The 55,213-nt window shown below is 63.3% G+C and carries 53 protein-coding genes and 1 pseudogene; 28 read left to right on the plus strand and 26 right to left on the minus strand.

All coding sequences use genetic code 11. The features are described from left to right. Positions 1-175: 175 nt before the first annotated feature. Positions 176-406, minus strand: a complete 231-nt coding sequence (locus ACIPZ5_RS05035; protein WP_400807060.1) for a DUF1127 domain-containing protein — start codon at positions 404-406, stop codon at positions 176-178. Positions 407-585: 179 nt separating this feature from the next. Here ACIPZ5_RS05035 and ACIPZ5_RS05040 point away from each other — a divergent pair, with 179 nt between their 5' ends. Both ACIPZ5_RS05040 and ACIPZ5_RS05045 read left to right on the plus strand, forming a co-directional pair. Continuing rightward, complete coding sequence (locus tag ACIPZ5_RS05040) at positions 586-2,016, plus strand: PLP-dependent aminotransferase family protein (RefSeq protein WP_343594453.1); 1,431 nt, start codon at positions 586-588, stop codon at positions 2,014-2,016. A gap of 60 nt (positions 2,017-2,076) precedes the next feature. Beyond that, positions 2,077-3,633 (plus strand): phospholipase D family protein, encoded by a 1,557-nt coding sequence (locus ACIPZ5_RS05045; protein ID WP_400807062.1) that lies wholly within the window; start codon positions 2,077-2,079, stop codon positions 3,631-3,633. 2 nt (positions 3,634-3,635) lie between these two features. Here ACIPZ5_RS05045 and ACIPZ5_RS05050 read toward each other — a convergent pair whose 3' ends face one another. Beyond that, positions 3,636-4,775: an MFS transporter gene (locus ACIPZ5_RS05050; RefSeq protein WP_261942044.1), complete on the minus strand. Its 1,140-nt coding sequence runs from the start codon at positions 4,773-4,775 to the stop codon at positions 3,636-3,638. 202 nt (positions 4,776-4,977) lie between these two features. Then, a complete protein-coding gene (locus tag ACIPZ5_RS05055; RefSeq protein WP_085676471.1) occupies positions 4,978-6,471 on the minus strand; it encodes an aldehyde dehydrogenase in 1,494 nt (497 codons plus the stop codon). A 195-nt stretch (positions 6,472-6,666) separates the two neighbouring features. Between ACIPZ5_RS05055 and ACIPZ5_RS05060 the strand changes: the two genes are divergently transcribed. Then, positions 6,667-7,026, plus strand: coding sequence for a cupin domain-containing protein (locus ACIPZ5_RS05060; RefSeq protein ID WP_085676472.1), 360 nt, complete (start codon positions 6,667-6,669; stop codon positions 7,024-7,026). Positions 7,027-7,108: 82 nt separating this feature from the next. Then, positions 7,109-7,312, plus strand: coding sequence for a hypothetical protein (locus ACIPZ5_RS05065; RefSeq protein WP_313711142.1), 204 nt, complete (start codon positions 7,109-7,111; stop codon positions 7,310-7,312). Positions 7,313-7,379: 67 nt separating this feature from the next. Here the strand turns inward: ACIPZ5_RS05065 and rpmG are convergent, their stop codons facing one another. After that, positions 7,380-7,535: a 50S ribosomal protein L33 gene (gene rpmG / locus ACIPZ5_RS05070; protein WP_003253507.1), complete on the minus strand. Its 156-nt coding sequence runs from the start codon at positions 7,533-7,535 to the stop codon at positions 7,380-7,382. Positions 7,536-7,545: 10 nt separating this feature from the next. After that, a complete protein-coding gene (gene rpmB, locus ACIPZ5_RS05075; RefSeq protein ID WP_003258972.1) occupies positions 7,546-7,782 on the minus strand; it encodes a 50S ribosomal protein L28 in 237 nt (78 codons plus the stop codon). 361 nt (positions 7,783-8,143) lie between these two features. Between rpmB and ACIPZ5_RS05080 the strand changes: the two genes are divergently transcribed. Then, positions 8,144-9,733: an ABC transporter substrate-binding protein gene (locus tag ACIPZ5_RS05080; RefSeq protein WP_400807067.1), complete on the plus strand. Its 1,590-nt coding sequence runs from the start codon at positions 8,144-8,146 to the stop codon at positions 9,731-9,733. Between the two features lie 105 nt (positions 9,734-9,838). Here ACIPZ5_RS05080 and radC read toward each other — a convergent pair whose 3' ends face one another. Continuing rightward, positions 9,839-10,519 carry a DNA repair protein RadC gene (gene radC, locus ACIPZ5_RS05085; RefSeq protein WP_343594463.1) on the minus strand — a complete coding sequence of 227 codons (681 nt, stop codon included), beginning with the start codon at positions 10,517-10,519 and terminating at the stop codon, positions 9,839-9,841. A gap of 128 nt (positions 10,520-10,647) precedes the next feature. Here radC and coaBC point away from each other — a divergent pair, with 128 nt between their 5' ends. The 4 genes and pseudogenes from coaBC (at position 10,648) to argB (ending at position 14,770) form a co-directional block, all read left to right on the plus strand. Further along, a complete protein-coding gene (coaBC, locus tag ACIPZ5_RS05090) occupies positions 10,648-11,859 on the plus strand; it encodes a bifunctional phosphopantothenoylcysteine decarboxylase/phosphopantothenate--cysteine ligase CoaBC (RefSeq protein WP_400807070.1) in 1,212 nt (403 codons plus the stop codon). Positions 11,860-11,864: 5 nt separating this feature from the next. Next, positions 11,865-12,320 carry a dUTP diphosphatase gene (dut, locus tag ACIPZ5_RS05095; protein ID WP_103448479.1) on the plus strand — a complete coding sequence of 152 codons (456 nt, stop codon included), beginning with the start codon at positions 11,865-11,867 and terminating at the stop codon, positions 12,318-12,320. Positions 12,321-12,457: 137 nt separating this feature from the next. Further along, positions 12,458-13,831 (plus strand): annotated as a pseudogene (locus ACIPZ5_RS05100) (phosphomannomutase/phosphoglucomutase); the annotation flags it as partial. 30 nt (positions 13,832-13,861) lie between these two features. Then, positions 13,862-14,770 carry an acetylglutamate kinase gene (argB, locus tag ACIPZ5_RS05105; protein ID WP_261942049.1) on the plus strand — a complete coding sequence of 303 codons (909 nt, stop codon included), beginning with the start codon at positions 13,862-13,864 and terminating at the stop codon, positions 14,768-14,770. A 167-nt stretch (positions 14,771-14,937) separates the two neighbouring features. Here argB and pyrE read toward each other — a convergent pair whose 3' ends face one another. Next, the gene (gene pyrE, locus ACIPZ5_RS05110; protein ID WP_103448476.1) at positions 14,938-15,579 is read right to left on the minus strand and encodes an orotate phosphoribosyltransferase; all 642 of its coding nucleotides are present in this window, start codon (positions 15,577-15,579) and stop codon (positions 14,938-14,940) included. 80 nt (positions 15,580-15,659) lie between these two features. On the opposite strand from pyrE, the gene ACIPZ5_RS05115 reads away from it, so the two are divergent. Next, positions 15,660-16,439, plus strand: coding sequence for an exodeoxyribonuclease III (locus tag ACIPZ5_RS05115; protein ID WP_008091582.1), 780 nt, complete (start codon positions 15,660-15,662; stop codon positions 16,437-16,439). A gap of 28 nt (positions 16,440-16,467) precedes the next feature. Here ACIPZ5_RS05115 and ACIPZ5_RS05120 read toward each other — a convergent pair whose 3' ends face one another. Next, positions 16,468-16,836: a DUF4870 domain-containing protein gene (locus ACIPZ5_RS05120; RefSeq protein WP_343594472.1), complete on the minus strand. Its 369-nt coding sequence runs from the start codon at positions 16,834-16,836 to the stop codon at positions 16,468-16,470. Between the two features lie 23 nt (positions 16,837-16,859). Further along, the gene (gene rph / locus ACIPZ5_RS05125) at positions 16,860-17,582 is read right to left on the minus strand and encodes a ribonuclease PH (protein ID WP_085621521.1); all 723 of its coding nucleotides are present in this window, start codon (positions 17,580-17,582) and stop codon (positions 16,860-16,862) included. Between the two features lie 205 nt (positions 17,583-17,787). Between rph and ACIPZ5_RS05130 the strand changes: the two genes are divergently transcribed. After that, complete coding sequence (locus ACIPZ5_RS05130) at positions 17,788-18,651, plus strand: YicC/YloC family endoribonuclease (RefSeq protein WP_085676482.1); 864 nt, start codon at positions 17,788-17,790, stop codon at positions 18,649-18,651. Positions 18,652-18,664: 13 nt separating this feature from the next. Next, a complete protein-coding gene (gene gmk / locus ACIPZ5_RS05135) occupies positions 18,665-19,321 on the plus strand; it encodes a guanylate kinase (protein WP_261942051.1) in 657 nt (218 codons plus the stop codon). 71 nt (positions 19,322-19,392) lie between these two features. Here gmk and ACIPZ5_RS05140 read toward each other — a convergent pair whose 3' ends face one another. From ACIPZ5_RS05140 to ACIPZ5_RS05150, 3 genes are all read right to left on the minus strand, one after another. Then, the gene (locus ACIPZ5_RS05140) at positions 19,393-20,931 is read right to left on the minus strand and encodes an APC family permease (protein ID WP_400807076.1); all 1,539 of its coding nucleotides are present in this window, start codon (positions 20,929-20,931) and stop codon (positions 19,393-19,395) included. 118 nt (positions 20,932-21,049) lie between these two features. Continuing rightward, a complete protein-coding gene (locus tag ACIPZ5_RS05145) occupies positions 21,050-21,805 on the minus strand; it encodes a gamma-glutamyl-gamma-aminobutyrate hydrolase family protein (RefSeq protein ID WP_261942053.1) in 756 nt (251 codons plus the stop codon). Positions 21,806-21,809: 4 nt separating this feature from the next. Beyond that, positions 21,810-23,192, minus strand: coding sequence for a glutamine synthetase family protein (locus ACIPZ5_RS05150; protein ID WP_261942054.1), 1,383 nt, complete (start codon positions 23,190-23,192; stop codon positions 21,810-21,812). A 206-nt stretch (positions 23,193-23,398) separates the two neighbouring features. Between ACIPZ5_RS05150 and ACIPZ5_RS05155 the strand changes: the two genes are divergently transcribed. The 5 genes from ACIPZ5_RS05155 (at position 23,399) to ACIPZ5_RS05175 (ending at position 28,149) form a co-directional block, all read left to right on the plus strand. Then, positions 23,399-24,271 carry a LysR family transcriptional regulator gene (locus ACIPZ5_RS05155; RefSeq protein WP_261942055.1) on the plus strand — a complete coding sequence of 291 codons (873 nt, stop codon included), beginning with the start codon at positions 23,399-23,401 and terminating at the stop codon, positions 24,269-24,271. Positions 24,272-24,532: 261 nt separating this feature from the next. Continuing rightward, a complete protein-coding gene (rpoZ, locus tag ACIPZ5_RS05160) occupies positions 24,533-24,796 on the plus strand; it encodes a DNA-directed RNA polymerase subunit omega (RefSeq protein ID WP_016394025.1) in 264 nt (87 codons plus the stop codon). A gap of 59 nt (positions 24,797-24,855) precedes the next feature. Next, a complete protein-coding gene (gene spoT / locus ACIPZ5_RS05165) occupies positions 24,856-26,964 on the plus strand; it encodes a bifunctional GTP diphosphokinase/guanosine-3',5'-bis pyrophosphate 3'-pyrophosphohydrolase (protein ID WP_343594484.1) in 2,109 nt (702 codons plus the stop codon). A 23-nt stretch (positions 26,965-26,987) separates the two neighbouring features. Next, the gene (locus ACIPZ5_RS05170) at positions 26,988-27,368 is read left to right on the plus strand and encodes a RidA family protein (protein ID WP_009684531.1); all 381 of its coding nucleotides are present in this window, start codon (positions 26,988-26,990) and stop codon (positions 27,366-27,368) included. A 55-nt stretch (positions 27,369-27,423) separates the two neighbouring features. Further along, positions 27,424-28,149, plus strand: a complete 726-nt coding sequence (locus ACIPZ5_RS05175) for a hypothetical protein (RefSeq protein WP_400807080.1) — start codon at positions 27,424-27,426, stop codon at positions 28,147-28,149. Positions 28,150-28,333: 184 nt separating this feature from the next. On the opposite strand, the gene ACIPZ5_RS05180 is transcribed toward ACIPZ5_RS05175, so the two are convergent. Continuing rightward, complete coding sequence (locus tag ACIPZ5_RS05180) at positions 28,334-29,191, minus strand: SDR family oxidoreductase (protein ID WP_343594487.1); 858 nt, start codon at positions 29,189-29,191, stop codon at positions 28,334-28,336. A 191-nt stretch (positions 29,192-29,382) separates the two neighbouring features. Between ACIPZ5_RS05180 and exbB the strand changes: the two genes are divergently transcribed. The 6 genes from exbB (at position 29,383) to ACIPZ5_RS05210 (ending at position 36,063) form a co-directional block, all read left to right on the plus strand. Next, complete coding sequence (exbB, locus tag ACIPZ5_RS05185; RefSeq protein ID WP_400807082.1) at positions 29,383-30,318, plus strand: tonB-system energizer ExbB; 936 nt, start codon at positions 29,383-29,385, stop codon at positions 30,316-30,318. A gap of 3 nt (positions 30,319-30,321) precedes the next feature. Then, positions 30,322-30,750, plus strand: a complete 429-nt coding sequence (gene exbD / locus ACIPZ5_RS05190) for a TonB system transport protein ExbD (RefSeq protein WP_012274837.1) — start codon at positions 30,322-30,324, stop codon at positions 30,748-30,750. Beyond that, entirely contained in the window at positions 30,747-31,478 is a 732-nt protein-coding gene (locus tag ACIPZ5_RS05195; RefSeq protein WP_313711153.1) for an energy transducer TonB, read from the plus strand. Before exbD ends, ACIPZ5_RS05195 begins: the two co-directional genes overlap by 4 nt. 94 nt (positions 31,479-31,572) lie before the next feature. Next, positions 31,573-32,499, plus strand: a complete 927-nt coding sequence (locus tag ACIPZ5_RS05200; RefSeq protein ID WP_261942060.1) for a hydrogen peroxide-inducible genes activator — start codon at positions 31,573-31,575, stop codon at positions 32,497-32,499. A gap of 3 nt (positions 32,500-32,502) precedes the next feature. Then, on the plus strand, positions 32,503-34,581 hold the full coding sequence (gene recG, locus ACIPZ5_RS05205; protein WP_343594495.1) for an ATP-dependent DNA helicase RecG: 2,079 nt from the start codon (positions 32,503-32,505) through the stop codon (positions 34,579-34,581). 78 nt (positions 34,582-34,659) lie between these two features. After that, a complete protein-coding gene (locus ACIPZ5_RS05210) occupies positions 34,660-36,063 on the plus strand; it encodes an HDOD domain-containing protein (RefSeq protein ID WP_343594497.1) in 1,404 nt (467 codons plus the stop codon). Positions 36,064-36,192: 129 nt separating this feature from the next. Here ACIPZ5_RS05210 and ACIPZ5_RS05215 read toward each other — a convergent pair whose 3' ends face one another. The 4 genes from ACIPZ5_RS05215 to ACIPZ5_RS05230 form a co-directional block, all read right to left on the minus strand. Further along, positions 36,193-36,567 carry a helicase gene (locus tag ACIPZ5_RS05215; protein ID WP_027917039.1) on the minus strand — a complete coding sequence of 125 codons (375 nt, stop codon included), beginning with the start codon at positions 36,565-36,567 and terminating at the stop codon, positions 36,193-36,195. Positions 36,568-36,710: 143 nt separating this feature from the next. Further along, positions 36,711-37,007: an HU family DNA-binding protein gene (locus tag ACIPZ5_RS05220; protein ID WP_050707543.1), complete on the minus strand. Its 297-nt coding sequence runs from the start codon at positions 37,005-37,007 to the stop codon at positions 36,711-36,713. Between the two features lie 187 nt (positions 37,008-37,194). Next, positions 37,195-38,343, minus strand: a complete 1,149-nt coding sequence (locus ACIPZ5_RS05225; RefSeq protein WP_400807088.1) for an NAD(P)/FAD-dependent oxidoreductase — start codon at positions 38,341-38,343, stop codon at positions 37,195-37,197. 16 nt (positions 38,344-38,359) lie between these two features. Then, complete coding sequence (locus ACIPZ5_RS05230; protein WP_054884848.1) at positions 38,360-38,527, minus strand: rubredoxin; 168 nt, start codon at positions 38,525-38,527, stop codon at positions 38,360-38,362. Between the two features lie 113 nt (positions 38,528-38,640). Here ACIPZ5_RS05230 and ACIPZ5_RS05235 point away from each other — a divergent pair, with 113 nt between their 5' ends. After that, a complete protein-coding gene (locus tag ACIPZ5_RS05235) occupies positions 38,641-39,198 on the plus strand; it encodes a chorismate lyase (RefSeq protein WP_343594510.1) in 558 nt (185 codons plus the stop codon). Further along, positions 39,198-40,088 carry a 4-hydroxybenzoate octaprenyltransferase gene (gene ubiA / locus ACIPZ5_RS05240; protein WP_261942065.1) on the plus strand — a complete coding sequence of 297 codons (891 nt, stop codon included), beginning with the start codon at positions 39,198-39,200 and terminating at the stop codon, positions 40,086-40,088. The genes ACIPZ5_RS05235 and ubiA overlap by 1 nt, the downstream gene beginning before the upstream one ends. Positions 40,089-40,191: 103 nt before the next feature. On the opposite strand, the gene ACIPZ5_RS05245 is transcribed toward ubiA, so the two are convergent. Beyond that, on the minus strand, positions 40,192-40,560 hold the full coding sequence (locus tag ACIPZ5_RS05245; RefSeq protein ID WP_027917045.1) for a hypothetical protein: 369 nt from the start codon (positions 40,558-40,560) through the stop codon (positions 40,192-40,194). Positions 40,561-40,734: 174 nt separating this feature from the next. Between ACIPZ5_RS05245 and phoB the strand changes: the two genes are divergently transcribed. The 3 genes from phoB to ACIPZ5_RS05260 all read left to right on the plus strand — a co-directional run bounded on the left by phoB (position 40,735) and on the right by ACIPZ5_RS05260 (position 44,249). Further along, positions 40,735-41,424, plus strand: a complete 690-nt coding sequence (gene phoB / locus ACIPZ5_RS05250) for a phosphate regulon transcriptional regulator PhoB (RefSeq protein WP_003253341.1) — start codon at positions 40,735-40,737, stop codon at positions 41,422-41,424. A 48-nt stretch (positions 41,425-41,472) separates the two neighbouring features. Next, the gene (gene phoR / locus ACIPZ5_RS05255) at positions 41,473-42,780 is read left to right on the plus strand and encodes a phosphate regulon sensor histidine kinase PhoR (protein ID WP_400807092.1); all 1,308 of its coding nucleotides are present in this window, start codon (positions 41,473-41,475) and stop codon (positions 42,778-42,780) included. Positions 42,781-42,908: 128 nt separating this feature from the next. Then, positions 42,909-44,249 carry a hemolysin family protein gene (locus ACIPZ5_RS05260; RefSeq protein WP_027917047.1) on the plus strand — a complete coding sequence of 447 codons (1,341 nt, stop codon included), beginning with the start codon at positions 42,909-42,911 and terminating at the stop codon, positions 44,247-44,249. A gap of 2 nt (positions 44,250-44,251) precedes the next feature. Here the strand turns inward: ACIPZ5_RS05260 and ACIPZ5_RS05265 are convergent, their stop codons facing one another. The 8 genes from ACIPZ5_RS05265 to ACIPZ5_RS05300 all read right to left on the minus strand — a co-directional run bounded on the left by ACIPZ5_RS05265 (position 44,252) and on the right by ACIPZ5_RS05300 (position 54,929). Beyond that, entirely contained in the window at positions 44,252-45,154 is a 903-nt protein-coding gene (locus ACIPZ5_RS05265; RefSeq protein ID WP_343594520.1) for a peptidoglycan DD-metalloendopeptidase family protein, read from the minus strand. A 255-nt stretch (positions 45,155-45,409) separates the two neighbouring features. Further along, entirely contained in the window at positions 45,410-46,309 is a 900-nt protein-coding gene (locus ACIPZ5_RS05270) for a response regulator (protein ID WP_343594522.1), read from the minus strand. 164 nt (positions 46,310-46,473) lie between these two features. After that, positions 46,474-47,244 carry a phosphate signaling complex protein PhoU gene (phoU, locus tag ACIPZ5_RS05275; protein ID WP_261942069.1) on the minus strand — a complete coding sequence of 257 codons (771 nt, stop codon included), beginning with the start codon at positions 47,242-47,244 and terminating at the stop codon, positions 46,474-46,476. A 139-nt stretch (positions 47,245-47,383) separates the two neighbouring features. Then, the gene (gene pstB, locus ACIPZ5_RS05280) at positions 47,384-48,217 is read right to left on the minus strand and encodes a phosphate ABC transporter ATP-binding protein PstB (protein WP_054884758.1); all 834 of its coding nucleotides are present in this window, start codon (positions 48,215-48,217) and stop codon (positions 47,384-47,386) included. 73 nt (positions 48,218-48,290) lie between these two features. Beyond that, complete coding sequence (gene pstA, locus ACIPZ5_RS05285) at positions 48,291-49,961, minus strand: phosphate ABC transporter permease PstA (protein ID WP_400807098.1); 1,671 nt, start codon at positions 49,959-49,961, stop codon at positions 48,291-48,293. Positions 49,962-49,978: 17 nt separating this feature from the next. Further along, on the minus strand, positions 49,979-52,267 hold the full coding sequence (locus ACIPZ5_RS05290) for an ABC transporter permease subunit (protein ID WP_400807100.1): 2,289 nt from the start codon (positions 52,265-52,267) through the stop codon (positions 49,979-49,981). Between the two features lie 139 nt (positions 52,268-52,406). Continuing rightward, positions 52,407-53,405, minus strand: coding sequence for a phosphate ABC transporter substrate-binding protein PstS (locus tag ACIPZ5_RS05295; protein WP_261942072.1), 999 nt, complete (start codon positions 53,403-53,405; stop codon positions 52,407-52,409). A gap of 234 nt (positions 53,406-53,639) precedes the next feature. Next, on the minus strand, positions 53,640-54,929 hold the full coding sequence (locus ACIPZ5_RS05300; RefSeq protein WP_400807101.1) for an MFS transporter: 1,290 nt from the start codon (positions 54,927-54,929) through the stop codon (positions 53,640-53,642). Between the last annotated feature and the right edge of the window lie 284 nt (positions 54,930-55,213).

A 55,213-nucleotide genomic window follows, 5' to 3' on the forward strand; every position in this document is an offset into this window, starting at 1 on the left:
CCCCCCCGCCCCCGCCCCCCCCCCCCCCCCCCCCCCCCCCCCCCCCCCCCCCCCCCCCCCCCCCCCCCCCCCCCCCCCCCCCCCCCCCCCCCCCCCCCCCCCCCCCCCCCCCACAGGGATCACGCCAGCTTTAAGATGCCCGACAGAGGGTCCGCGAAAAACCTCAAATCCTGCGTCAGTCCTTCCAGAAGGGTTTACGGCCCTCCTGACGCGCCTGTTCCCAACTCAGCCCGATATCCCGCAGCTGGTCATCATCCAGTTGCAACAGGGCCCGGCGGGTGTGCCAGCGATGCAGCATCAGCCCCCAGCGCCCGAGCCCTGCCGGTGCGTTGAAAACCTTGGTCTGCTGCCCGGCGTCCAGTTCCTTGGCCAACAGTTGCAAGCGCACATCGCTCATGCCACCCATCGCTGCTTTCTCCCATTCAGTGTGTAACCGTGGAGAAAGCATGCGCGATGACAGCGCTGGCAATACAGATCCAATACAGGCTTATTATTCCCATACAGAATTGGTCGTCTGACGCCTGAATGCTGTATTTTCAACGCAACTGTACTGGTCGCTTCCTACAGGAGGCGCAGGAGTATGCCGTGACCCTTTACCTGAACCTCGCCGAACTGCTCGGCGCGCGCATCGAACAGGGCCTCTACCGCCCCGGCCAGCGCCTGCCATCGGTGCGCGCCCTGAGCGTGGAACACGGTGTCAGCCTGAGTACCGTGCAGCAGGCCTATCGCATGCTCGAAGACAGCGGCATGGTCTCGCCACGGCCAAAGTCCGGCTACTTCGTCAGCGACCATCGCCACCTCCCCGCCCTGCCCGCTATAAGTCGCCCGGCCCAGCGCCCGGTGGAAATCTCGCAATGGGAGCAGGTGCTCGAACTGGTGCGCAGTACCCCGCGCAAGGACGTGATGCAGCTCGGCCGCGGCATGCCCGACATCGACAGCCCGACCCTCAAGCCGCTGCTGCGCAGCCTCGCCCAGTTGAGCCGGCGCCAGGACATGCCGGGCCTGTACTACGACAACATTCACGGCAACCTGGCCCTGCGCGAACAGATCGCCCGGCTGATGCTCGACTCCGGCTGCCGGCTGGGCCCTGCCGACCTGGTGGTGACCACCGGCTGCCACGAGGCGCTGTCGTGCAGCATTCGCGCAGTGTGCGAACCGGGCGATATCGTCGCGGTCGACTCGCCGAGCTTCCACGGCGCCATGCAGACCCTCAAGGGCCTGGGCATGAAGGCCCTGGAAATCCCCACCGACCCGATCACCGGCATCAGCCTCGAAGCCTTGGAACTGGCGCTCGAACAGTGGCCGATCAAGCTCATCCAGATCACCCCAAGCTGCAACAACCCGCTCGGCTACATCATGCCCGAGGCCCGCAAGAAAGCCCTGCTGAGCCTGGCCCAGCGCTACGATGTGGCGATCCTCGAAGACGACGTGTATGGCGACCTGGCCTACACCTACCCACGCCCGCGTACCCTCAAGTCGTTCGACGACGACGGCCGCGTGCTGCTGTGCAGCTCGTTCTCCAAGACCCTCGCCCCCGGCCTGCGCATCGGCTGGGTCGCTCCCGGCCGCTACCTGGAGCGGGTGCTGCACATGAAATACATCAGCACCGGCAGCACCGCCAGCCAGCCGCAACTGGCGATTGCCGACTTCATCGCTGCCGGCCACTACCAGCCCCATGTACGGCGCATGCGCAGCCAGTACCAGCGCGGCCGTGACCTGATGAACGACTGGGTAACCCGTTACTTCCCACCCGGAACCCGGGTCAGCCGGCCCCAGGGCGGCTTCATGCTGTGGGTGGAATTACCCGAACATTTCGATACGCTGCGGCTGAACCGCGCTTTACTGGAGCAGGGCGTGCAAGTTGCCGTGGGCAGCATCTTCTCGGCCTCGGGCAAGTTTCGCCATTGCCTGCGCATGAACTTCGCCGCGCGGCCAACGCCGCAGATTGAAGCAGCGGTGCGCAAGGTAGGTGAAACCGCCCTTCGTCTACTGGATGAAGACGAGGACGAGGCGTAACTTTGCGCCGCCTTTCGTAGTCCAACCCCTTAGCGCTTTGCCGTACAGGACGATCCACCCTTGAGACTCCAGCGAGCCTTGCCTCTGCTGCTGGTGCTGCTGCTCGGCCTCAACGGCTGTGCCAGTATCGGCACGCCCCGCGAAACCAGCCAGGCACTACCCGCCAGCGAGTCAGCCTTCGGCCGTTCGGTGCTGCGCCAGGCCGCGCCCTACGAAGGGCGCTCGGGCTTTCGCCTGCTCCCTAACAGCAACGAGGCCTTCCGTGCCCGTGCCGAGCTGATTCGCAACGCCCAGGCGAGCATCGACCTGCAGTACTACATCGTCCACGATGGCTTGAGCACCCGCGCCCTGGTGCACGAACTGCTGCGTGCAGCCGATCGCGGCGTACGCGTGCGCATCTTGCTCGACGACACCACCAGCGATGGCCTGGACACCATCATGGGCACCCTCGATGCGCACCCGAACATCCAGATCCGGGTGTTCAACCCCTTGCACCTGGGGCGCAGCACAGGGGTGACGCGTGCCGTCGGCCGCCTGTTCAACCTGTCGCGCCAACACCGGCGCATGCACAACAAGTTGTTCCTGGTGGACAACAGCATGGCCATCGTCGGCGGGCGCAACCTGGGTGACGAATACTTCGATGCCGAACCCAACCTCAACTTCACCGACATCGACCTGCTCGGCGTCGGCCCGGTGGCCGAGCAGCTGGGGCACAGCTTCGACCAGTACTGGAACAGCGCCTTGAGCCGGCCGATCACCGATTTCCTCTGGCGTGCCCCGGATGCCGACGACCTGCGCGCCAGCCGCCAGCGCCTGGAGGTGTCCCTGGCCCAGGCGCGGGTGCAGCGCAAGGCCCTGTATGACCGGCTCATGTCCTACCAGTCGCAGCCGCGCCTGGATGTATGGCGCAACGAGCTGATCTGGGCCCACGCCCAGGCACTGTGGGATGCACCGAGCAAGGTGCTGGCCGAGGATGAGCCGGACCCGCAACTGCTGCTGAGCCAGCAACTGGCACCAGACCTGGCCAGCGTGCAGCGCGAGCTGATCCTGATGTCGGCCTATTTCGTGCCGGGTGAGCCGGGCTTGCTGTATCTGACCGGCCGGGCCGACGCCGGGGCATCGGTCAAGTTGCTGACCAACTCGCTGGAAGCCACCGATGTGCCGGCAGTGCATGGCGGCTATGCACCCTATCGACGGGCACTGCTGGAACACGGCGTGCAGCTGTTCGAACTGCGTCGTCAGCCAGGTGATCCGACACCCGCGCGCTTGAGCTTCCATGGCAGCAGTTCGGACTCGAGCCTGCACACCAAGGCCATCGTGTTCGACAGGCGCAAGACTTTTATCGGCTCGTTCAACTTCGACCCACGCTCGGTGCTTTGGAACACCGAGGTCGGCGTGCTGATGGACAGCCCGGAGCTCGCCGAATACACCCGCGAACTGGCCCAGCAGGGTATGGCGCCGGCGTTGAGTTACCAGGTCAAGCTGGTGGGTGACAAACTGGTCTGGGCAACCGAGGACAATGGCCAACGGCACATGCTGACCTCAGAGCCGGGGGGCATCTGGCGGCGCTTCAATGCCTGGATCAGCAAGGCGGTTGGCCTGGAGAAGATGCTGTAGGCTCAGACCGAGGCGGGCTCGAACGCGCCGCGCCTGCGGGTCAGCAGCACCAGGCCGGCCGCCCCCGCCGCCATCAGCCACAGCAGCGCATGGCCGCTGATCCACTGGCTTCCCGCGCCAGCCAGCAACGGCCCAAGCAGGCAACCGATGCCCCATAGCTGCGCGACATGGGCATTGGCCCGCACCAGCGCATCATCCCGGTAGCGCTCGCCGATCAAGATCAGCGACAAGGTGAACAGGCCACCAGCGCTGGCCCCGAACAGTACCCACAGGGGCCAGATCAGCGGCGTGTCCAGCAGCAGCGGAATCGCCAGGCTGGAAACCATCAAGGTCAGCGCACAACCGGTGAACAACGCCTGCCGTGACATATGGTCGGCCAGTGCGCCAATCGGCAACTGCAGCACGGCATCGCCCACCACCACGGTGCTGACCATGAACAGGGCGATTTCGGTGCTGAAGCCCTGCTGCAGGCAATACACCGGCAGCAAGGTAAGAATCATCGCCTCGAAGGCGGCGAACAAGGCGACAGCCCAGGCAATCACCGGCAAGCGGCGGCAGAAGGCGAACAGGTCGCCGAACGTCACGCTGCAGGCTTCGGTGCTGGGTGCGCCACCACGGCCGAGCAGCAGCAAGGGCGCCAGCAGCAGCAACGCGGTCGCGGCCCAGAAGCCGAAGTCATCGTCGGAACCGAGGAAGCCCAGCACCAGCGGCCCGGCCAGCTGGCTCAGGGCGTAACTGCTGCCATACAGCGCCACCAGGCGGCCGCGCCATTGCTCGACCACCAACTGGTTGATCCAGCTTTCACCGAGGATGAACACCACGGTCAGCGACATGCCGATCAGCAGGCGCAGGGCCAGCCACAACGGGTAGCTTGGCAGCAGGGCGACCAGGCCGATCGACAGCGCCCCGCCCCACAGGCAAAGGCGCATCGCGGAGGGCACCCCGACCCAGCCGGCCAGGCGGCTGGCCAGGCTGGCGCCGAGCAGTACGCCCAGTGCTGGCATCGCCGCCATCACACCGATGGCGAACCCGCCGTAGCCCCAGGCCTCAAGGCGCAGGGACACCAGCGGCATGCTCACACCGAGCGCGAGCCCGACACTGAGCACCGACGCCAGCACGGCAAAGTAGGTTCCCCAACGCATTGCAGCCTCCCAGGCAGAATTCTTGAACAGCAGAAACGACGAAGCCGGGGCGGTATGAACCACCCCGGCTATGGTTGGGGCTGCTGCGCAGCCCATCGCGGGTAAACCCGCTCCCACAGGTATTGCGCTTCATTCGAAGGCAGTGGGGCCCTTGTGGGAGCGGGTTCACCCGCGAATGGGCCGCAAAGCGGCCCCTCTGGATTTACAGCTTGATCCAGGTCGCCTTCAGCTCGGTGTACTTCTCCAGTGCGTGCAGCGACTTGTCACGGCCGTTGCCCGACTGCTTGAAGCCACCAAACGGTGCGGTCATGTCGCCGCCGTCGTACTGGTTGACCCAGACGCTGCCAGCGCGCACGGCACGGGCGGTCTTGTGGGCCTTGGAGATGTCCGAGGTCCAGATGCCCGCAGCCAGGCCATACGGCGTGTCGTTGGCGATGGCGATGGCTTCTTCGGCGGTGTCGAAGGCGATCACCGACAGCACTGGGCCGAAGATTTCTTCCTGGGCGATGCGCATGGCATTGGTCACGCCGTCGAAGATGGTCGGCTCGACGTAGGTGCCACCGGTCTCTTCCAAGGTGCGCTTGCCACCGGCCAGCAGCTTGGCGCCGTCCTTGTGGCCGGCGTCGATGTACGACAGCACGGTATTCATCTGCTGGGTGTCGACCAGAGCACCGACAGTGGTCTGTGGGTCCAGCGGGTTGCCGGGTTTCCAGCCTTTGAGGGCCTCGACCACCATCGGCAGGAATTTGTCCTTGATCGAACGCTCGACCAGCAGGCGCGAGCCGGCGGTGCAGACTTCGCCCTGGTTGAAGGCGATGGCGCTGGCAGCCGCTTCAGCGGCGGCTTGCAGGTCCGGCGCGTCGGCGAAGACGATGTTCGGGCTCTTGCCACCGGCTTCCAGCCAGATGCGCTTCATGTTCGACTCGCCGGCATAGACCATCAGCTGCTTGGCGATCTTGGTCGAGCCAGTAAACACCAGGGTGTCGACGTCCATGTGCAGGGCCAGAGCCTTGCCCACAGTGTGGCCATAGCCTGGCAGCACGTTCAGCACGCCCGCCGGGATGCCGGCTTCGATTGCCAGCTGGGCGATGCGGATGGCAGTCAGCGGGGACTTTTCGGACGGCTTGAGTACTACCGAGTTACCGGTGGCCAGGGCCGGGCCGAGTTTCCAGCAGGCCATCAGCAGCGGGAAGTTCCACGGTACGATGGCACCGACGACACCCACCGGCTCACGGGTAACCAGGCCGAGCTGGTCGTGTGGGGTGGGGGCGACTTCGTCGTAGACTTTATCGATGGCTTCGGCGGTCCAGTGAATGGCTTGCGCTGCGCCCGGGATGTCGATGCTGGAGGAGTCGCCGATCGGCTTGCCCATGTCCAGGGTTTCCAGCAGCGCCAGCTCCTCTACGTTCTTGCGCAGCAGCTCGGCGAAGCGGATCAGCTTGGCCTTACGCTTTGCCGGGGCCAGTTGCGACCAGACGCCGGAATCGAAGGTGGCACGGGCGTTTTCCACGGCGCGGTTGGCGTCGGCCAGGTCGCAGCTGGCAACCTTGGCCAGGAAGCGTCCGTCGACCGGGCTCAGGCAGTCGAATGTTTCACCGGATGCGGCGTCGGTGTATTCGCCGTTGATGAAGGCACGGCCTTCGATCTTCAGTTGCTGGGCACGTTGTTCCCAGTCCGCACGGGTCAGGGTGGTCATACGAAACTCCTCCTCTTGTTTAGGTGCAACGCCGCACTGAGGACTCACTGGCGTTGTCAGAATTCTGGCCGGGCGACGAGCGCACACTGGCAAGCGATACCCTAAACCAGGCGGGGTAAAGTATCAATATATTTGACACCAACGGCCCAAAAGCCTACTGATGTGCATTTTATTAAACAAAAAAGGAGCCGTACCATGAGCATCGCCAGCATCATCGACTTCGCCCAGGTTCTCACCGAGGCCGAACGCTACCGCCCGGCGGCAGAAAAAATCCTCAAGGGTGAGCCGGACCAAGCTGTCTACAACCACTATTCCAGCCCGTGCGGGCAGTTTGCCGCAGGCGTCTGGGAGGGCGAGGTGGGGCAATGGACGGTGAACTACACCGAGCATGAATACTGCGAGATCGTGCAAGGAGTTTCGGTGCTGCGCGACCAGGATGGCGGCGCAAAGACCCTGCGTACCGGTGATCGGTTTGTCATCCCGGCAGGCTTCAAGGGTACCTGGGAAGTGCTGGAGCCCTGCCGCAAGATCTACGTGATGTTCGAGCAAAAATAACTATGTAGCGCAGGCCCCCTCCAGACCTGACAGAGGATGACCCAGCCCATTTCGGGTCAACCTCCTTTGAAAGGTCATCACCATGAACAACGAAGAAGTCCTGCAAGCCTTGGCTCACCTGATCGGCACGCCTTACGAGCCCTCGGTGAAAGCCACCATCAGTGAAATCACCGGCCGCGCCCGCGTGGTCGGCCCGAAGGAAATTAGCACCAAGGAATACGATGATCAGCGCATCCACATCAGCACCGATGCCAATAGCTTGATCCAAGGCTTCAGCTTCAACTGACCTGCGCTTCAGGCATAAAAAAACCCGCCTCTTTTCAGAGGCGGGTTTTTTTCAGGTCGCCGATCAATTACTTGATCTTGGCTTCCTTGTACACCACGTGCTTGCGAACAACCGGATCGTATTTCTTGATCTCGATTTTGTCCGGAGTGGTGCGCTTGTTCTTGTCGGTGGTGTAGAAGTGGCCAGTGCCAGCACTCGAAACCAGACGGATCAATTCACGCATGACGTTCTCCTTAGAACTTTTCGCCGCGAGCGCGCAGCTCGGCCAGCACTACGTCGATACCACGCTTGTCAATAACGCGCATGCCTTTGGCGGATACGCGCAGACGCACGAAACGCTTCTCGGATTCAACCCAGAAACGGTGGTGCTGCAGGTTCGGCAGGAAACGACGACGGGTTTTGTTGTTTGCGTGGGAAATGTTGTTCCCGGTTACTGGACCCTTACCAGTAACTTGACAGACTCTCGACATGACTCAGCCCTCTAAAACCACATGCCCAACCCGGCATGGGTTGGCCGCTTAATCTCTCAGTCTTTGGCGCCAGGCGCCGTGATTCTGGAGGTCTTATCGACCGGATCCGCTGATGCGACAGGCCGAGCCCCTAGAAAAGAGCGCTGCTTTATACCAGAAAGACTACGCCGCAACAACAGAAGATGAGCTTCCATGTGCTGAAAATCGCGCGTGAGCAGCATAACGACTCGTCCGGCGCACTGTCGACCGCTCGTCGCCAAGTACCTGAAAAAGAAGGTGGTCATTTCCGAAAACGCGCACTAGGGTAGGACGTTTCCAGACTGCACCGGCAGATGGGCCACTGACCAGCCAAGGAGCCACGATGCGTGCTGCCGCCCTTTCCTTATTGTTTACTTCCCTGCTCGCCGCAGGCGCTGCCCAGGCCGCACCGCTGACTGTGTGCAGCGAGGCCAGCCCCGAAGGCTTCGATGTGGTCCAGTACAACTCGCTGACCACCACCAACGCCTCGGCCGACGTGCTGATGAACCGCCTGGTGGAGTTCGATGCGGCCCAGGGCAAGGTCGTGCCCAGCCTGGCACAGAGCTGGAGCGTTTCGGCCGACGGCCTGGTCTATGACTTCAAGCTGCGCGAGGGTGTCAAGTTCCACACCACGCCCTACTTCAAGCCGACGCGAGAGCTGAATGCCGACGACGTGCTGTTCAGTTTCCAGCGCATGCTTTACCCCGCCCACGCCTGGTACAAGACCGCCCCAGGCGGCTATCCGCATGCCCAATCGCTGCAACTGGGTAGCCTGATCAAGGCAATCGAGGCCCCGGAACCCAACACCGTGCGCTTCACCCTGAGCCACGCCGACGCCACCTTCCTGGCCACTCTGAGCATGGGCTTCGCCTCGATCTACTCGGCCGAGTACGCCGACAAGCTGCTCAAGGAAGGCAGCCCGGAAAAACTCAACAGCCAGCCAATCGGCACCGGCCCGTTCGTGTTCCAGCGCTTCCAGAAGGACGCCGTGGTGCGCTATCGCGCCAACCCGGATTACTTCGCCGGCAAGCCAGCGGTCGACCCGCTGATCTTCGCCATCACCACCGACGCCAATGTGCGCCTGCAGAAGCTCAAGCGCAACGAATGCCAGGTGGCCCTGTCGCCCAAGCCGGTGGACATCGCCGAAGCCGGCAAGGACGGCAACCTCAAGGTCGCCACCACCCCGGCGTTCATGACCGCCTTCGTCGCCATCAACAGCGACCACCCGCCACTGGACAAGCCTGAGGTGCGCCAGGCAATCAACCTGGCCTTCGACAAGCAGGCCTACCTCAAGGCCGTGTTCGAAGACACCGCCACCGCCGCCAATGGCCCCTACCCGCCCAACACCTGGAGCTATGCCAAGGACCTGCCCGGCTACCCGCTGGACCTGCCCAAGGCCAAGGCGCTGCTGGCCAAGGCCGGCCTGGCTGACGGTTTCAGTACCACCATCTGGACCCGCCCGTCGGGCAGCCTGCTCAACCCCAATCCGAGCCTGGGGGCACAGATGCTCCAGGCCGACCTGGCGAAGATCGGCATCAAGGCCGAGATCCGCGTGATCGAGTGGGGCGAGCTGATCCGCCGCGCCAAGGCGGGCGAACATGACCTGCTGTTCATGGGCTGGGCCGGCGACAACGGCGACCCGGACAACTTCCTCAGCCCGCAATTTTCCTGCCCTGCGGTGCAATCGGGGACCAACTTCGCGCGCTTCTGCGACAACCGCCTGGACCAGCTGATCAGTGCCGGACGCACTACCAATGACCAGAGCGTGCGCAGCCGGCTGTACCAGCAGGCGCAGACGCTGATCCAACAGCAGGCGCTGTGGGTGCCGCTGGCGCATCCGACGGCAGCGACGCTGTTGCGTCAGGGAGTCGAGGGTTATCAGGTAAGCCCGTTCGGGCGGCTGGATTTCAGCAAGGTGTCGGTGACCCGTTGAATCTGCACTGGCCCTTTCGCGGGTAAACCCGTTCCCACAGGTACCGCGCGATACCTGTGGGAGCGGGTTTACCCGCGAAGAGGCCGGCACAGCCTGCACAAAGCCCTAAGCCACGATCCAGCCTTGCTCGACCATCGACAGCGGCTCCCCGTCGCCAATGATGATGTGGTCAAGCACCCGCACATCGATCAACCCCAACCCCCGCTTCAGTGACAGCGTCAGGTGCACATCATCCTGGCTCGGCTCGCTGTTACCCGAAGGATGGTTGTGGCACAGGATCAGCGCCGCCGCATTGTGCTGCAGCGCCCGGCGCACCACTTCGCGCGGGTAGACACTCGCCCGGTCTATCGTGCCCCTGAACAGGATCTCGAAGGCCAGCGGCCGGTGCTTGGTATCCAGAAACAGGCAGCCGAATACCTCACTCACTTCATGGCGCAGCATGGATTTAAGATAGCGTCGCACTGCCGCCGGGCTATCCATGACCGACTCGCGCTCGATAGCGGTCGCCAGGTGCCTGCGCCCGATCTCCAGCAATGCCTGCAGCTGGCTGTACCTTACCGGGCCAAGTCCCAGCTCACCGACGAAGGCTTCACGGTCGGCCTCAAGCAACTGGCGCAAGCTGCCGAACCTCACCAGCAGGCCTCGGGCCAGCTCCACGACATTGCGCCCACGCACACCAGAGCCGAGAAACACGGCCAGTAATTCCGCGTCGGTCAGGCTTGCAGCCCCGCGCTGCAACAACTTCTCCCTAGGTCGCTCTTCAGCCGGCCACTCCCTGATATTCATCGCTGCTCCCTGCCCTTGCTGCGGCCCGTTTCGGCCCTGTGTTAATCTATTTCGCCTCGTACATGCGACGTTCTGCCGCAGGCATTTTCAAACGTCGCCGCCCGCTCTCACTGGAAAAAGGCAAGCCTATGCAGCGGCTGTATCGCAAGCGCATCGTTCTCGGCGTCGGAGGTGGCATTGCCGCCTACAAAAGTGCCGAGCTGATTCGCCGACTCCTGGAGCACGGCGCGCAGGTGCGCGTCGTCATGACCCGTGGTGGTGCCGAGTTCATCACCCCGCTGACCCTGCAGGCGCTGTCCGGCCACCCGGTGCACATGGATCTGCTCGACCCTGCCGCAGAAGCGGCCATGGGCCACATCGAACTGGCCAAGTGGGCCGACCTGGTGTTGATCGCCCCCGCCACCGCCGACCTCATGGCGCGCCTTGCCCAAGGCATGGCCGACGACCTGCTGACCACCTTGGTGCTGGCCACCGATGCCACCGTGGCCGTGGCCCCGGCGATGAACCAGGCAATGTGGCGCGACCCGGCCACCCAGGCCAACCTCGAACTGCTCAAGAGCCGTGGCATCCAGGTGTTCGGCCCGGCCTCCGGCAGCCAGGCCTGTGGCGACGTGGGCCTCGGCCGCATGCTCGAAGCCACCGACCTGGCCTGGTGCGCGGCGGAAAGCTTCAAGCGCCAGGCGCTGACCGGCAAGCACGTGCTGATCACCGCCGGCCCGACCCAGGAAAACATCGACCCGGTGCGCTACATCACCAATCATAGCTCCGGGAAGATGGGCTTCGCCCTGGCCGAAGCGGCCGCCGAAGCCGGTGCTCGGGTGACCCTGGTGACTGGGCCTGTGCATCTACCGACCCCCGATCGCGTACAGCGGATCGACGTGGTCAGCGCGCGGGACATGCTCGCAGCCTGTGAAGCCGCCATGCCGTGCGACTTGTTCATCGCTTCCGCAGCGGTAGCGGACTACCGCCCAGAGGTGGTCGCCCCGCAAAAGCTCAAGAAGGATCCTACGACCGGCGACGGCATGCTGCTGCAGATGGTGCGCAATCCCGATATCCTTGCCACCCTCGCTGGCCGCGCCGACCGCCCGTTCAGCGTCGGCTTCGCCGCCGAGACCGAACACTTGCTCGATTACGCCACGCGCAAGCTCAAGGACAAGAACCTCGACCTGATCGTCGCCAATGATGTGGCCAATCCCAGCATCGGCTTCAATAGCGAGGAAAACGCCTTGACCGTGATCGACCGCCAGCAGCACCAGACCCTCTTCGCGCAGACCAGCAAGGGCAAGATCGCCCGGCAACTGGTCGCCTTCATCGCCGAACGGCTCACTCAGGTTCAATAAGTTACATGCACGCTCTTCAAGCCAAGATCCTCGACCCACGCCTGGGCAGCGAATTCCCGCTGCCGCAATACGCCACGCCGGGCTCCGCCGGCCTCGACCTGCGCGCCCTGCTGAAAGAGGACACCGTCCTCGAGCCGGGCCAGACCCTGCTGATCCCTACCGGCCTGTCGATCTACATCGGCGACCCGGGCCTGGCGGCCATGATCCTGCCGCGCTCGGGCCTGGGCCACAAACACGGCATCGTGCTCGGCAACCTGGTCGGCCTGATCGACTCGGATTACCAGGGCGAGCTGATGGTGTCGTGCTGGAACCGTGGCAACACGCCGTTCACCATCGCTGTCGGCGAACGCATTGCACAACTTGTCTTGGTGCCTGTGGTACAAGCGCATTTCGACATCGTCGAAAGTTTCGACGAAAGCCAGCGCGGCACTGGTGGTTTCGGCCATTCCGGCAGCCACTGAGCCGACCAACGACCGTTCAGGCCAAGGATGGCGAACTCTCTGGCGATTCCACCGTCCAAGCGTTCAGTTTGCGCCTGCCCAGAAAAAGCCTTTGATTAATGGAGTTTCTCGAGATGAACGACATGGCCCACCTGGTACCGGCACTGCCGGAAAGCATCTTCCGCGCCTATGACATCCGCGGCGTGGTCGGCAAGACCCTGCACGGCGAAACCGCCTACTGGATCGGCCGCGCCATCGGCGCGCAGACCATCGCCGAGGGCGAACCACAGATTTCCGTTGGCCGCGATGGCCGCCTGTCCGGCCCGATGCTGGTCGAACAACTGATCCAGGGCCTGGTCGATGCGGGTTGCCAGGTCAGCGACGTCGGTCTGGTGCCGACCCCGGCGCTGTACTTCGCCGCCAACGTGCTGGCCGGCAAGTCGGGCGTAATGCTCACTGGCAGCCACAACCCTTCGGACTACAACGGCTTCAAGATCGTCATCGCTGGCGACACCCTGGCCAACGAGCAGATCCAGGCCCTGTTGACCCGCCTGAAGACCAATGACGTGCCACGCAGCGAAGGCAGCGTGCAGAAGGTCGAGATCCTCGATCGCTACTTCCAGCAGATCGTCGGCGACGTGAAGCTGGCGAAGAAGCTCAAGGTCGTGGTCGATTGTGGCAACGGCGCCGCTGGCGTGATTGCACCGCAGCTGATCGAAGCGCTTGGCTGCGAAGTCATCCCGCTGTTCTGCGAGGTTGACGGCAACTTCCCCAACCACCACCCGGATCCGGGCAAGCCGGAAAACCTCGAAGACCTGATCGCCAAGGTCAAGGAAACCGGTGCCGACATCGGCCTGGCCTTCGACGGCGACGGTGACCGCGTTGGCGTAGTGACCAACACCGGCAGCATCGTCTACCCTGACCGCCTGCTGATGCTGTTCGCCCAGGATGTACTGGAGCGCAACCCGGGCGCGGAGATCATCTTCGACGTCAAATGTACCCGTCGCCTGACCCCGCTGATCGAGCAGCACGGTGGCCGCGCCCTGATGTGGAAGACCGGCCACTCGCTGATCAAGAAGAAGATGAAACAGACCGGTTCGCTGCTGGCTGGCGAGATGAGCGGGCACATCTTCATCAAGGAACGCTGGTACGGTTTCGACGACGGTATCTACAGCGCCGCGCGCCTACTGGAGATCCTCAGCAAGGCTTCGCAGACCGCCGAAGACCTGTTCGCCGCCTTCCCGAACGATATTTCCACGCCGGAAATCAATATTGATGTGACCGACGAGGGTAAATTCAGCATCATTGATGCACTGCAACGCGACGCCGAATGGGGCGATGCCAACCTGACCACCATCGACGGTGTGCGGGTCGACTACGCGAAAGGCTGGGGTCTGGTTCGCGCCTCCAACACTACACCGGTGCTGGTGCTGCGCTTCGAGGCCGAAAGCGCCGCCGAGTTGCAACGTATCAAGGATGTTTTCCGCGCCCAGTTGCTGCGGGTTGCCCCTGAGCTGCAACTGCCGTTCTGACCGACTATCTGTTCCTTACAGGAGCCCTGCATGACCCTCGATCGCGATGCCGCTTCCCATGTAGCCGAGGTTTTGTCCGAAGCACTGCCTTACATCCGCCGCTTTGTCGGCAAGACCCTGGTGATCAAGTACGGCGGCAACGCGATGGAGAGCGAAGAGCTCAAGACCGGCTTTGCCCGTGACATCGTGCTGATGAAGGCCGTGGGCATCAACCCGGTGGTCGTGCACGGTGGCGGCCCGCAGATCGGCGACCTGCTCAAGCGCCTGTCGATTGAGAGCCACTTCATCGATGGCATGCGCGTCACCGACGCCGCGACCATGGACGTGGTGGAAATGGTGCTCGGCGGCCAGGTCAACAAGGACATCGTCAACCTGATCAACCGCCATGGCGGCAGCGCCATCGGCCTGACCGGCAAGGACGCCGAGCTGATTCGTGCGAAGAAGCTCACCGTCACCCGCCAGACCCCGGAGATGACCCAGCCGGAAATCATCGACATCGGTCACGTCGGCGAAGTGGTCAGCGTCAACACCGACCTGCTGAACATGCTGGTGAAAGGCGACTTCATCCCGGTAATCGCGCCGATCGGCGTGGGTGCCAACGGTGAGTCGTACAACATCAACGCCGACCTGGTGGCGGGCAAGGTGGCCGAAGCGCTGAAGGCTGAAAAGCTGATGCTGCTGACCAACATCGCCGGCCTGATGGACAAACAGGGCCAGGTCCTGACCGGCCTGACCACTGAGCAGGTCAATGAACTGATCGCCGACGGCACCATCTACGGCGGCATGCTGCCGAAGATCAAGTGCGCGCTGGAAGCGGTCCAGGGCGGCGTCAACAGCTCGCACATCGTCGACGGCCGCGTGCCGAATGCGGTGCTGCTGGAGATCTTCACCGACAGCGGCGTCGGCACCCTGATCACCAACCGCAAACGTCACGGTTAACCGGCTCAGGCCTCTTCGCCGGTAAACCCGCTCCTACAGGGATAGCACCGCCTTTGGCGGCGTGGAGATGCTGCGGGAGCGGGTTCACCCGCGAAGAGGTCGGAACAGGCGACACAAAAAAGGCGACCTTCTCACGAAGGTCGCCTTTTTTCGTTACCAGGCCAGGATCAGATCCCGTACTGCGCCCGGTAGGCTTCCACTGCCGGCAGATGCTGCTTGAGCTGCGGATCGTCAGCCAGGAACTCCAGTACCTGGGTCAGCGAAACGATGCTGACCACCGGAATCCCGAAATCACGCTCCACTTCCTGGATAGCCGACAGCTCGCCATTGCCGCGCTCTTCGCGGTTCAGCGCGATCAGTACGCCAGCGGCCTTGGCCTGCTGGGCGTTGATGATCTGCATGACCTCACGGATGGCGGTACCGGCAGTGATCACGTCGTCGATGATCAGCACATCACCGGCCAACGGTGCGCCAACCAGGCTGCCGCCTTCGCCGTGATCCTTGGCTTCCTTGCGGTTGAAGCACCACGGCACATCGAGCTGATGCTGGTCAGCCAGGGCCACGGCTGTCGCCGCCGCCAGGGGGATACCCTTGTAGGCTGGGCCGAACAGCACGTCGAACGGGATCTTGCTGTCGACGATGGCTGCCGCGTAGCAACGGCCCAGTTGCGCAAGGGCGGAACCGGTGTTGAACAGGCCGGCATTGAAGAAATACGGGCTGGTACGGCCCGATTTCAGGGTGAATTCACCGAAGCGCAGCACGCCGCGATCGATGGCAAAACGGATGAAGTCGCGCTGATACGGCTGCATGTAAGGTCCCGGACACCACGGATTTAGCTAAATGGGTTGAGCTCGGGTATCATACACGCACGAGATTTTTGGGGCCATTTATGCGGATCATCAGTGTGAACGTGAATGGCATTCAGGCTGCGGCCGAGCGTGGATTGCTCAGCTGGCTGCAAGCCCAGAATGCCGACGTCATCTGCCTTCAGGATACCCGCGCCTCGGCCTTTGAACTCGACGACCCAGCTTTCCAGCTCGATGGCTATTTCCTTTATGCCTGCGACGCGGAGGTACCCGCCCAAGGTGGCGTGGCACTGTACTCGCGCATGCAGCCCAAGGCAGTCATCACCGGCCTGGGTTTCGAGACAGCCGACCGCTACGGGCGTTATCTGCAAGCAGATTTCGACAAAGTCAGTATTGCCAGCCTGCTGCTGCCTTCGGGTATGAACGGCGACGAAGACTTGAACCAGAAGTTCAAGTTGATGGACGACTTCGCCAAGTACCTGGACAAACAGCGTCGCAAGCGTCGTGAATACATCTATTGCGGCTCGTTCTACGTGGCGCAGCAGAAGCTCGACATCAAGAACTGGCGTGACAGCCAGCAGTCGCCAGGCTTCCTGCCGCCAGAGCGGGCGTGGATGGATGCGATCACCGGCGACATGGGCTACGTCGATGCCCTGCGCGAAGTCAGCCGAGAAGGCGACCAGTACAGCTGGTGGCCGGACAACGAACAGGCCGAGATGCTCAACCTGGGCTACCGGTTCGACTACCAGATCCTCACCCCTGGCCTGCGCCGCTTCGTGCGCAATGCCCGGTTGCCGCGTCAGCCGCGCTTCTCCCAGCATGCGCCGCTGATCGTCGACTATGACTGGACGTTGACCATCTGAAAAAAGGGCCGCGAAAGCGGCCCTTTTTTTATTTGATCGGTCGCCAGATGAAGGGATAGCGGTATGCCTTGCCTTCATTGGCCCTGACGGCCGCGAGGATGATCAGGATCAGCACCGCCAGCATCAGGATCGGGAACAGCACGATACCGATGGCCACGAACATCAGTGCGGTGCAGACGAACCCGGCAATGGTCACGCTGATCTGGAAGTTCAGCGCTTCTTTGCCCTGGGCATCGATGAAGGGATCCTGCTCGCGCTTGAGGTGCCACAGCACCAGCGGGCCCAGCAGGTGCCCGAGGGGCACCACCAGGCCAAGCAGCGCGGAAAGGTGGCAGAACATCGCCCACTGCCGGACCTCGGCATTGGGCGGAGTGACCGACAGTCCAGAATCGCTCATGCCCCGCACCTCCTTGTCTGGGATCAGTCGGCCAGCGCGGCCTGCTGCAGTTCGAAGATTTCGTTCATGCCCTTTTGCGCCAGCGCCAGCATGGCGTTGAAGTCTTCAGGCTGGAACGGCGCGCCTTCGGCGGTGCCCTGTACTTCGATGAAACCACCGGCGCTGGTCATGACCACGTTCAGGTCGGTTTCCGCCGCCGAGTCTTCCAGGTAGTCCAGGTCGAGTACCGCTTCGCCCTGGTACATGCCCACCGATACGGCAGCGATCATGTGCTTGAGCGGGTTGCCGGCCTTCAGGCCACCGCGCTTCTTGATCACGGCCAGGGCGTCGCACAGGGCGACCATGGCGCCGGTGATCGAAGCGGTACGGGTACCGCCATCGGCCTGGATCACGTCGCAGTCGATGTACAGGGTGATGTCACCGAGCTTGCTCATGTCCAGTGCGGCGCGCAGCGATCGGCCGATCAGGCGCTGGATTTCCAGGGTGCGGCCACCCTGCTTGCCACGGCTGGCTTCGCGCTGGTTACGCTCACCGGTGGAGCGCGGCAGCATGCCGTACTCGGCGGTCAGCCAGCCTTGGCCCTGGCCTTTGAGGAAGCGCGGCACGCCGTTCTCGACGCTGACCGTGCAGATGACCTTGGTGTCACCGAACTCGACCAGTACCGACCCTTCGGCGTGCTTGGTGTAGTTGCGGGTGATGCGGATCGAGCGGAGCTGATCGGCGGCGCGACCACTTGGACGTTTCATCTGGGATACCTGTACTGGGACTTTGAATCTGCCCGCCATTATAGAGCCCGTCGCCCACAGAGGACATGCCTATTGTCGCGCTCCCGGCAGCCTGTCGCCTTTTCCCACTCGCTGGCACGCGCTCTGTAACATGGGTGGATTGGGCGCCACGTGCGCACTGCGCTACAATCGCGCGCCTTCAATTCATTTACGCGAGGTCCTTCCCATGGTGCACAGCATGACCGCTTTTGCTCGTGTCGAGCGCGCAGGCAGCCAAGGCACCCTGGTCTGGGAATTGCGCTCGGTCAACCACCGTTACCTTGAACCTCACCTGCGCCTGCCGGACGCCCTGCGCGACCTCGAAGGCGCGGTGCGTGAAGGCCTGCGCCAGGGCCTGTCGCGGGGCAAGGTCGAATGCACCCTGCGCCTGCACGAAGACAGCAACGGCAAGCCGCTCAAGGTCGACCGCGAGCGCGCCGCGCAGCTGGTCGCCGCCGCCGAAGAGGTGGCCGGCCTGATCAAGCAGCCGGCTGCGCTCAACCCGCTGGAAGTGCTGTCCTGGCCCGGCGTGCTGGTGGCCGACGCCACTGATCCTCAGGCCTTGAATGCCGAAGCCGTGGCGCTGTTCGACGAGGCCCTGGCCGAGCTCAAGGCCGGGCGCCTGCGCGAAGGCCAGGAACTGGCCCGGCTGATCAACGAACGCCTGGACAACATGACCACCGAGGTCACCACCCTGCGCGCCCTGGTGCCGCAGATGCTCGCCGCCCAGCGGCAGAAGATCATCGACCGCTTCGGCGACCTCAAGGCCGAGCTCGACCCACAGCGCCTGGAGCAGGAGATGGTACTGCTGGCACAGAAGAGCGACGTTGCCGAAGAGCTCGACCGCCTCAGCACCCACGTCAACGAAGTGCGCCGGGTGCTCAAGTCCGGGGGGGCCGCCGGGCGGCGCCTGGACTTTCTGATGCAAGAGCTCAACCGCGAAGCCAACACCCTGGGCTCCAAGGCCTTCGACCCACGCAGCACGCAAGCAGCGGTCAACCTGAAGGTGTTGATCGAACAGATGCGTGAACAAGTACAGAACATCGAGTAAGGCCACCCCGACCATGAACCAAAGCAGCGGCACCCTCTATATCGTTTCGGCACCGTCCGGCGCCGGCAAGACCAGCCTGGTCACCGCCCTGATCAAGGCCGACCCACGCGTCAGCGTCTCGGTCTCGCACACCACCCGTGCCATGCGCCCGGGCGAGCAGCACGGCGTGAACTACCACTTCGTCAGCCATGACGATTTCAAGGGGCTGATCGCCAAGGGTGACTTCCTCGAGCACGCCGAAGTGTTCGGCAATTTCTACGGCACGTCGCGCAGCGCACTGCAAGAAGTGCTGGACCAGGGCAATGACCTGATCCTGGAAATCGACTGGCAAGGCGCCCAGCAGGTGCGCAAGCTGATGCCCGAGGCGCGTTCGGTGTTCATCCTGCCGCCAAGCCAGCAAGCCCTGCGCGAGCGTCTGGACGGCCGTGGCCAGGACAGCGAGGAGATCATCGCCGGGCGCATGAAGGAAGCGGTCAGCGAGATGGTGCACTACGACGAGTATGAGTACGTCATCATCAATGACGACTTCGACGTGGCGCTGGATGACCTGAAGGCGGTGTTCCTGGCTAACCGTGAAGGTGGTTCTGCCGTCGTTGCACGAGCCGAAGAACTTAAGCTGGAGAAACAGCAGCAGCGCCACGCCGCACTGCTGAAGCAATTGATCGGCTGAAGATCCATTGGGGCTGCTTTGCAGCCCTTCGCGGGCTTGCCCGCGAAGGGCCGCAAAGCGGCCCCCAATAGTCAGTCTTGAAGTGGCAGGGTGGCCTGCTGACGCAGGGTCGCCCCCAGGAAGTAGGCCGGCGCACGCATCCGCGAAATCATCATCAGCACGATCCCCAGTGCCGAAATGATCGCCGCAATCACGAACACCAACCCCAGCCCGGCCACATGCGAGCCGCTGCCGAAGTCCGGCGAGGCGCTGTCGATGGCCGTGCGCACGAAGATCACCGACAGGATCACCCCACCCACCAGCGGGCAAAGGCCGCGCATGAAGAAGTGGCGCAGGCTGCCGAACAGGCTGTCGCGGAAGTACCACACACAGGCAAACGCGGTCAGCGAATAGTAGAAGCAGATCATCATGCCCAGCGCCGTGATGGTGTCAGCCAGCACGTTCTCGCTCAGGGTACGCATGGTCACGTAGAACAGGCCTGCCGCCACGCCAGCGCAGATGGTCGCGTAACGCGGGGTCTGCGAACGCGGGCAGACGCTGGCGAACTTCTGTGGTACCGCGCCGTAGTAACCCATGGCCAGCAACGTGCGTGCCGGCGACACGAAGGTCGACTGCAGCGACGCTGCGGTGCTCGCCAGTACCGCGATCGACATCAGGATCGCCAGCGGCCCCATCACCGGCCCGGCCAGGTGCGCGAAGACGTTTTCCTGAATGCGCGGGTTGTTCAGGCCCAGGCCCTGTTCGCTGATACCGGCGAACTGCAAGGTGGCAATCGCAGTGACCAGATACAGGCCCAGGATCAACAGCACGGTCCAGGTGGCGGCCTTGCCCGGCACCTCGTCGCTGCCAATCGACTCTTCACTGACGGTCAGGCACACGTCCCAGCCCCAGAAGATGAAGATCGACAGTGACAACCCTGCTGCAAAGGCCGAGAACGACTCGACACCGAACGGGTTGAACCAGGCGAAATCGAACTCCAGCGGCGGCGGCGCGGTAGCGCCGCCGAAGGCTGCGATGGCAAAGCCGAGCAATACCATGAGCTGTAGCGCCACCAGACCGTACTGCACGGTCATGGTGGTGGCCATGCCTCGGCAGCAGATCCACACCGCCATGGCAATGAACACACAACAGGTGGTGATATTGATCAACAGGTTGTCGGCCAGGGCAGCCAGCTCATGGTGGCCGGTGATCTGGCTGAGGAACAGATAGAAAAAGTCGACGGCAACGCCCGCCAGGTTGGACAACACGATGGTGGTGGCAACGACCAGCCCCCAGCCACCGATCCAGCCGATCATCGGGCCAAAGGCACGGGCCGACCAGGTAAACGACGTGCCGCTGTCCGGCTCCGCCGAATTCAGCTCGCGGTAGCCCAGGGCAACCAGCAGCATCGGCAGGAAGCCGACGATGAACACGGCGGGAAGATGAGCACCGACCTCACGCACGGTCGGGCCAAGGGCGCCAGTCAGGGTGTAGACCGGGGCGATGGTGGAAATGCCCAGCACCACGCTGGCCAGCAGGCCAAGACGGCCCTTGGCCAGGCCTTTGCTGCGCTGAGTGCTGCCCGAGTCGGCCACGTCGGGTGGGCGGCCGGCTTCTGTGTAATTGCTCATGAGTTTTTGCCGTAACTATTGGAATTGTTTTCACAGGTCCTGTCCCCAGGGCCTGCTTCCACTCATTGAAAGCGCGCTGCCGGGGGTGAGTCATCCCGGACTTTTGGCTGACGTGCTGTCAGGCCTCCCGTGCAGCATGGGCAATGCAGGCCTCGCGGAACGCCTGGAAAAGGCTCCGGGAGACCGGGTTGTCGGCGAAACGCCATTCCGGGTGCCACTGCACGCCAAGGACAAAGCCCGGCGCATCAGGCATCGACACAGCTTCGATCAGGCCATCCGGGGCCCGTGCTTCGACCCGCAGGCCAGGGGCCAGGCGGTCGATGCCCTGGCTGTGCAACGAGTTGACCTCGAACTGCGCAGCCAGGCCCAGGCGCTCGAACAACCCGCCAGGCGCAACGCTGACGGGATGACGAGGGCCGTATTGCACCTCCAGGGGTGCATCCTCCGGTTCGCGGTGGTCCTGGTAGCCGGGCAGTTCCTGCACGCGCTGGTGCAGGCTGCCGCCCAGGGCCACGTTCAGTTCCTGGAAGCCACGACAGATGCAGAACACCGGCACGCCGGCGGCAATCGCCGCCTGCAGCAACGGCAGGGTCAGCCGGTCACGGGCAAGGTCATGCCGGGTCCCTTCGGCGCTGGCGGCGCCATTGTAATGATGCGGCTCGATATTTGAAGGCGAGCCAGTAAAAACAATACCGTCGAGCCGGGCCAGCAGCGCCTGGGTGTCGCTGCCGCCGTCGCGGGCCGGCAGAATCAGTGGCAACCCGGCAAAGCCTGCGGCCTCCACATACTTGTCGCCCACCGTGTGCGACGAGTTCTTCCCCACCTGCTGGCGGCAGGCGCTGATACCGATCAAGGGGACCGCAATTGCGCTCATGGGCTTACACCGTGTGCAGGTACCAGTTGTACTCGAGGTCGGAAATCGAAACTTCGAACTCGGCCAGCTCACTTTCCTTGCAGGCCACGAAGATATCGATGTAGTCCGGGCTGATGTATTGGTTGAGGACTTCGCTGTCATCCAGCGCACGCAGGGCGTCGCGCAGGTTGTTCGGCAGGCTCTGCTCCAGCTGCTCGTAGGAGTTGCCTTCGATCGGTGCACCCGGCTCGATCTTGCTGGTCAGGCCGTGGTGGATACCGGCCAGAATCGCCGCCAGCATCAGGTACGGGTTGGCATCGGCGCCGGCCACGCGGTGCTCGATGCGCACGTTGTCGCTGCTGTCGGTCGGTACGCGCACGGCAACGGTGCGGTTGTCCAGGCCCCAGCTCGGCGCGTTCGGCACGTAGAACTGCGCACCGAAACGGCGGTAGGAGTTGATGTTCGGGCACAGGAAGGCCATCGACGCCGGCATGGTCTCCAGCACGCCGCCGATGGCGTGGCGCAGGGCGTCGCTCTGCAGCGGGTCTTCATGGGCGAAGATGTTCTTGCCGGTTTTCTTGTCCAGCAGCGAGATGTGCACGTGCAGGCCGTTGCCCGCCTGGCCCGGGTAGGGCTTGGCCATGAACGTGGTGTCCATTTCATGGTCGTAGGCGACGTTCTTGATCAGGCGCTTGAGCAGGATCGCGTAGTCGCAGGCCTTCATCGGGTCGGCGACGTGGTGCAGGTTGACCTCGAACTGCGCCGGGGCGCTTTCCTTGACGATGGCATCGGCTGGCAGGCCTTGCTCCTTGGCCGCTTCGAGCATGTCCTGCAGGCAGTCGGCGTATTCGTCGAGGTCGTCGATCAGGTACACCTGGGTCGACTGGGGGCGCTTGCCGGAAGTGGGCGAGCGTGGCGGTTGCGGGCGGCCGTTGAGGTTGTCCTGGTCGATCAGGTAGAACTCCAGCTCGAACGCGGCGCAGATATCCAGGCCCATGGCGTCGAACTTACTCACCACCTGGCGCAGTACTTCGCGCGGGTCGGCGAAGAACGGCTCACCGTCCAGCTCGTGCATGGTCATCAGCAGCTGCGCGGTCGGGCGCTTCTGCCACGGCTCGTCGCACAGCGTGCCGGCAATCGGGTAGCAGATGCGGTCGGCGTCACCGATGTCCAGGCCCAGGCCGGTGCTTTCCACGGTCGAGCCATTGATGTCGAGGGCGAACAACGAGGCCGGCAGGTTGATGCCCTTCTCGTACACCTTGTGCAGGCTGGCGCGCTCGATGCGCTTGCCGCGTACCACGCCGTTCATGTCGGAAATCAGCAGATCGACATACTGCGTATCCGGATGGGCCTTAAGGAAGTCATTCATCTCGCTGGAAGTACTGGCGCACGGGGTGACCGACGTCATGGCTTACATCCTATGATTTGCTGCGGCGATGTGGGGGATACGGCTGGCGCCTCACGGGCGACGATGGTTGCAGCTGTTGTTCTTTTCACTTTCCCATCGTGGGGATTGGTTACCCGACCGGGCGCATTGATTCCCGGGGGCCGTTTCACTATAAAATGGCCCTCACGCAACAGACATTGGCAATTCGGCAAGCAGAGCGTGCACCAATGCAATATCAAATTACCCACGCCGACCTCTCGCTGGTCCTGGCACTGGAACGCGGCCGCTCACTGGCCAAGGCCGCCGAACTGCTCAAGGTCGACGTTTCGACCGTATTCCGCTCGATTCGCCGGCTGGAATCGGCCCTAGGCACCGCGCTGTTCGTGAAAAGCCGCAAAGGCTACCTGCCAACCGACACTGCCCAGGCCCTGGCCGAGCAGGCCGAGCGCGCCGAGCAGGCGCTGGATGCCGCACGCATCGCCATGACCAGCGGCGAGCAGGTGGTCAGCGGCACCGTGCGCCTGACCTGCACCGAGGCGGTGATGCACAGCCTGCTGCTACCGGCGCTGGCGGCATTCATGCCGAACTACCCGGCGTTGTCGCTGGAAATGGGCACCTCCAACACCTTCGCCAACCTCAGCCGGCGCGATGCCGATATCGCCCTGCGCCTGACCAACACGCCGCCGGAACACTTGGTGGGGCGTTGCCTGGGCTCCACCTCTTATGTGATCTGCGGTCAGCCGCAGTGGCGCGAGCGCCTGAACGAGTCCGCCAGCAGCGTGCCCTGGATCGCCCCGGACGACTCGATGCAGGACCACCCCACCGTGGTCTGGCGCAACCAGCAGTACCCGGGGCTGAGCCCGCGCTATCAGTGCAGCGGCATGTCGACCATCGCCCAGCTGGTGAGCACCGGGCTGGGCGTGGCAGCGTTACCTGACTATATGGTCGATGCCTTGCCGGGGGTGGAGGCGTTGAGCGGACCATTGCCGGGCTGCGATACGCAACTGTGGCTGCTGACCCGGCCGGATTGCCGGGCATTGCGTTCGGTGCAGACGCTGTTCGAGGAACTGACGCCGCGGTTGCGGGATGCGATGCTCTGAGGTTATCGTCAGGGTCATGTATCGAGGGCGTCTGTTGCGGCCCTTTCGCGGCTAAAGCCGCGCCCACAGGGTGCGGCGGTGTGCCTGAGGGCAGCGCGTTTCCTGTGGGAGCGGGTTTACCCGCGAAGTAGCCGACACAGGGCTCGAAGGTGACCGCCGGAGAAAACAGCGCTTCCCTATTGGCTGGTGATTTTTTAAACTATCGAGTCCGCCTGCCCATATTGGGCTGCACGCCTACCGCATTTGCTACTGAGGAAGACCATGGCCCGCGTAACTGTTGAAGACTGCCTGGAACACGTGGATAACCGTTTTGAGCTGGTCATGCTCTCGACCAAGCGCGCCCGTCAGCTGGCTACCGGCGGCAAAGAGCCACGCGTAGCATGGGAAAACGACAAACCGACCGTGGTCGCCCTGCGCGAAATCGCCGAAGGTATCGTGACCCCTGAGTTCATCGCCGCTGAAGAGATCGTCACCGAGGATCCGGTCTTCGCCGCGTTCGAGGACGAGTCCAACGAGGCTGTCTGATCGATGCCCTGTCGACGTCGCGCGGCACAAGGCCCTCTTCCTCGGCAAGAGGTGAAACCATGCCGGGCATAGAAGCCTTAGCCGAACGGCTGTCGACCTACCTGGGCCCCGAACAGGTCAACCTGGTTCGCCGTGCCTATTTCTACGCCGAGCAGGCACACGACGGGCAGCGCCGCCGCAGCGGCGAGCCCTACGTGACCCATCCGCTGGCCGTGGCCAGCATCCTCGCCGACATGCACATGGACCATCAGAGCCTGATGGCGGCCATGCTGCACGACGTGATCGAAGACACCGGCATCGCCAAGGAAGCCCTCTGCCAGCAGTTTGGCGAGACCGTGGCCGAACTGGTCGATGGGGTCAGCAAGCTGACCCAGATGAACTTCGAGACCAAGGCCGAGGCGCAGGCCGAAAACTTCCAGAAAATGGCCATGGCCATGGCCCGCGACATCCGCGTGATCCTGGTCAAGCTGGCCGACCGCCTGCACAACATGCGCACCCTGGAAGTGCTGTCTGGCGAAAAACGCCGGCGCATCGCCAAGGAAACCCTCGAGATCTACGCCCCCATTGCCAACCGCCTGGGGATGCACACCGTACGCGTGGAGTTCGAGGACCTCGGCTTCAAGGCCATGCATCCCATGCGTTCGTCGCTGATCCACCGAGCAGTGAAGAGCGCACGCGGCAACCGCAAAGAGATCGTCGCCAAGATCGAGCACTCGCTGGCCAACTGCCTGGCCGCCGACGGTATCGAGGGCGAGGTCAGCGGCCGGCAGAAACACCTCTATGGCATCTACAAGAAGATGCGTGGCAAGCGCCGCGCCTTCAACGAGATCATGGACGTGTACGCCTTCCGCATCATCGTCGACAAGGTCGACACCTGCTACCGCGTGCTCGGCGCCGTACACAACCTGTACAAGCCGCTGCCCGGTCGCTTCAAGGATTACATCGCGATTCCCAAGGCCAACGGCTACCAGTCGCTGCACACCACGCTGTTCGGCATGCATGGCGTACCCATCGAAATCCAGATCCGTACCCGCGAAATGGAAGAGATGGCCAACAACGGTATCGCCGCGCACTGGCTGTACAAGTCCAACGAGGACGAACAACCCAAGGGCAGCCACGCCCGGGCGCGTCAGTGGGTCAAGGGCATCCTCGAGCTGCAGCAGCGCGCCGGCAACTCGCTGGAATTCATCGAAAGCGTGAAGATCGACCTGTTCCCGGACGAGGTCTACGTGTTCACGCCCAAAGGCCGGATCATGGAGCTGCCCAAAGGCTCCACCGCCGTCGACTTCGCCTACGCGGTGCACACCGACGTCGGCAACAGCTGCATCGCCTGCCGTATCAACCGCCGCCTGGCACCGCTGTCCGAACCGCTGCAAAGCGGCTCGACGGTGGAAATCGTCAGCGCACCGGGCGCTCGGCCGAACCCGGCCTGGCTCAACTTCGTGGTCACAGGCAAGGCACGTACGCATATTCGCCACGCCCTCAAGCAGCAGCGCCGCTCCGAGTCGATCAGCCTTGGCGAGCGCCTGTTGAACAAGGTACTGACCGGCTTCGACAGCAGCCTGGAGAAGATTCCTCAGGAGCGTATCCAGGCCATTCTCACCGAGTACCGCCTGGAGCTCATCGAAGACCTGCTCGAAGACATCGGCCTGGGTAACCGCATGGCCTACGTGGTTGCCCGCCGCCTGTTGTCGGCCGAAGGCGAACAGCTGCCAGCGCCGGAAGGCCCGCTGGCGATCCGCGGTACCGAAGGCTTGGTACTGAGCTACGCCAAGTGCTGCACACCGATCCCGGGCGACCCCATCGTCGGCCACCTGTCAGCGGGCAAGGGCATGGTCGTGCACCTGGAAAACTGCCGCAACATCAGCGAAATCCGCCACAACCCGGAGAAGTGCGTGCAGCTCTCCTGGGCCAAGGACATCGCTGGCGAATTCAACGTCGAGCTGCGTGTCGAGCTTGAACACCAGCGCGGCCTGATCGCCTTGCTGGCCAGCAGCGTCAACGCTGCCGACGGCAACATCGAGAAGATCAGCATGGACGAACGCGACGGCCGTATCAGCGTGGTCCAACTGGTGGTCAGCGTGCACGATCGTGTGCACCTGGCGCGTGTGATCAAGAAGCTGCGTACCTTGACCGGCGTGGTCCGCATCACCCGCATGCGTACGTAGTCCGCCAACCGCAAGGAGTCATCATGAGCAAGACCGTCATCAACAGCGACAAGGCCCCTGCCGCTATCGGCACCTACTCCCAGGCGATCAAGGCCGGCAACACCGTCTACATGTCGGGCCAGATCCCGCTGGATCCGAAGACCATGGAGCTGGTCGAAGGCTTCGAAGCCCAGACCGTTCAGGTGTTCGAGAACCTCAAGGCCGTGGCTGAAGCGGCTGGCGGCTCGTTCAAGGACATCGTCAAGCTGAACATCTTCCTCACCGACCTGAGCCACTTCGCCAAGGTCAACGAGGTGATGGGCCGCTACTTCGAACAGCCCTACCCAGCTCGCGCCGCCATCGGCGTAGCCGCGCTGCCGAAAGGCGCCCAGGTCGAAATGGACGCCATCCTGGTCATCGAATGATGCCCCTGGTGACGGGTGCCCTGCCCGTCACCCTCTTCTGCAAGGTTATCCCGTCATGCGTCAAGCACTGCCCCTCGCGCTGGCAGCCCTGCTTCTGGGCGGCTGCGCCAGCCACAAACCCGAAGATTTCAACGGCACCTGGATCAACCAGGCCGCCATCAAGGCCGCCAGCAAAGGCGGCAGCCTGCGCCAGGCCCTGAACGAGCATGGTCCGGTGTTCGAGTGGAAGCTCGATGTCGCCAACCAGCAGGCCAGCTACAGCAATGGCTTCGAAGCGGCCGACGGCCAGCTGAGCGCCAACCAGAAACAATGGCAAGCCAACTTCCAGGGCGGCCAGACCGAACAGCTCGAACTTGATGGCGATGAACTGAAAGCCACCACCCAGAGCGGTGTCGAGCAGACCTTCGTCCGCGCCAAACAGCCCGGCAATGCGCCATTGGGCGGCAGCTTCGAGAAGGCGCTGTACCAGGCTTACCTGGGTGGCGACTGGAAGATCATCGAAGGCCAGGGCAAAGGCGCCATCGTACGCTTCAGCGATACCGGCAACGTCACCGGCCTTCCAGGCCCGGACCGTTTCGCCCTGTGCCTGGCCGGCGACTGTGCCAGCATGGGTGGCAACAGCGACAGCCTGTGGCTTGAGCGCAACCAGCGCGGCGCGCCGTTCATCTTCAAACGTGATGGCGACAAGCTGGCGATCTTCCAGGCGGTGAACACTGCCCAGGCAGACGAGATTCCGCAGTTGGCGGCAGGTACCCAGCAGTGGGTGCTCGAGCGGGACTGAAGCCCGCTCCCAGGCGTACGCTGTACTTGTGGAAGCGGGCTTGCCCGCGAAGCCGACACCGTGGTGAATGGCACGGGCTTCGCCCGTGTTCGCGGGCAAGCCCACTCCCACAGGGATCGCGCCAAATTCTAGAAATTGAGCAAGACAGTTGCTCCCACAAAAGATCACCGCGCGGGCTTATGGATCAGCCCTTGCCTGCCAGGATGGCCGCATAGCCTTCCTTGTAGCTCGGATACTCCGGAGCCCAACCCAACGCCCGCACCCTGGCGTTGCTGCAACGCTTGCTGCCGGTACGGCGTACCCGCTGATCTTCGGACCACTCGGTAACGCCCATGTACCCCCGCAGCCAGGCCACAACATCGGCCAGCGGCGCCGGGTCGTCATCGACGCCGATATAGCAATCTTCCAGCGCCACGCCATCAGCATCGGCCTGCAGCAGGAACGCCATCAGGCTTGCAGCATCCTCGGCATGAATCCGGTTGCCATACAAGGGCGGCTCCTCGGCCACCCGATAGCCTTGGCGCACCTGGCTCAGCAGCCACTCGCGACCAGGGCCATAGATGCCGGTCAGGCGAATCACGCTGGCAGGTAGGCCACTCGCCAGCGCCAGCCTTTCGGCCTCCAGCATCACCTTCCCGGAATAACCTTCAGGCTCGGTGACGGCGGTTTCGTCGATCCATTCACCATCCTTTTGCGCGAACACGCTGCTGCTGGAGACGAACAGCAAACGCCGCGGACGCTGGCCACGCTCAGCAAGCCATGCCAGCACATGGCGCAAACCGTCGACGTAGGCAGCCTGATAGCCCGCCTCGTCATGCTGGCTGGCGGCTACGCAGTACACCAGATAGTCCGGCGAGCGCTGTGGCCAGGCCTGTGGCATGGCGGGGTCGGACAGGTCGGCAGCGATGGGCGCGACCCCCTCGGGCAACTGCCCGGTCGAGCGACGCAGGCCGCTGACTTGCCAGCCTTTAGCCAGCAGCTGGCGGGCCAAACGGCCGCCTACATCACCACATCCCACGATAATTGCGGAAAGGTCTGACATCACAAAACTCCCTAGACCAAAGGATCAGGCTAGCCGTATTACACGATAGGCGGCTAGACCGTAGGTGAAAAAAGCAACAAGATTACTTTTGTTAACAAGAATTACTTGCAATAATGGCACCCCTATCTGTTCTCGGCCTATCTCGAGGCCTTGGAGAACGCTCACTTTCTTCTTCATCAGGTCCGGCCAGCATGACACGTACTCAACCTTCCGCTTCGCCAAACCCGTCGCGCGCCTGGCGCGCCATCGCCGCGCTGGTGTTCAGCCTGGTGCTGGCCCCGGTGGCCCTGGCCGATGAGCCTAACGCCCAAGCCGCCACCCCGGCTGCTGCCGCCGCTCCGGCCACCCCGGCTGCTGCCCCGGTTGATGCACCTGCCGCCGCCGATCCGGCTGTTCAGGCACTGGTTGAAGACACCTCGCTGGGCATGGCCCACGACCTGTCCCCGTGGGGCATGTACAAGAACGCCGACATCGTCGTCAAAATCGTGATGATCGGCCTGGCCATCGCCTCGATCATCACCTGGACCATCTGGATCGCCAAAGGCTTCGAGCTGATGGGCGCCAAGCGCCGCCTGCGTGGCGAAATCGCCGCGCTGAAGAAGTCGGTCAGCCTGAAAGAAGCCAGCGCCGTCTCCAATAAAGAAGGCACCCTGGCCCACACCCTGGTTCACGATGCCCTCGAAGAGATGCGCCTGTCGGCCAATACCCGCGAGAAAGAAGGCATCAAGGAACGCGTCAGCTTCCGCCTGGAGCGACTGGTGGCCGCCAGCGGCCGTACCATGAGCAGTGGCACCGGCGTGCTCGCCACCATCGGTTCGACCGCGCCGTTCGTGGGCCTGTTCGGTACCGTCTGGGGCATCATGAACAGCTTCATCGGCATCGCCAAGACCCAGACCACCAACCTCGCCGTGGTTGCCCCGGGCATCGCCGAGGCTCTGCTGGCCACCGCCCTGGGCCTGGTCGCGGCAATCCCGGCCGTGGTCATCTACAACGTCTTCGCCCGCTCCATCGCCGGTTACAAGGCACAGGTGTCCGACGCCTCCGCCCAGGTACTGCTGCTGGTCAGCCGTGATCTGGACCACCAGGGCAGCGACCGCGCCGCCCCGCACATGGTGAAAGTGGGGTAAACCATGGGCCTGCATCTCAACGAAGGTGGCGACGACCTCGCCGAGAACCACGAAATCAACGTGACGCCGTTCATCGACGTGATGCTGGTGCTGCTGATCATCTTCATGGTCGCAGCCCCGCTGGCCACGGTCGACATCAAGGTCGACCTGCCGGCCTCGACTGCCAAGCCGGCACCGAGGCCCGAGAAGCCGGTGTTCGTCAGCGTCAAGGCCGACCAGAAGCTGTATGTCGGCGACGATCAGGTAGCGGCCCCTGAACAGCTTGGCCCGATGCTCGACGCCAAGACCAAGGGCGACAAGGAAACCACCATCTTCTTCCAGGCCGACAAGGGCGTGGATTACGGTGACCTGATGGAAGTGATGAACAACATGCGCGCGGCCGGCTACCTCAAGGTCGGTCTGGTAGGTCTCGAGACGGCAGCCAAGAAATGACGAAAACGCGCTCAAATGTGGCGCGCTACGGTGGCAGCCTGGCGATCGTGCTGGGCGTGCACGTGGTCGCCGTGCTGCTGACGCTCAACTGGTCGGTACCGCAGGCCATCGAACTGCCCCCGGCAGCCATGATGGTCGAGCTGGCACCACTGCCCGAGCCCGCGCCGCCACCACCACCGAAAGCGGCCCCACAGCCACCGGCACCGGTCGAAGAACCGCCGCTGCCGAAGCTGGTCGAGGCACCGAAACCGAAGATCGCCATCGCCAAGCCGCCCAAGCCGAAGCCCAAGCCTCAGCCTCCGAAGCCTGAGAAGAAGCCTGAGCCGCCGAAGGAAGAGCCGGCCAAGGAACAGGTAGCCGACACGCCACCAAGCAACACGCCACCGCAGAAGTCGGCGGCACCGGCGCCAAGCATCGCCGCCAACAGCCAGGCGCTGCCAACCTGGCAGAGCGACCTGCTGCGCCACCTGGCGAAGTACAAGCGCTACCCGGAGGACGCTCGCCGCCGTGGCCTGCAAGGTATCAACCGCCTGCGCTTCGTGGTCGATGCCGAGGGCAAGGTGGTGTCCTACTCCATGGCAGGCGGTTCCGGCAGCGCGGCCCTGGACCGTGCGACCATGGAAATGATCCGCCGCGCCGGCACGGTACCTAAGCCGCCAGCCGAGTTGCTGACCAATGGCACGATCGAAGTAGTGGCACCGTTCGTCTACTCGCTGGACCGTCGCTGATACTTTTGTTTCTGTCACAAATCGGCAAGTCTGATAACGTGCGTCTATCGATTGCAGCCGCTATGCTGGGCCCGCAACTTCATGGACGCACGTTATGACCCTCACAGAATTACGCTACATCGTCACGCTCGCCCAGGAGCAGCACTTCGGCCATGCCGCCGAGCGCTGCCACGTCAGCCAGCCGACCCTGTCGGTCGGGGTGAAGAAGCTTGAGGACGAGCTTGGCGTGCTGATCTTCGAGCGCAGCAAGAGCGCGGTGCGCCTGACCCCGGTCGGCGAAAGCATCGTGGCTCAGGCGCAGAAGGTGCTGGAGCAGGCCCAGGGCATTCGCGAACTGGCCCAGGCCGGCAAGAACCAGCTGACCGCCCCGCTCAAGGTCGGCGCCATCTATACCGTCGGCCCGTATCTGTTCCCGCACCTGATCCCGCAGTTGCATCGGGTGGCGCCGCAGATGCCACTGTACATCGAAGAAAACTTCACCCACGTGCTGCGCGAAAAACTGCGCAACGGTGAACTGGACGCGGTGATCATCGCCCTGCCGTTCAACGAAGCCGACGTGCTGACCCTGCCGCTGTACGACGAGCCCTTCTGTGCCTTGATGCCGGCCGACCACCCGTGGACGGCGAAGAAGACCATCGACACCGCCATGCTCAACGACAAGAGCCTGCTGCTGCTCGGCGAGGGCCACTGCTTCCGTGACCAGGTGCTGGAAGCCTGCCCGACATTGAACAAGGGCGGCGAAGGCTCCAAACACACCACGGTCGAATCCAGCTCGCTGGAAACCATCCGTCACATGGTCGCGTCCGGCCTGGGTGTGTCGATCCTGCCGCTGTCGGCCGTGCACAGCCATCACTATGCGCCAGGGGTCATCGAAGTGCGTCCGCTGACCCCGCCTGCACCGTTCCGCACCGTGGCCATTGCCTGGCGCGCCAGCTTCCCGCGGCCGAAGGCGATCGAGATCCTTGCCGACTCGATCCGCCTCTGCTCGGTGGCCAAGCCGGCCGTGGAACAACCGGCCTGATCCATGACTGAGCTGTCGAAGGTCTCGGTCACGGCGCTCAAGGGCGTAGGCGATGCCATGGCGGAAAAGCTCGCCAAGGTCGGCCTGGAGAACCTCCAGGACGTGCTGTTTCACCTGCCCCTGCGCTACCAGGACCGTACCCGTGTGGTACCGATCGGCCAGCTGCGCCCGGGCCAGGACGCGGTGATCGAGGGCGTGGTCAGCGGTGCCGACGTGACCATGGGCAAGCGCCGCAGCCTGGTGGTACGCCTGGGTGACGGCACCGGCGTGCTGAGCCTGCGTTTCTATCATTTCAGCAATGCGCAGAAGGAAGGCCTCAAGCGAGGCACCCACCTGCGCTGCTACGGCGAAGCCCGCCCCGGCGCTTCGGGCCTGGAGATCTACCACCCGGAATACCGTGCGCTGAATGGCGACGAACCGGCGCCTCCGGTCGAGCAGACCCTGACACCGATCTACCCGTCCACCGAGGGCCTTACCCAACAACGCTTGCGCCTGCTCTGCCAGCAGAGCCTGGGCATGCTTGGCCCGCGCAGCCTGCCAGACTGGCTGCCCGACGAGCTGGCCCGCGACTACCACCTGGCGCCGCTGGACGATGCCATCCGTTACCTGCACAACCCGCCAGCCGACGCAGACCTCGACGAGCTCGCCGAAGGCCATCACTGGGCACAGCACCGCCTGGCCTTCGAAGAGCTGCTGACCCACCAGTTGTCGCAGCAACGCCTGCGCGAGAGCCTGCGCAGCCTGCGGGCGCCGGTACTGCCCAAGGCCAGGCGCCTGCAGGCGCAATACCTGGCCAACCTGGGTTTCCAGCCGACCGGGGCGCAGCAGCGGGTGGCCAACGAAATCGCCTATGACCTCAGCCAGAACGAGCCCATGATGCGCCTGGTGCAGGGCGATGTCGGCGCCGGCAAGACCGTGGTCGCCGCCCTTGCCGCACTGCAGGCCCTGGAAGCCGGCTACCAGGTGGCGCTGATGGCGCCTACCGAGATCCTTGCCGAACAGCACTACATCACCTTCAAGCGCTGGCTGGAGCCGCTGGGCATCGAAGTCGCCTGGCTGGCCGGCAAGCTCAAGGGCAAGGCCCGCGCCAGCGCCCTGGAGCAGATCGCTGGGGGCGCGCCCATGGTGGTCGGTACCCACGCGCTGTTCCAGGAAGAAGTCCGCTTCAAGCATCTGGCCCTGGCGATCATCGACGAACAGCACCGCTTCGGCGTGCAGCAACGCCTGGCCCTGCGCAAGAAAGGCGTGGCCGGCGAGCTGTGCCCGCACCAGCTGATCATGACTGCCACGCCGATCCCGCGCACCCTGGCCATGAGCGCCTATGCCGACCTCGATACCTCAGTGCTCGACGAGCTGCCGCCAGGGCGCACGCCGGTGAATACCGTGCTGGTCGCCGACAGCCGCCGCTTCGAAGTGGTCGAGCGGGTCCGCGCCGCCTGCGCCGAGGGGCGCCAGGCCTACTGGGTGTGCACGCTGATCGAAGAATCCGAAGAGCTGACCTGCCAGGCGGCCGAGAGCACCTTCGAAGAGCTTGGCAGCGCGCTCGGCGAACTGCGCGTGGGCCTGATCCACGGCCGCATGAAGCCTGCAGAAAAGGCCGAGGTCATGGCCGAGTTCAAGCAAGGCAACCTGCAGCTGCTGGTCGCCACCACGGTGATCGAGGTCGGCGTGGATGTGCCCAACGCCAGCCTGATGATCATCGAGAACCCCGAGCGCCTGGGCCTGGCCCAACTGCACCAGCTGCGTGGCCGGGTTGGCCGGGGCAGCGCGGTGAGCCACTGCGTGCTGCTGTATCACCCACCACTGTCGCAGATCGGCCGGGAACGCCTGGGGATCATGCGAGAAACCAACGATGGCTTCATCATTGCCGAAAAAGACCTGGAGCTACGCGGGCCTGGAGAAATGCTCGGCACACGCCAGACCGGCCTGCTGCAATTCAAGGTCGCCGACCTGATGCGCGATGCCGACCTGCTGCCCGCGGTACGCGATGCGGCACAGGCACTGCTGGCACGCTGGCCGGATCATGTCAGCCCGCTGCTCGATCGATGGCTGCGTCATGGCCAGCAATATGGCCAAGTGTGACGTTAGTCCCAGAATGGATCCAGTCTTGCCACCAGACTGGTTATACTTTGCGTTTAAAAGAACCTGTGGATACAGACCATGACTGAAGTTGCCCTGGACAATGCAACCCCACACGCACCGTCTGTCATCCGGCTGTTGCTCGAAAAACTGCACGTTGCCTTTGAAGAGGTGGTGGAACATCCAGAACTTCCAGCCGCGTCTCGGGTTCAGGCGATCCTGCTCGATGACGAAATCGGCGCCCTGTTGGTGTTGTTCCCGCAGAGCAAGCTACTGGACCTCAATCGCCTCGAAGAGCTGACCGGTCGCAAGCTCAAGGCCGTGCCGTTGCCACGCCTCAAGCAAATGCTCGACAAGCACCAGTTGAAGGCCTTGCCGGCCATTCCGGCGCTAACCAGCTCGCCCTGCCTGTACGAAGGCAAGCTGCTGGAGGCCGAATACCTGCTCATCCAGTCCGGCGAAGCCGGCCTGCTGCTGAAAGTACACCGTGATGATTTCAAACGCATGCTCGCCAAGGCCAGCGCCGGCAGTTTCGGCCAGCCCGTGCGCGACATCCGCCCCAACCTCGATCGCCCGGATGACGATCCCAAGGAAATCACCCAGGCGGTCCAGGCCTTCACGGCCCGGCGTATCCAGAAACGCCTGGAAGAGACCATCGAGATTCCGCCACTGGCTGACACCGCGCAGAAGATCATCAAGCTGCGGGTCGACCCAAACGCCAGCATCGACGACATCACCGGCGTGGTCGAAACCGACCCGGCCTTGGCCGCCCAGGTGGTCAGCTGGGCCGCTTCGCCCTACTACGCCTCACCCGGCAAGATCCGCTCGGTGGAAGATGCCATCGTCCGCGTACTGGGCTTCGACCTGGTGATCAACCTGGCCCTGGGCCTGGCGCTGGGCAAGACCCTGAGCCTGCCCAAGGACCATCCGCAGCAGGCCACGCCGTACTGGCAGCAGTCGATCTACACCGCCGCCATCATCGAAGGCCTGACCCGCGCCATGCCCCGTGCCGAACGCCCGGAGGCAGGCCTGACCTACCTGGCCGGGCTGCTGCACAACTTCGGCTACCTGCTGCTGGCGCATGTATTCCCGCCACACTTCTCGCTGATCTGCCGCCATCTGGAGGTCAACCCGCACCTGTGCCATACCTACGTGGAGCAGCACCTGCTGGGCATCAGCCGCGAGCAGATCGGCGCCTGGCTGATGAAGCTGTGGGACATGCCGGAAGAACTGTCGACCGCACTGCGCTTCCAGCATGATCCGGCGTATGACGGTGAGTTTTCGGCCTACCCCAACCTGGTATGCCTGGCGACCCGCCTGCTGCGCTCGCGCGGTATCGGCTCGGGGCCACAGGAGCAGATTCCGGATGAGTTGCTGGAGCGTGTGGGGATCACCCGGGACAAGGCCGAGGATGTGGTGAACAAGGTACTTGAGGCCGAGGCCTTGCTGCGGGACCTGGCTTCGCAGCTCAACGCCCCCCATTAAGGCGGCCCCGGCTAACCTGTAGGAGCGGGCTTGCCCGCGAAGCGGATATAGCGGTGCATGGCACCGGCTGCGCCGGTGTTCGCGGGCAAGCCCGCTCCCACAAGGTCCCGGATCAACCCAGGGAATGCATCAGCCTTTCTTCTTGGGTTTCAGGTACTTCATCAGCCCTTGGAACCACATCACCAGTGCCGGATTGCCCTTGATCTGGATGTTCTTGTCCTGAATGCCCTGCATGAATGCCAGCTGCTTATTGCCAGCCTGCATCGTGGCAAAGCCGTAAGCCGCGTCCTTGAAGGCAATGGCAAAGGCAGGCTGGGGATGGCTGCCACCCTTGCTGCTGATGCGCTCGCCGCTGACGATGAAGTGCCGCGCCACCTTGCCGTCCAGCGTCTGCATCTGGAACACCAGGTCCTTGTCCTTGAGTTGCTGCTGGAACGCCGGGTTGTTGCGGCTGGCCCTGGCCATCAACAGCCCCATGGCCCAGAGAAGAAAGCGAAACTTCATCGACGCGCCTCGAATGAAAAATGACTGAAGCGCGCAGTTTATCCTTTTCCTGAACTAATTACGCAAGTTCGCAACACTTCCCCTCCAGAACGCATAACGGGCGCCCTGGGGCGCCCGCTGGGATGACACTGGGGGTCAGTCGATCACTTTTTCTTGGCAGGCTTGGCGGGAGCGTTGACGCTGTCGCGCAGGTTCTTGCCAGGCTTGAAGGCAACGGTGTTGCTGGCCTTGATCTTCACCGGCTGACCGGTTTGCGGGTTCTTGCCAGTGCGGGCACCACGATGACGTTTTTCAAAGGTACCGAAACCGACCAGGGTAACCGTGTCCTTGTCCAGGGCACCGGTGATGCTGTCGAGAATGGCGTTCAGCACCTGGTTGGCCTTTTCCTTGGTCAGGTCGGCCTTTTCGGCAATGACAGCGGCGAGTTCTGGTTTACGCATAGTGAAGCCTCTTTGACGGGATTTCTTGTTGTTATGCCGTGCTGCCATTGAAGCAGCGTTCAAGGCACCGCAGGCTCTAATCTGCGGCAGACGGAACTGAGAATGGCACGCCCACCGAGGCCGCGCCAGTATCTGGGCGGCCATTGTGCTGGCAACAACAGGATAAATCCGACAGAACGCCCGCCATTCACGCCATCAGGGCGGGTAACTGCCGATTCAGCGCGAGTTTTTCCATGACCGCGCTGCCGGTCAGGGCATAGCCGAGCAACTGCCCGTCGGCGGCGTGGCAGAGCACTTTCAGGTCGCTACCCTGCCCTTCGACCTGCCAATTGCCTTCGCGGCCTGCTGGCGGCGGCGAAACCACCAGCGGGCAAGCCGGGGTCTTCACGGTGATCGGCATCGGCCCATAGCTGACCTGGGTCGGATTGCCGGCCAGGGTCTGCGCCAAGGCACGGGCGCAGGCCATCAACGGCATCACATACAGCAGGTTGATGCCGTCGACTTCCGCGCAGTCGCCCAGGGCGAAGATGTTGCTGTGCGAGGTGCGCAGCTGGCGGTCCACCACCACGCCGCGGTTGGTCTGCAACCCGGCGGCGGCAGCGAGGTCGGTCCGTGGGCGCAGGCCGATGGCTGACACCACCAGGTCGCAGGCGATCATTTGCCCATCGGACAGGTGGGCCTCAAGCCCTTCACCCGCCTGTTGCAGGCGAGTCAGCACCGGGCCGAGGTGGAAACGCACGCCCAGCCCTTCCAGGCCGGCTTGCACGGCTGCGGCGGCAGCCGGGTGCAACAAGGTCGGCATGACCTGTTCGCAAGGTGCCACCACATCGACCTGGAAGCCGCCCAGGCGCATGTCGTTGGCAAACTCGCAGCCGATCAGCCCGGCACCGAGAATCAGCACACGCTGCTTGCCCTCGGCAGCGGCACGGAAGCGCGCATAGTCTTCCAGGTCGTTGATCGGGAACACCCGCTCGGCACCCTCGCCTTCGATCGGCACCTGCACGGTCTGCGCGCCCCAGGCCAGCACCAGATCGCGATACTCGATCGCCTCTTCACCGACCCACAGGCGCCTGTGGCCCGGATCGATGCCGCTGATGCGGGTATGGGTGCGGATCTCGGCCTTGAGCTGCTCGGCCATCACGCCAGGTTCGGCCATGCACAGGCCATTGGCGTCCTTCTGTTTGGCGAAGCCGGTGGAGAGCATGGGCTTGGAGTAGGAGCGGCCGTCATCGGCGGTAATCAGCAGCAGCGGCGTGTCGCCATCGAGCTTGCGAAATTCACGGGCCAGGTTATAGCCGGCCAGGCCGGTACCGATAATCACCACGGGGAGCGTCATGCGCTACTTTCCTCTATTAGCCGATAGCGATCATTTCGAAGTCGCTCTTGCCCACGCCGCAATCAGGGCATAGCCAGTCTGCCGGCACGTCTTCCCAGCGGGTACCCGGCGGGATGCCATCGTCCGGCCAACCTTCGGCTTCGTCATAGATCAGGCCACAGACAATACACTGCCACTTTTTCATCAGGTCATTTTCCTCGGTATCGCACAGGTTTTGTTGTAGCCCGGCATTATGCAAGCAGTCGGGGCAATCATGCTAAGCTCGCCGCCTCTCTGGCTGTAATCAAGCATACCGACGTGTCGTACGAATCCCCGCAAGCAGCCGCTGTCGCGTGGCTGCCGTATTCACAGCTGGCCACTGAAATCGACCAGCCAACCCTGGGCTGGCTGTTCGACGAAGGCTCCCTGACTCGCCGCCTCACCCAGCTGTCCCAGGACCACTTCAGTGTCACCCCCCTGTTCGAAGGCTGGCAACCGCTGCGCGAAGACGAATGCCTGGCCTTGAACATCGCCCCAGGCGCCGAAGGCTGGGTGCGCGAAGTGTTCCTGCGTGGGCATGGTGAACCTTGGGTGTTCGCCCGCAGCGTGGCCAGCCGCAGCGCCCTGGAACGAGGTGGCCTGGACCTGGAAACCCTGGGCAGCCGCTCGCTGGGTGAATTGCTGTTCTGCGACCAGGCGTTCATCCGCCACCCGATCGAAGTTTGCCATTACCCACAGGCGTGGCTGCCCGCCCATGCCGCGCAAGACGGTCTGTGGGGGCGCCGCTCGCGCTTCGCGCGTGACGGCCTCGACCTGCTGGTGGCTGAGGTTTTCCTGCCTACACTGTGGCAAGCGGCCAAGGAGGAGAACCGCTGATGTACCTGCAACTGCTCAAGTCGCTCAACCGCCTGCACCCTCGGGCCTGGGACTTCGTCCAGCTCAGCCGCATGGACCGGCCGATCGGCATCTACCTGCTGCTGTGGCCGACCCTGTCAGCGGTCTGGATCGCCGGGCACGGCTCGCCGACCCTGGCCAACGTGCTGATCTTCGGCCTGGGCGTGGTGCTGATGCGCGCCGCCGGCTGCTGCATCAACGATTTTGCCGACCGTAAGGTCGATGGCCACGTCAAACGTACCGCCGACCGCCCGCTTGCCAGTGGCCGGGTCAGATCGCGCGAGGCGCTGGCTTTGTTCGCCATTCTGGTGGGTGTCAGCTTCCTGCTGGTGCTGTGCACCAACAGCCGTACCGTGTGGCTGTCGTTCGGCGCGGTGGCGCTGGCGTCCTGCTACCCGTTCATGAAGCGCTACACCTATTACCCGCAGGTGGTGCTGGGTGCGGCGTATTCCTGGGGCATTCCCATGGCCTTCACCGCGGCCGGCGGCGAGCTGCCGGCCAGTGCCTGGCTGCTGTACATCGCCAACCTGCTGTGGACGGTGGGTTACGACACCTACTACGCCATGGTCGACCGCGATGACGACCTGAAGATCGGGGTGAAATCGACTGCGATCCTGTTCGGCGACGCGGACCGGGCAATCATCCTGACCTTGCAGCTGCTGTCGCTGGGCTGCCTGCTGCTGGCGGGCAGCCGTTTCGAGCTGGGTGGCTGGTTCCACCTGGGCTTGCTGGGGGCTGCGGCGTGCTTTGCCTGGGAATACTGGTCGACGCGCAAGCTGGACCGCGAGTCATGCTTCAAGGCGTTTCTGCACAATCACTGGGCGGGGATGCTGGTGTTCATCGGGGTGGTGCTGGATTACGCCTTGCGCTGACCCTTGCCTCCCCCTGTGGGAGCGGGTTCACCCGCGAATGCGATGGTGGCTCCACCGCAGCATTCGCGGGTGAATCCGCTCCCACAGGGTCAAGTGTCCGCCTTTACGGCTTGGCGACGTGCCAGACGTCCTTCATGCCGTCACCGGTCATGTCCCCGGCCTTCTTGTCCTTGACGAAGGTGTACAGCGGCTTGCCGTCATAGGCCCACTGCATCTTGCCGTCGTCACGCTTGATCTGCGTCCACTTGCCTTCGGCCTTCTCACCGTCCTTGACCATCAGTGGAGGCCAGTTCGTCGCACAATCGCCGTTGCACATCGACTTGCCGTTGGCGTCCTTGTCGAAGGTGTACAACGTCATCCCGGCATGATCGACCCACATGCCGTCTTTCTCCATGGCATGGTGGGCAGACGCCACCCCCGGCAGCGCCAGTGCAGCGAAAAGGGCCATCCAGCTCAGCGTATGTCGTGTCATTGGAATCACCATGAATTCGGGGGTGGAATGCATTCTGTTTACCGCCGCAGCGGCCCTGTGAAGCCTAGCCCAGTCACGGAATGTCGCCAGAACGGCCAACACCCTGTCACACAGCTGCAATAATTCCGTTATCTAATGCGGGCCAAGACACGATTCCTGGGAGAGGTTTTGAGCATGGTTGGCAGAAACATTCTGATCGTCGACGACGAAGCACCTATTCGCGAGATGATCGCCGTTGCCCTGGAAATGGCCGGCTATGACTGCCTCGAAGCGGAGAATTCCCAGCAGGCCCACGCGATCATCGTCGACCGCAAACCGGACCTGATCCTGCTCGACTGGATGCTCCCTGGCACCTCTGGCATCGAGCTGGCACGCCGCCTCAAGCGCGACGAGCTGACCGGCGACATTCCGATCATCATGCTCACCGCCAAGGGTGAAGAGGACAACAAGATCCAGGGCCTGGAAGTCGGCGCCGACGACTACATCACCAAGCCGTTCTCGCCCCGCGAGCTGGTCGCCCGCCTGAAGGCCGTGCTGCGTCGCACCGGCCCGAGCGACAGCGAAGCGCCGATCGAAGTCGGCGGCCTGCTGCTCGATCCGATCAGCCACCGCGTGACCATCGACGGCAAACCAGCCGAAATGGGCCCTACCGAATACCGCCTGCTGCAGTTCTTCATGACTCACCAGGAGCGTGCCTACACCCGCGGCCAGCTGCTCGACCAAGTGTGGGGCGGCAACGTGTATGTCGAGGAGCGCACCGTCGACGTGCACATCCGCCGCCTGCGCAAGGCACTGGGTGAAGCCTACGAAAATCTGGTACAAACCGTCCGGGGCACTGGCTACCGCTTCTCGACCAAGAGCTGATCGAGCCTACAAGCGCCAAGCTGCAAGTCGTTGTACAAGGACCGTCAATTGAACCAGAACTGGCACGCGACCCTGATTCGCCACCTGTTGCTGCTGATCACCGTCTGCCTGATCGGCGGACTGGTCAGCGGCTATTACGGCTGGAGCCTGGCCATCGGCCTGGCGCTCTACCTGGGCTGGACCCTCAAGCAGCTGCTGCGCCTGCACGACTGGCTGCGCAACCACCAACCCGACGAAGCACCGCCCGATGGCTACGGCCTGTGGGGCGAGGTGTTCGACAGCATCTACCACCTGCAACGCCGCGACCAGCGCGTGCGCGGTCGCCTGCAGGCAGTCATCGACCGCGTCCAGGAATCCACCGCAGCGCTGCGAGATGCGGTGATCATGCTCGACAGCGACGGCAACCTGGAGTGGTGGAACCGCGCCGCAGAAACGCTGCTGGGCTTCAAGACCCCACAGGACGGCGGCCAGCCGGTGACCAACCTGGTGCGCCACCCGCGCTTCAAGGAATACTTCGAGGCGGGGAACTACGTCGAACCGCTGGAAATCCCCTCACCGATCAACGACCGCCTGCGCGTGCAACTGCACATCACCCGCTACGGCAACAACGAGCACCTGATGCTGGTGCGCGATGTCACCCGTATCCACCAGCTCGAGCAAATGCGCAAGGACTTCGTCGCCAACGTCTCCCACGAGCTGCGCACGCCACTGACGGTGATCACCGGCTACCTGGAAACCTTGCTGGACAACGTCGAGGACGTGAACCCGCGCTGGGCCCGGGCGCTGCAGCAGATGACTCAGCAAGGCTCGCGCATGCAGACCTTGCTCAACGATCTGCTGCTGCTGGCCAAGCTGGAAGCCACCGACTACCCGTCGGACAACCAGCCCGTGGCGGTCGATGCCCTGCTCACCGCGATCAAGCACGATGCCCAGGCACTGTCCGGACCGCGTAACCAGAAAATCACCCTGGAAGCCACACCGGGCCTGCGCCTGAAGGGCAGCGAGTCGGAACTGCGCAGTGCCTTCTCCAACCTGGTGTTCAACGCGGTCAAGTACACCCAGGATGAAGGCAGCATCCGCATCCGCTGGTGGGGCGACGAACACGGCGCGCACCTGTCTGTGCAGGATTCCGGGGTCGGCATCGACGCCAAGCACCTGCCGCGGCTGACCGAACGCTTCTACCGGGTCGATTCCAGCCGCGCGTCGAATACCGGGGGCACCGGCCTGGGGCTGGCGATCGTCAAGCACGTGCTGATGCGCCACCGCGGCAAGCTGGAAATCAGCAGCGTGCCGGGGCATGGCAGTACCTTTACCTGTCACTTTGGGCCGGCACAATTGGCCAACGGCAAGGCCTGAAGTACCGAGGGCTGCTTTGCAGCCCTTTGCTTTTGTGGCACCAGCCGCTACATTGGATCCCCTGTGCCAGCAAGAGCTGGCACTTTTTTTCTCTCTATCTCAAAGACGGACCCCGTAAAAACTCCATCATGGACCCTTCCCCTGGTATCAGCCTCACCTCGTTATTCGCCGATTTCGGCATGATCATCTTTGCCTTCCTGCTGGTGCTGCTCAACGGCTTCTTCGTTGCCGCCGAGTTCGCCATGGTCAAGCTGCGCGCCACCCGCGTCGAGTCCATCGCCGAACTGCATGGCTGGCGCGGCAGCATCCTGCGCAAGGTGCACAACCAGCTCGACGCCTACCTGTCGGCCTGCCAGCTGGGCATCACCCTCGCCTCGCTGGGCCTTGGCTGGGTCGGTGAGCCTGCCTTCGCCCACCTGCTCGAGCCACTACTGGCCTACCTGGGCGTGGAAAGCGCTGAGCTGGTCAAAGCGGTCTCGTTCTTTGTCGCTTTCTTCGTCATTTCGTACCTGCACATCGTGGTCGGCGAACTGGCGCCCAAGTCTTGGGCGATCCGCAAACCCGAACTGCTGTCGCTGTGGACCGCCGTGCCGCTGTACCTGTTCTACTGGACCATGTACCCCGCCATCTACCTGCTCAACGCCAGCGCCAACACCATCCTGCGCATCGCCGGCCAAGGTGAGCCCGGCCCGCACCATGAGCACCACTACAGCCGCGAAGAGCTCAAGCTGATCCTGCACTCCAGCCGTGGCCAGGACCCGAGCGACCAGGGCATGCGCGTGCTTGCCTCGGCCGTGGAGATGGGCGAACTGGAAGTGGTGGACTGGGCCAACTCGCGTGAGGACATGGTCAGCATCGACGCCCACGCGCCGCTCAAAGAGATCCTGGCGCTGGTGCGCCGGCACAAGTTCAGCCGCTACCCGGTGTACGACGCCGAGCGCGAGGAGTTCACCGGCCTGCTGCACATCAAGGACTTGCTGCTGGAGCTGGCCGAACTCGAACACCTGCCCGAGACCATCGACCTGGACGACCTGGCCCGCCCGCTGGAGCGCGTATCGCGGCACATGCCGCTGTCGCAGCTGTTGGAGCAGTTCCGCAAGGGTGGCGCGCACTTCGTGCTGGTGGAGGAAGCCGACGGCAAGGTGATCGGCTACCTGACCATGGAAGACGTGCTGGAAGTGCTGGTGGGCGACATCCAGGACGAACATCGCAAGACCGAACGCGGCATCCTCGCCTACCAGCCGGGCAAGTTGCTGGTACGGGGCGATACGCCGCTGTTCAAGGTCGAGCGCCTGCTCGGTGTCGACCTCGACCACATCGAGGCAGAAACCCTCGCCGGCCTGGTCTACGAGACCCTCAAGCGCGTGCCTGAAGAAGAGGAAGTGCTGGAGGTCGAAGGCCTGCGCATCATCATCAAGAAGATGAAAGGGCCGAAGATCGTCCTGGCAAAGGTGCTCAAACTCGACTGACCCTACGGGTTGCCGGCGGTGAAGTCCGGCAACCCGCCAAGCGGCCGGTCGAACTGGAACGGTATCGACTCCAGCGCCAGCCCCACATTGCGCTGAACCACGAAATGCAGGTGGGGCCCGGTGCTGTTACCGGTATTGCCAGACTTGGCCAGGGCCTGCCCGACCACCACCTGTTGCCCCTCGCGCACCAAGACAGAACCACGCATCAGGTGCAGGTACACACCCATGGTGCCGTCGGGGTGCAGGATCCGCACGAAATTGCCCCCCGGGTTGGTGCCCCGACCACTCTGGCCATTCTCGATCTTCACCACCATCCCGCCGCGCGCGGCAATGATCGGCGTGCCCTCCGGCATGGCGATGTCCATCGCATAGCGGCTTCTGGGGCCGAAGTGGCTGAAACGGCCGTTGGGGCCCTGGGTCAGGCGAAATGGCCCACCCTTCCAGGGAAACGGGTAACGGTAAGCCAATGAGCGCTGACCAGGATCGCCCATGGCGTACTGGAAACGGGTGGCATATTGCAGCTGGCCACCAGGCGCAGCCAGCACTGAACTCAACACCTTGCTGGAGCGCGGCCCCACCACGGTGCGGATGCTGCGCGGCTGGTTGCCGCCAAAGGCGTTGCTCAGCTTGTCGATTTGCAGCTCGACCTGCATCGGCACGTACAATTCGTTGCGCACCATGAAGCGCACGCCGCCTGGGAAGGTTTCGGCCTGCAGGCGCACCTTGCCATCGATGCGATCGAGGATCGGCTCGCTGAGCTCGAAGGTTTTCGCCCCCGGGCTGTAGCGATCCGAGTACGAGACCACGCCGGTGTTGTCGACGGTCTTGTAGATAGTCATGCCCATGCTCGACGCCGAGGCCGAAAGCAAGGCACAGAACAGCAGCAAGCGGGCGGCGGCTAGCATGATGGTGGCTTTTTGACAGGTTTGGTCTGTCGAAGACTAGCAGCGGGATTGGCGGGGGGTATTGCAGCTGGTCGGAAGAACCCGGCAGGTTGATGCGAACCTTGTGGGAGATTCTGTCTTTGCTCAATTGCCTGAAGCTGACGCGATCCCTGTGGGAGCCGCGCTTGTCGACGCGGTTCGTCGCAACGACAAGCGCGGCTCCCACAAGTACAGCGCATACCTGGGAGCTGGTGATAATCCTGTGTGTGGCCTTGATCAGGCGCCGGGGGTGAAGTGCTTCTGCTGGGTACCGCGGGCAATCAGCCGCGACAGGTAGTCGAGTTTCTGCGCATCCTGGTCGACGAACTTGAAGGTCAGCTGCAGCCAGTCACTTTCTGGTTTGGGTTCCAGCGCGGCGATGGCGTGCAGGTAGCCGTTCAGGCGCGCTACTTCACCGTTCTCACCCTGCTCCAGGTCAAGCACCGCACCCTCCAGCACCTGTGGCAGCGCCGCGCTGCGACGCACCACCAGCAAGGCTTCCTTGAGGCTCAGCGCCTTGATCACGCAGGGCTGGGTACCGCTGGACAGGCGCAGCTGGCCCTGCCCACGCCCGGCCTGGGCCGCAGCCGCCGCAGTCTGCGGCTTGGGTGCATTGAGCAACGGCTTGGCAGCTGTGGCAGCAGGCGCCGCCACCTTGGCCGCTTCAGGCTTGCCGCCGGTCAGCGCACTCAGCGAGTCGTTGGCGAATGCCGAATTCACCCGTGCCGGTGCACCGGCAATCAGGCTTTCCAGCTTGCCGATCTTGCTCAGGGCTTTCTTCACCTTGGTCAGCAGCTGCTCGTTGGTGAACGGCTTGCCGACGAAATCGGAGACGCCGGCCTGGATGGCCTGGATCACGTTCTCCTTGTCACCACGGCTGGTCACCATGATGAACTGCAGGTCCTTCATTTCGGGCTGCTGACGGCACCAGGTCAGCAACTCAAGGCCGGACATCTCCGGCATCTCCCAGTCGCACAGGACCAGGTCGAATGGCTCCTTGGCCAGCATGGCCATGGCCTTGCGACCGTTGACCGCGTCTTCGATGACCATGCCCGGGAAGGCATTGCGCAGGCACTTCCTTACCAGGTCACGAATGAACGGCGCGTCATCCACGACCAGCACATTGACTTTACTCATCGATACTCCTCTTGAACCCGACTAGCCTACCGCGCAATGGTGGCCACTTGCCAACTCTAGGGTCACGCCGGGACTTCTTCGCATCGTTCGCGGGTGCCTGCTGATTGCTCTGCCACACACGAAAACGCCCGGCACAGGCCGGGCGTCGATGCTCGCGAGCAATCTTATTTATCGTCAGGTTTGCCCGGAACATTAGCGTTTTCGGCCGCCTCTTGCGCAGTGCCTTCGACTTCTGCCTTCATGCGCTTGAGGCCCATGTGGCGTACGTCGGTGCCGCGCACCAGGTAGATCACCAGCTCCGAGATGTTGCGCGCGTGGTCGCCAATCCGCTCCAGCGAACGCAGCACCCAGATCACGCTGAGCACACGCGAGATCGAACGCGGGTCTTCCATCATGTAGGTGACCAGTTCGCGCAGGGCGGTCTTGTATTCACGGTCGATGGTCTTGTCGTACTGGGCCACCGCCAGCGCCAGGTCGGCGTCGAAGCGGGCGAAGGCATCGAGGGCGTCGCGCACCATGTTGCGCACCTGGTCGCCGATATGGCGCACCTCGACGTAGCCACGCGGCGACTCGCCTTCCTCGCACAGCTGGATGGCGCGGCGGGCGATCTTGGTCGATTCGTCGCCAATGCGCTCAAGGTCGATCACCGACTTGGAGATGCTGATGATCAGGCGCAGGTCGGAGGCCGCCGGCTGGCGGCGGGCGAGAATGCGCAGGCATTCCTCGTCGATGTTGCGCTCCATCTGGTTGATCTGTTCGTCGACTTCCCGCACCTGCTGGGCCAGGCCCGAGTCGGCTTCGATCAGCGCGGTAACGGCATCGTTCACCTGCTTTTCGACCAGGCCACCCATGGCCAGCAAGTGGCTGCGCACCTCTTCGAGTTCGGCGTTGAACTGCTGGGAAATATGGTGCGTCAGGCTTTCTTTGTTGATCATCGTTTTGTCCTTTGGTAGCGCGTCCGTGTAGGAGCGGGTTTACCCGCGATCACCGGCGAAGCCGGTGCCAGGCACCGAGGCGTCTGCTTCGCGGGTAAACCCGCTCCTACAGAGGCCAGGTGCTCATCACGAGCAGCGCTTAGCCGTAACGACCGGTGATGTAGTCTTCGGTCTGCTTCTTCGCCGGGTTGGTGAACAGGGTGTCGGTATCACCGAATTCGACCAGTTTGCCCATGTACATGAACGCGGTGTAGTCCGAAACACGGGCCGCCTGTTGCATGTTGTGGGTCACGATGACGATGGTGTACTTGGATTTCAATTCGTAGATCAGCTCTTCGACCTTCAGCGTCGAGATCGGGTCCAGTGCCGAGCACGGCTCGTCGAGCAGCAGCACTTCCGGCTCGACGGCGATGGTGCGGGCAATCACCAGACGCTGCTGCTGGCCACCGGACAGGCCCAGGGCGGACTCGTGCAGGCGGTCCTTGACCTCGTCCCACAGGGCAGCGCCCTTCAGTGCCCATTCCACGGCTTCATCGAGCACGCGCTTTTTGTTGATGCCCTGGATACGCAGGCCGTACACCACGTTCTCGTAGATGGTCTTGGGGAACGGGTTGGGTTTCTGGAACACCATGCCCACACGGCGACGCAGCTCGGCCACGTCTTCGCCCTTGCGGTAGATGTTGTTGCCATACAGGTTGATGGCGCCTTCCACGCGGCAGCCGTCGACCAGGTCGTTCATGCGGTTGAAGGTGCGCAGCAAGGTCGACTTGCCGCAGCCAGACGGGCCGATGAAGGCGGTCACGCGCTGCTTGGGAATGTTCATCTGCACGTCGAACAGCGCTTGTTTGTCGCCGTAGAACAGGCTCAGGCCCGGCACTTCGATGGCCACGGTTTCTTCGGCCAGGCGCAGGCCCTGCTTGTCGCGACCCAGGGCAGACATGTCGATGCCGTGGGTATGGGAATCATGCTGCATGGTCAACTCCATACGCTATCAATACGTTTCAAAGGGCCGCCCGGCTGGCAGGCGGCACGCTTGCAAGTCAGGCTCAGCTGTCGAGCGCCTTGTACTTCTCGCGCAGGTGGTTACGGATCCACACCGCCGACAGGTTGAGTGTGGCGATCACCAGCACCAGCAGCAGCGCGGTGGCGTACACCAGCGGTCGCGCGGCTTCGACGTTCGGGCTCTGGAAGCCGACGTCGTAAATGTGGAAGCCCAGGTGCATGATCTTCTGGTCCAGGTGCAGGTACGGGTAGTTGCCGTCCAGTGGCAGCGATGGCGCCAGCTTCACCACACCTACCAGCATCAGCGGCGCCACTTCACCGGCGGCGCGGGCCACGGCGAGGATCATGCCGGTCATCATGGCCGGGCTGGCCATCGGCAGGACGATCTTCCACAGGGTTTCGGCCTTGGTCGCACCCAGGGCCAGGGAACCTTCGCGTACGGTCCGCGGAATGCGCGCCAGGCCTTCCTCGGTGGCCACGATCACCACCGGCACGGCCAGCAGCGCCAAGGTCAGCGACGCCCACAGCAAACCTGGGGTGCCCAGAGTCGGTGCCGGCAATGCTTCGGGGAAGAACAGCCGGTCGATCGAGCCGCCCAGCACGTAGACGAAGAAGCCCAGGCCGAAAACACCGTAGACGATCGCCGGTACGCCGGCCAGGTTGTTCACGGCGATGCGGATCAGGCGGGTCACCGCGCCTTGCCTGGCGTATTCGCGCAGGTAGACCGCGGCCAGCACGCCGAACGGCGTGACGATCACGGCCATGATCAGGGTCATCATCACGGTACCGAAGATGGCCGGGAAGATACCGCCCTCGGTGTTGGCTTCACGCGGGTCGTCGCTGAGGAATTCCCAGACCTTGGCGAAGTAGGTACCCAGCTTGCTGAAGCCGGACATCCCGTTCGGCTGGATGGCATGCACCACCTTGCTCAGGTTGATTTCCACTTCGCGGCCGTTGCCGTCGCGGGCCACCAGGCTGTCGCGGGCAAAGGCCTGGTGCAAGCCCAGCAGGCGCTCCTCGATGGCCTTGTAGCGGCTGTTCAGCTCGGCGCGCTCGGCTTCCATGTCGGCCTGGGCGGTGGCGTCCAGCTTGCCGTCCAACTCCAGCTTGCGGCCGTGCAGGCGCAAGCGCTCAAGGCCATGGTTGATGGCACCGATGTCCTTCTTCTCGAGGGTTTGCAGTTCGCTGTTGAGCTGGTTGGCGCGCTTGAGACGGGCTTGCAGCTCGTTCCAGGCCGCCGGGCCTTGGGCAACCACACGCCCTTCTTCCTTGACGCTGACCAGGTAGCCGTAGAAGTTGCCCCACTCGCGGCGCTCCAGGGCGATCAGGTCGGCCGGGTGCTGCTCATCGACCAGCCAGTCGCCGACCACCCAGGTGAAGTCGCTGCCGTTAAGGTCGCGGTTACCCACCTTGACCAACTCGCGGGTCATGAATTCCGGGCCATCATCCGGCACCGGCAGGCCGGCGCCCTTGAGGCGGGCACGCGGTACCTCTTCCTTCTGCACCACCTCGCCGATGACGACATGGTCGGCCTGGCCCGGCACCTTGTAGGTGGCCTGGATCAGGTCGGCTGGCCAGAAATGGCCCAGGCCGCGCACGGCGATCACCGCCAGCAGGCCAACGGTCATGATCACCGCCATGGCCACCGCGCCACCGCTGATCCAGACGCCTGGGGCGCCGCTCTTGAACCAGCCTTTGAGGGAATCCTTTTTCACGGATCGCTACCTTTCTATCAAAGCGACGAGTATTTCTTGCGCAGACGCTGGCGAATCAGCTCGGCCAAGGTGTTCATGACGAAGGTGAACATCAGCAGCACGAGGGCGGCGAGGAACAGCACACGATAGTGGCTGCCGCCGACTTCCGACTCAGGCATTTCCACCGCCACGTTGGCGGCCAGGGTGCGCATGCCTTCGAACAGGTTCAGTTCCATCACCGGGGTGTTGCCGGTGGCCATCAGCACGATCATGGTCTCGCCTACCGCACGGCCCAGGCCGATCATCAGCGCCGAGAAGATACCCGGGCTGGCGGTGAGGATGACCACGCGGGTCAGGGTCTGCCACGGCGTCGCCCCCAGCGCCAGGGAGCCCAGGGTCAGGCTGCGCGGCACGCTGAACACGGCGTCTTCGGCGATCGAGTAGATGTTCGGGATGACCGCGAAGCCCATGGCGATACCCACCACCAGGGCGTTGCGCTGGTCGTAGCGCAGGCCGAGCGTATGCTCGATCCACAGACGCATGTCACCACCGAAGAACCAGCTTTCGAGGTACGGGCTGACTGACAGGGCGAACCAGCCGATGGCGAGGATCACCGGGATCAGGATCGCCGCTTCCCAGCCATCCGGGATACGCAGGCGGATCGACTCCGGCAGTCGGCTCCAGGTGAAGCCCGTCAGCAAGATACCGATGGGCATGATCAGGAACAGGCTGAACACGCCTGGCAGGTGGCCTTCCAGGTAGGGTGCGAGGAACAGGCCGGCGAAGAAGCCGAGGATCACCGTCGGCATCGCTTCCATCAGTTCGATCACCGGCTTGACCTTGCGACGCATGCCCGGCGCCATGAAGTAGGCGGTGTAGATAGCGGCGGCAATGGCCAGCGGGGCGGCAAGGATCATCGCGTAGAACGCCGCCTTGAGGGTACCGAAGGTCAGCGGCGAGAGGCTAAGCTTGGGTTCGAAGTCGGTGTTCGACGCGGTCGACTGCCAGACGTACTTGGGCTCGTCGTAGTTTTCGTACCAGACCTTGCCCCACAACGCGCTGAAGGAGATTTCCGGATGCGGGTTGCGCAGGCTCAACGGCAGCAGCTTGCCGCCTTCTTCGATGATGATGCGATTGGCGCGTGGCGACAGGGCCAGGATGCCTGGGCCTTCGGCAACCTGCTCGACCAGCAGGGTGCGGTGCGCGGTGCTGTGGAACACGCCGAGCTTGCCTTCGCTATCCAGGGCGACGAAGCCCTTGCGACGCTCTTCGGCATCAATCTGAACAATAGGCGCCTTGCCCAACTGGAAGGTACGGATCTGCTTCAAGCGCTGCTCGCCATCCGGGTCGCGGGCCATGAACCACTGGGCCAAGCCGCCCTTTGAGTCGCCAATGATCAGCGAGATACCGCCAACCAGCTGCGCGGTGGCGGTGATTTCGGTGTCGGCACTTTCGGCCAGCTTGTAGCGGCCATTGAGGCTCTTGTCGCGGAGGCTGAACACGTCCGCAGTGGCGCGACCGTTGATCACATACAGCCACTGCTGACGCGGGTCGATGAAGATGTTCTTCACCACTTCGGTCATCTGTGGCAATTCGATGCGGTTCTGCTCGGTGCTGGTCTCGCCGGTCAGCATGTTTTCCGTACGCGACAGCTCGATCACCTGCAGGTGCGCCCCGGTGGAGCCGGCCAGCACCAGGGTTTCGCCATTGACGTTGACGCTCACGTGCTCCAGCGCGCGGCCCTGCTCATCGAGCACGAACGGCGCCTGGCCGTACGGATAGTCGATGCCTGGGGAGATGGTCTTCTTGTTGTCCGGGTAGGTGATCTTGTAGGCGTGGTGGAACACCAGCGCCTGACCATTGGATAAACCGAGTACGACCAGCGGGCTGCCCGGCTGGTCGGCGCTGATCGACGTGACCTGGGTGCCTGCCGGCAGTGGCAAGTCGACACTACTGAGTTGGTTACCGCTCTTGGTGTCGAAGAAAATGGCCTGCCCCTTGTCCGAAACGCGCATGCCGACCAGGTTCTGCTCTTCAAGGGCGATCATCAGTGGCTTGCCGGCATCCTGTTGCAGCCAGGTCGGCTCCAGGGCTTTCTTGCTGGTCAGCTCGGCGCCCTGGAACAGTGGCAGCACCACATAAGCCAGATAGAAGAAGATCAGTGTAATGGCCGCCAATACGGCAAGCCCGCCCACCAGTACGTACCAGCGGGTCAAGCGATCCTTGAGGGCGCGCATCCGGCGCTTGCGTTGCAACTCGGGCGTATTGAAGTCAATCCGCACGGGAGGGGAGTTTGGGGTCATTGTGGAATTGGCCAGATCATTCATGCGCACACCCTAGCGGTCCCGTATGACAAAAACATGACAGTGAGTTGACGCAAAAAAGCCCGCCGCTCAGGAACCCTGGCACCGGACTGGAAAGTCGTGGAAGAGGCCGGGCATCAGCACCGGCCTCATCCTCAGTCAGTTACTTCTTTGCAACGTTACCCGCGTGGGAAAGGCCCAGGTCAGCCAGGGTCTTGTCGACCACTTTGGCTGGCAGCGGGATGTAGCCATCCTTCACCACGACCTGCTGGCCCGCTTGCGACAGCACCAGCTTGACGAACTCGGCTTCCAGCGGGGCCAGAGGCTTGTTCGGTGCCTTGTTGACGTAGACGTACAGGAAGCGCGACAGCGGGTAGGTGCCGTTCAGGGCGTTGGTTTCGTTGTCTTCAACGAACTCACCGCCTTCTTTCTTGGCCAGGGCCACGGTCTTGACGCTGGCAGTCTTATAACCGATGCCCGAGTAGCCGATGCCGTTCAGCGAGGAGCTGATCGACTGCACGACCGAAGCCGAGCCCGGTTGTTCGTTCACGCTAGGCTTGAAGTCGCCTTTGCACAGGGCTTCTTCCTTGAAGTAGCCGTAGGTGCCCGATACCGAGTTGCGGCCGAACAGCTGAACCGGCTTGTTGGCCAGGTCGCCGGTCACGCCCAGGTCGCCCCAGGTCTTGACCTCGGTTTTGGCGCCGCACAGGCGGGTGGACGAGAAGATGGCGTCGACCTGGGCCATGGTCAGGCCCTTGATCGGGTTGTCCTTGTGCACAAACACGGCCAGGGCGTCTACGGCGACCGGGATGGCGGTCGGCTTGTAGCCGTACTTCTGCTCGAAGGCCTGCAGCTCGACGTCCTTCATCTTGCGGCTCATCGGGCCAAGGTTGGCGGTGCCTTCGGTCAGCGCAGGTGGCGCGGTGGAGGAGCCGGCCGCCTGGATCTGGATGTTTACGTTCGGATATTCCTTCTTGTAGGCCTCGGCCCACAGAGTCATCAGGTTCGCGAGGGTGTCGGAACCGACGCTGGAGAGGTTGCCCGAAACACCGGTGGTCTTGGTGTAGGTCGGGATCGCAGGGTCGACAGCGGCTACCGCGTTGGCGGCTGCAACGCCAGCGGCGGCAAAGGTGAGGGCCGCCATCAAACGCTTCAGTTTCATGCCTTGCTCCTAGCAGGAATATGGGGGTGTTGGATGGAACGGGGCCAAGTATCTGCAGGCCGCATGAATACGATATGACTTGAATGTGACAAATGGATGAAAGGCCATCACCGAAAACAGCTCCGGCCTCTTCGCGGCTGAAGCCGCTCCCACAGGGTTTTGCACAGACCCCAGGGCCTGCACCGTACCTGGGAGCGGCTTTAGCCGCGAAGAGGCCAGTCGCCTTGGCGCAGATCAGCGCTTGTTGGCGAGCAGGTACAGGCCCACGGCCAGACCGACGGCGCACAGGCCAGCCACATAGTAGGCAGGTGCCATTGGGCTGACCTTGAGCAGCGCCGTCACCACCATCGGCGTGAGGCCGCCGAAGATGGCGTAGGCAACGTTGTAGGAGAACGACAGCCCGCTGAAGCGCACCACCGCCGGGAACGCCTTGACCATCACGTACGGCACCGCACCGATGACACCTACGCACAACCCGGTCACCGCATACAGCGGGAACAGCAGCTCAGGATGGGTCGGCAGGCTGTGGTAGAAGGTCCAGGAGCTGGCCAGCAACAGCAGGCTACCGATCACGAACACCCGGCCCGCACCGAAGCGGTCGGCCAGGCTGCCGGCGCCAATGCAGCCGATGCTCAGCAACACGATCGCCAGGCTGTTGGCCTTGAGCGAATCGGTAGGGCTGACGTGGTAGAGGCTCTGCAGCAGAGCCGGGGTCATCAGGATCACCACCACGATACCTGCCGAAAGCATCCAGGTCAGCAACATCGACAGGATGATCGGACCCCGGTGGTCGCGCAGCACTGCGCGCAGCGGCAGCTCTTCGGCCAGGGCCTTGCGCTGCTGCATCTCGGCGAACACCGGGGTTTCGTGCAGCCAACGGCGCAGGTACACAGAGAACAGGCCGAACACACCGCCGAGCAGGAACGGGATCCGCCAGGCGTAGTCAGCCACTTCTTCAGCGCTATAGAGGGTGTTGATCAGGGTCGCCACCAGCGAACCGAGCAGGATGCCCGCCGTCAGGCCGGAGGTCAGGGTGCCGCAGGCGTAACCGGTGTTGCGCGCTGGCACGTGCTCGGAGACGAACACCCAGGCGCCCGGCACTTCACCACCGATGGCCGCGCCCTGGATCACCCGCATCAGCAGCAACAGGATCGGCGCCAACAGACCGACCTGTGCATAAGTCGGCAGCAAGCCCATGATCAGGGTCGGCAGGGCCATCATGAAGATGCTCAGGGTGAACATCTTCTTGCGCCCGAGCAGGTCACCAAAGTGAGCCATGACGATGCCACCCAGCGGCCGTGCCAGATAACCGGCGGCGAAGATGCCGAAGGTCTGCATCAGGCGCAGCCATTCGGGCATGTCGGCGGGGAAGAACAGCTTGCCGACCACCGTGGCGAAGAACACGAAGATGATGAAGTCGTAGAACTCCAAGGCTCCGCCCAACGCGGACAGTGAGAGGGTCTTGTAGTCACTGCGGGTCAGCGGCCGCGAGGGCTGCTCGATACTGCTCGGCACGGAGGTCATCGCTCGTCATTCTCTTGTAGGGCATGCAGGCCGCTTGGCACGCGGCTTCTGGATTGGGGCGAGGAGCGAAGATAGCAAATTGCCGAGCTGCGCTGAAAGCGATACAAAATCCATACAGATATTCGTGAATGTGCGGTCGTCGCTGGGCGATTGGCTATATATACTGGCCGTTCGTAGGAAAAGGTTGCTTTAACCGAGGGAAGTTGTGCGAAAACGCCGGTCGTAATGTCAGACGGTTTCGCAGAGTTTCCCTATGGCCGCCCAGCGAAACGGAATCGGCGTAG

The sequence above is a fragment of the Pseudomonas sp. NPDC089428 genome, assembly GCF_044749325.1.
GTDB lineage: Bacteria > Pseudomonadota > Gammaproteobacteria > Pseudomonadales > Pseudomonadaceae > Aquipseudomonas.

What these genes read in the sequence shown, in the direction of transcription:
- ACIPZ5_RS05035 (WP_400807060.1), bottom strand. Translation starts at nt 406, where the DNA reads ATGGGTGGCATGAGCGATGTGCGCTTGCAACTGTTGGCCAAGGAACTG.
- ACIPZ5_RS05050 (WP_261942044.1), bottom strand. Translation starts at nt 4,775, where the DNA reads ATGCGTTGGGGAACCTACTTTGCCGTGCTGGCGTCGGTGCTCAGTGTC.
- ACIPZ5_RS05055 (WP_085676471.1), bottom strand. Translation starts at nt 6,471, where the DNA reads ATGACCACCCTGACCCGTGCGGACTGGGAACAACGTGCCCAGCAACTG.
- ACIPZ5_RS05060 (WP_085676472.1), top strand. Translation starts at nt 6,667, where the DNA reads ATGAGCATCGCCAGCATCATCGACTTCGCCCAGGTTCTCACCGAGGCC.
- ACIPZ5_RS05065 (WP_313711142.1), top strand. Translation starts at nt 7,109, where the DNA reads ATGAACAACGAAGAAGTCCTGCAAGCCTTGGCTCACCTGATCGGCACG.
- rpmG (WP_003253507.1), bottom strand. Translation starts at nt 7,535, where the DNA reads ATGCGTGAATTGATCCGTCTGGTTTCGAGTGCTGGCACTGGCCACTTC.
- rpmB (WP_003258972.1), bottom strand. Translation starts at nt 7,782, where the DNA reads ATGTCGAGAGTCTGTCAAGTTACTGGTAAGGGTCCAGTAACCGGGAAC.
- ACIPZ5_RS05080 (WP_400807067.1), top strand. Translation starts at nt 8,144, where the DNA reads ATGCGTGCTGCCGCCCTTTCCTTATTGTTTACTTCCCTGCTCGCCGCA.
- radC (WP_343594463.1), bottom strand. Translation starts at nt 10,519, where the DNA reads ATGAATATCAGGGAGTGGCCGGCTGAAGAGCGACCTAGGGAGAAGTTG.
- coaBC (WP_400807070.1), top strand. Translation starts at nt 10,648, where the DNA reads ATGCAGCGGCTGTATCGCAAGCGCATCGTTCTCGGCGTCGGAGGTGGC.
- dut (WP_103448479.1), top strand. Translation starts at nt 11,865, where the DNA reads ATGCACGCTCTTCAAGCCAAGATCCTCGACCCACGCCTGGGCAGCGAA.
- argB (WP_261942049.1), top strand. Translation starts at nt 13,862, where the DNA reads ATGACCCTCGATCGCGATGCCGCTTCCCATGTAGCCGAGGTTTTGTCC.
- pyrE (WP_103448476.1), bottom strand. Translation starts at nt 15,579, where the DNA reads ATGCAGCCGTATCAGCGCGACTTCATCCGTTTTGCCATCGATCGCGGC.
- ACIPZ5_RS05115 (WP_008091582.1), top strand. Translation starts at nt 15,660, where the DNA reads ATGCGGATCATCAGTGTGAACGTGAATGGCATTCAGGCTGCGGCCGAG.
- ACIPZ5_RS05120 (WP_343594472.1), bottom strand. Translation starts at nt 16,836, where the DNA reads ATGAGCGATTCTGGACTGTCGGTCACTCCGCCCAATGCCGAGGTCCGG.
- rph (WP_085621521.1), bottom strand. Translation starts at nt 17,582, where the DNA reads ATGAAACGTCCAAGTGGTCGCGCCGCCGATCAGCTCCGCTCGATCCGC.
- ACIPZ5_RS05130 (WP_085676482.1), top strand. Translation starts at nt 17,788, where the DNA reads ATGGTGCACAGCATGACCGCTTTTGCTCGTGTCGAGCGCGCAGGCAGC.
- gmk (WP_261942051.1), top strand. Translation starts at nt 18,665, where the DNA reads ATGAACCAAAGCAGCGGCACCCTCTATATCGTTTCGGCACCGTCCGGC.
- ACIPZ5_RS05140 (WP_400807076.1), bottom strand. Translation starts at nt 20,931, where the DNA reads ATGAGCAATTACACAGAAGCCGGCCGCCCACCCGACGTGGCCGACTCG.
- ACIPZ5_RS05145 (WP_261942053.1), bottom strand. Translation starts at nt 21,805, where the DNA reads ATGAGCGCAATTGCGGTCCCCTTGATCGGTATCAGCGCCTGCCGCCAG.
- ACIPZ5_RS05150 (WP_261942054.1), bottom strand. Translation starts at nt 23,192, where the DNA reads ATGACGTCGGTCACCCCGTGCGCCAGTACTTCCAGCGAGATGAATGAC.
- ACIPZ5_RS05155 (WP_261942055.1), top strand. Translation starts at nt 23,399, where the DNA reads ATGCAATATCAAATTACCCACGCCGACCTCTCGCTGGTCCTGGCACTG.
- rpoZ (WP_016394025.1), top strand. Translation starts at nt 24,533, where the DNA reads ATGGCCCGCGTAACTGTTGAAGACTGCCTGGAACACGTGGATAACCGT.
- spoT (WP_343594484.1), top strand. Translation starts at nt 24,856, where the DNA reads ATGCCGGGCATAGAAGCCTTAGCCGAACGGCTGTCGACCTACCTGGGC.
- ACIPZ5_RS05170 (WP_009684531.1), top strand. Translation starts at nt 26,988, where the DNA reads ATGAGCAAGACCGTCATCAACAGCGACAAGGCCCCTGCCGCTATCGGC.
- ACIPZ5_RS05175 (WP_400807080.1), top strand. Translation starts at nt 27,424, where the DNA reads ATGCGTCAAGCACTGCCCCTCGCGCTGGCAGCCCTGCTTCTGGGCGGC.
- ACIPZ5_RS05180 (WP_343594487.1), bottom strand. Translation starts at nt 29,191, where the DNA reads ATGTCAGACCTTTCCGCAATTATCGTGGGATGTGGTGATGTAGGCGGC.
- exbB (WP_400807082.1), top strand. Translation starts at nt 29,383, where the DNA reads ATGACACGTACTCAACCTTCCGCTTCGCCAAACCCGTCGCGCGCCTGG.
- exbD (WP_012274837.1), top strand. Translation starts at nt 30,322, where the DNA reads ATGGGCCTGCATCTCAACGAAGGTGGCGACGACCTCGCCGAGAACCAC.
- ACIPZ5_RS05195 (WP_313711153.1), top strand. Translation starts at nt 30,747, where the DNA reads ATGACGAAAACGCGCTCAAATGTGGCGCGCTACGGTGGCAGCCTGGCG.
- ACIPZ5_RS05200 (WP_261942060.1), top strand. Translation starts at nt 31,573, where the DNA reads ATGACCCTCACAGAATTACGCTACATCGTCACGCTCGCCCAGGAGCAG.
- recG (WP_343594495.1), top strand. Translation starts at nt 32,503, where the DNA reads ATGACTGAGCTGTCGAAGGTCTCGGTCACGGCGCTCAAGGGCGTAGGC.
- ACIPZ5_RS05210 (WP_343594497.1), top strand. Translation starts at nt 34,660, where the DNA reads ATGACTGAAGTTGCCCTGGACAATGCAACCCCACACGCACCGTCTGTC.
- ACIPZ5_RS05215 (WP_027917039.1), bottom strand. Translation starts at nt 36,567, where the DNA reads ATGAAGTTTCGCTTTCTTCTCTGGGCCATGGGGCTGTTGATGGCCAGG.
- ACIPZ5_RS05220 (WP_050707543.1), bottom strand. Translation starts at nt 37,007, where the DNA reads ATGCGTAAACCAGAACTCGCCGCTGTCATTGCCGAAAAGGCCGACCTG.
- ACIPZ5_RS05225 (WP_400807088.1), bottom strand. Translation starts at nt 38,343, where the DNA reads ATGACGCTCCCCGTGGTGATTATCGGTACCGGCCTGGCCGGCTATAAC.
- ACIPZ5_RS05230 (WP_054884848.1), bottom strand. Translation starts at nt 38,527, where the DNA reads ATGAAAAAGTGGCAGTGTATTGTCTGTGGCCTGATCTATGACGAAGCC.
- ubiA (WP_261942065.1), top strand. Translation starts at nt 39,198, where the DNA reads ATGTACCTGCAACTGCTCAAGTCGCTCAACCGCCTGCACCCTCGGGCC.
- ACIPZ5_RS05245 (WP_027917045.1), bottom strand. Translation starts at nt 40,560, where the DNA reads ATGACACGACATACGCTGAGCTGGATGGCCCTTTTCGCTGCACTGGCG.
- phoB (WP_003253341.1), top strand. Translation starts at nt 40,735, where the DNA reads ATGGTTGGCAGAAACATTCTGATCGTCGACGACGAAGCACCTATTCGC.
- ACIPZ5_RS05260 (WP_027917047.1), top strand. Translation starts at nt 42,909, where the DNA reads ATGGACCCTTCCCCTGGTATCAGCCTCACCTCGTTATTCGCCGATTTC.
- ACIPZ5_RS05265 (WP_343594520.1), bottom strand. Translation starts at nt 45,154, where the DNA reads ATGCTAGCCGCCGCCCGCTTGCTGCTGTTCTGTGCCTTGCTTTCGGCC.
- ACIPZ5_RS05270 (WP_343594522.1), bottom strand. Translation starts at nt 46,309, where the DNA reads ATGAGTAAAGTCAATGTGCTGGTCGTGGATGACGCGCCGTTCATTCGT.
- phoU (WP_261942069.1), bottom strand. Translation starts at nt 47,244, where the DNA reads ATGATCAACAAAGAAAGCCTGACGCACCATATTTCCCAGCAGTTCAAC.
- pstB (WP_054884758.1), bottom strand. Translation starts at nt 48,217, where the DNA reads ATGCAGCATGATTCCCATACCCACGGCATCGACATGTCTGCCCTGGGT.
- ACIPZ5_RS05290 (WP_400807100.1), bottom strand. Translation starts at nt 52,267, where the DNA reads ATGAATGATCTGGCCAATTCCACAATGACCCCAAACTCCCCTCCCGTG.
- ACIPZ5_RS05295 (WP_261942072.1), bottom strand. Translation starts at nt 53,405, where the DNA reads ATGAAACTGAAGCGTTTGATGGCGGCCCTCACCTTTGCCGCCGCTGGC.
- ACIPZ5_RS05300 (WP_400807101.1), bottom strand. Translation starts at nt 54,929, where the DNA reads ATGACCTCCGTGCCGAGCAGTATCGAGCAGCCCTCGCGGCCGCTGACC.